At 64.2% G+C, this 57,671-nt stretch carries 47 protein-coding genes (1 of these 47 running past the window's edge); 9 read left to right on the forward strand and 38 right to left on the reverse strand.

Annotation, left to right across the window (positions count from 1 at the left end):
• Nucleotides 1-206: 206 nt before the first annotated feature.
• The 9 genes from DID98_RS30735 to DID98_RS30775 all read right to left on the reverse strand — a co-directional run bounded on the left by DID98_RS30735 (nt 207) and on the right by DID98_RS30775 (nt 12,968).
• A complete protein-coding gene (locus tag DID98_RS30735; protein WP_124571932.1) occupies nt 207-440 on the reverse strand; it encodes a flagellar transcriptional regulator FlhD in 234 nt (77 codons plus the stop codon).
• Between the two features lie 214 nt (nt 441-654).
• Complete coding sequence (locus DID98_RS30740) at nt 655-5,130, reverse strand: cellulose synthase subunit BcsC-related outer membrane protein (protein ID WP_124571933.1); 4,476 nt, start codon at nt 5,128-5,130, stop codon at nt 655-657.
• A gap of 1 nt (nt 5,131) precedes the next feature.
• Nucleotides 5,132-7,639, reverse strand: coding sequence for a cellulose biosynthesis cyclic di-GMP-binding regulatory protein BcsB (gene bcsB, locus DID98_RS30745; RefSeq protein ID WP_124571934.1), 2,508 nt, complete (start codon nt 7,637-7,639; stop codon nt 5,132-5,134).
• Nucleotides 7,640-7,654: 15 nt separating this feature from the next.
• Complete coding sequence (gene bcsA / locus DID98_RS30750) at nt 7,655-9,880, reverse strand: UDP-forming cellulose synthase catalytic subunit (protein WP_124571935.1); 2,226 nt, start codon at nt 9,878-9,880, stop codon at nt 7,655-7,657.
• Nucleotides 9,829-10,608 (reverse strand): cellulose biosynthesis protein BcsQ, encoded by a 780-nt coding sequence (gene bcsQ, locus DID98_RS30755; protein ID WP_124489818.1) that lies wholly within the window; start codon nt 10,606-10,608, stop codon nt 9,829-9,831. The genes bcsA and bcsQ overlap by 52 nt, the downstream gene beginning before the upstream one ends.
• Nucleotides 10,605-11,030, reverse strand: coding sequence for a cellulose biosynthesis protein BcsP (gene bcsP / locus DID98_RS30760; protein WP_124489819.1), 426 nt, complete (start codon nt 11,028-11,030; stop codon nt 10,605-10,607). The genes bcsQ and bcsP overlap by 4 nt, the downstream gene beginning before the upstream one ends.
• Nucleotides 11,031-11,075: 45 nt before the next feature.
• Nucleotides 11,076-11,531, reverse strand: coding sequence for a cellulose biosynthesis protein BcsD (bcsD, locus tag DID98_RS30765; protein WP_124571936.1), 456 nt, complete (start codon nt 11,529-11,531; stop codon nt 11,076-11,078).
• Nucleotides 11,532-11,812: 281 nt separating this feature from the next.
• On the reverse strand, nt 11,813-12,046 hold the full coding sequence (locus DID98_RS30770; RefSeq protein WP_124489821.1) for a flagellar transcriptional regulator FlhD: 234 nt from the start codon (nt 12,044-12,046) through the stop codon (nt 11,813-11,815).
• Between the two features lie 724 nt (nt 12,047-12,770).
• Complete coding sequence (locus DID98_RS30775) at nt 12,771-12,968, reverse strand: flagellar transcriptional regulator FlhD (protein ID WP_044846963.1); 198 nt, start codon at nt 12,966-12,968, stop codon at nt 12,771-12,773.
• 401 nt (nt 12,969-13,369) lie between these two features.
• On the opposite strand from DID98_RS30775, the gene galU reads away from it, so the two are divergent.
• From galU to DID98_RS30790, 3 genes are all read left to right on the forward strand, one after another.
• The gene (galU, locus tag DID98_RS30780; protein WP_124571937.1) at nt 13,370-14,254 is read left to right on the forward strand and encodes a UTP--glucose-1-phosphate uridylyltransferase GalU; all 885 of its coding nucleotides are present in this window, start codon (nt 13,370-13,372) and stop codon (nt 14,252-14,254) included.
• A 101-nt stretch (nt 14,255-14,355) separates the two neighbouring features.
• Nucleotides 14,356-14,934, forward strand: coding sequence for a phosphatase PAP2 family protein (locus DID98_RS30785; protein WP_124571938.1), 579 nt, complete (start codon nt 14,356-14,358; stop codon nt 14,932-14,934).
• A gap of 193 nt (nt 14,935-15,127) precedes the next feature.
• Entirely contained in the window at nt 15,128-16,363 is a 1,236-nt protein-coding gene (locus DID98_RS30790; protein ID WP_124571939.1) for a glycosyltransferase WbuB, read from the forward strand.
• 97 nt (nt 16,364-16,460) lie between these two features.
• On the opposite strand, the gene DID98_RS30795 is transcribed toward DID98_RS30790, so the two are convergent.
• Both DID98_RS30795 and DID98_RS30800 read right to left on the reverse strand, forming a co-directional pair.
• A complete protein-coding gene (locus DID98_RS30795; protein WP_124571940.1) occupies nt 16,461-17,291 on the reverse strand; it encodes a glycosyltransferase family 2 protein in 831 nt (276 codons plus the stop codon).
• Nucleotides 17,288-17,848, reverse strand: a complete 561-nt coding sequence (locus DID98_RS30800) for a putative colanic acid biosynthesis acetyltransferase (RefSeq protein ID WP_124571941.1) — start codon at nt 17,846-17,848, stop codon at nt 17,288-17,290. Before DID98_RS30800 ends, DID98_RS30795 begins: the two co-directional genes overlap by 4 nt.
• Before the next feature lie 262 nt (nt 17,849-18,110).
• Here DID98_RS30800 and DID98_RS30805 point away from each other — a divergent pair, with 262 nt between their 5' ends.
• Complete coding sequence (locus DID98_RS30805; protein ID WP_124571942.1) at nt 18,111-19,286, forward strand: glycosyltransferase family 4 protein; 1,176 nt, start codon at nt 18,111-18,113, stop codon at nt 19,284-19,286.
• Between the two features lie 33 nt (nt 19,287-19,319).
• Here the strand turns inward: DID98_RS30805 and DID98_RS30810 are convergent, their stop codons facing one another.
• From DID98_RS30810 to DID98_RS30880, 16 genes are all read right to left on the reverse strand, one after another.
• Nucleotides 19,320-19,796 carry a hypothetical protein gene (locus DID98_RS30810; protein ID WP_124571943.1) on the reverse strand — a complete coding sequence of 159 codons (477 nt, stop codon included), beginning with the start codon at nt 19,794-19,796 and terminating at the stop codon, nt 19,320-19,322.
• Nucleotides 19,789-21,822 (reverse strand): hypothetical protein, encoded by a 2,034-nt coding sequence (locus DID98_RS30815; protein ID WP_124571944.1) that lies wholly within the window; start codon nt 21,820-21,822, stop codon nt 19,789-19,791. The genes DID98_RS30810 and DID98_RS30815 overlap by 8 nt, the downstream gene beginning before the upstream one ends.
• 88 nt (nt 21,823-21,910) lie before the next feature.
• Nucleotides 21,911-23,272: an O-antigen polymerase gene (locus tag DID98_RS30820; RefSeq protein WP_124571945.1), complete on the reverse strand. Its 1,362-nt coding sequence runs from the start codon at nt 23,270-23,272 to the stop codon at nt 21,911-21,913.
• 24 nt (nt 23,273-23,296) lie between these two features.
• Nucleotides 23,297-24,508: a glycosyltransferase gene (locus DID98_RS30825; RefSeq protein WP_185640902.1), complete on the reverse strand. Its 1,212-nt coding sequence runs from the start codon at nt 24,506-24,508 to the stop codon at nt 23,297-23,299.
• Nucleotides 24,505-25,734, reverse strand: coding sequence for a polysaccharide pyruvyl transferase family protein (locus tag DID98_RS30830; protein WP_185640903.1), 1,230 nt, complete (start codon nt 25,732-25,734; stop codon nt 24,505-24,507). The genes DID98_RS30825 and DID98_RS30830 overlap by 4 nt, the downstream gene beginning before the upstream one ends.
• On the reverse strand, nt 25,731-26,879 hold the full coding sequence (locus tag DID98_RS30835; protein ID WP_185640904.1) for a glycosyltransferase: 1,149 nt from the start codon (nt 26,877-26,879) through the stop codon (nt 25,731-25,733). The genes DID98_RS30830 and DID98_RS30835 overlap by 4 nt, the downstream gene beginning before the upstream one ends.
• The gene (locus DID98_RS35970; RefSeq protein ID WP_185640905.1) at nt 26,854-28,164 is read right to left on the reverse strand and encodes a lipopolysaccharide biosynthesis protein; all 1,311 of its coding nucleotides are present in this window, start codon (nt 28,162-28,164) and stop codon (nt 26,854-26,856) included. The genes DID98_RS30835 and DID98_RS35970 overlap by 26 nt, the downstream gene beginning before the upstream one ends.
• A gap of 55 nt (nt 28,165-28,219) precedes the next feature.
• Nucleotides 28,220-30,454 carry a polysaccharide biosynthesis tyrosine autokinase gene (locus tag DID98_RS30840; RefSeq protein WP_124571949.1) on the reverse strand — a complete coding sequence of 745 codons (2,235 nt, stop codon included), beginning with the start codon at nt 30,452-30,454 and terminating at the stop codon, nt 28,220-28,222.
• An 88-nt stretch (nt 30,455-30,542) separates the two neighbouring features.
• Nucleotides 30,543-31,016, reverse strand: coding sequence for a low molecular weight protein-tyrosine-phosphatase (locus DID98_RS30845; RefSeq protein WP_124571950.1), 474 nt, complete (start codon nt 31,014-31,016; stop codon nt 30,543-30,545).
• A gap of 146 nt (nt 31,017-31,162) precedes the next feature.
• Nucleotides 31,163-32,134, reverse strand: coding sequence for a GDP-L-fucose synthase (locus tag DID98_RS30850; protein ID WP_124571951.1), 972 nt, complete (start codon nt 32,132-32,134; stop codon nt 31,163-31,165).
• Between the two features lie 4 nt (nt 32,135-32,138).
• On the reverse strand, nt 32,139-33,257 hold the full coding sequence (gene gmd, locus DID98_RS30855) for a GDP-mannose 4,6-dehydratase (protein WP_124571952.1): 1,119 nt from the start codon (nt 33,255-33,257) through the stop codon (nt 32,139-32,141).
• Between the two features lie 121 nt (nt 33,258-33,378).
• Nucleotides 33,379-34,497: a polysaccharide biosynthesis/export family protein gene (locus tag DID98_RS30860; RefSeq protein ID WP_124571960.1), complete on the reverse strand. Its 1,119-nt coding sequence runs from the start codon at nt 34,495-34,497 to the stop codon at nt 33,379-33,381.
• A gap of 165 nt (nt 34,498-34,662) precedes the next feature.
• Nucleotides 34,663-36,045 (reverse strand): undecaprenyl-phosphate glucose phosphotransferase, encoded by a 1,383-nt coding sequence (locus DID98_RS30865; RefSeq protein WP_124571953.1) that lies wholly within the window; start codon nt 36,043-36,045, stop codon nt 34,663-34,665.
• A gap of 45 nt (nt 36,046-36,090) precedes the next feature.
• The gene (locus DID98_RS30870; RefSeq protein ID WP_124489100.1) at nt 36,091-37,608 is read right to left on the reverse strand and encodes a mannose-1-phosphate guanylyltransferase/mannose-6-phosphate isomerase; all 1,518 of its coding nucleotides are present in this window, start codon (nt 37,606-37,608) and stop codon (nt 36,091-36,093) included.
• 89 nt (nt 37,609-37,697) lie between these two features.
• Nucleotides 37,698-38,672 carry a GlxA family transcriptional regulator gene (locus DID98_RS30875; RefSeq protein WP_044846979.1) on the reverse strand — a complete coding sequence of 325 codons (975 nt, stop codon included), beginning with the start codon at nt 38,670-38,672 and terminating at the stop codon, nt 37,698-37,700.
• A gap of 660 nt (nt 38,673-39,332) precedes the next feature.
• Nucleotides 39,333-39,590, reverse strand: coding sequence for a hypothetical protein (locus DID98_RS30880; RefSeq protein ID WP_124489101.1), 258 nt, complete (start codon nt 39,588-39,590; stop codon nt 39,333-39,335).
• Nucleotides 39,591-40,293: 703 nt separating this feature from the next.
• Between DID98_RS30880 and DID98_RS30885 the strand changes: the two genes are divergently transcribed.
• On the forward strand, nt 40,294-40,755 hold the full coding sequence (locus DID98_RS30885; protein WP_059681343.1) for a GDP-mannose mannosyl hydrolase: 462 nt from the start codon (nt 40,294-40,296) through the stop codon (nt 40,753-40,755).
• Between the two features lie 68 nt (nt 40,756-40,823).
• On the opposite strand, the gene DID98_RS30890 is transcribed toward DID98_RS30885, so the two are convergent.
• Entirely contained in the window at nt 40,824-41,867 is a 1,044-nt protein-coding gene (locus DID98_RS30890) for a GlxA family transcriptional regulator (RefSeq protein WP_185640906.1), read from the reverse strand.
• A 1,647-nt stretch (nt 41,868-43,514) separates the two neighbouring features.
• Between DID98_RS30890 and DID98_RS30895 the strand changes: the two genes are divergently transcribed.
• Complete coding sequence (locus tag DID98_RS30895) at nt 43,515-44,675, forward strand: porin (RefSeq protein WP_124571954.1); 1,161 nt, start codon at nt 43,515-43,517, stop codon at nt 44,673-44,675.
• 133 nt (nt 44,676-44,808) lie between these two features.
• Complete coding sequence (locus DID98_RS35975; RefSeq protein ID WP_185640907.1) at nt 44,809-44,973, forward strand: hypothetical protein; 165 nt, start codon at nt 44,809-44,811, stop codon at nt 44,971-44,973.
• A gap of 3 nt (nt 44,974-44,976) precedes the next feature.
• Here DID98_RS35975 and yjfF read toward each other — a convergent pair whose 3' ends face one another.
• The 4 genes from yjfF to DID98_RS30915 all read right to left on the reverse strand — a co-directional run bounded on the left by yjfF (nt 44,977) and on the right by DID98_RS30915 (nt 49,683).
• Nucleotides 44,977-46,104, reverse strand: coding sequence for a galactofuranose ABC transporter, permease protein YjfF (gene yjfF, locus DID98_RS30900; protein ID WP_124571955.1), 1,128 nt, complete (start codon nt 46,102-46,104; stop codon nt 44,977-44,979).
• On the reverse strand, nt 46,101-47,141 hold the full coding sequence (locus DID98_RS30905; RefSeq protein ID WP_124523758.1) for an ABC transporter permease: 1,041 nt from the start codon (nt 47,139-47,141) through the stop codon (nt 46,101-46,103). The genes yjfF and DID98_RS30905 overlap by 4 nt, the downstream gene beginning before the upstream one ends.
• A complete protein-coding gene (locus DID98_RS30910) occupies nt 47,138-48,652 on the reverse strand; it encodes a sugar ABC transporter ATP-binding protein (RefSeq protein WP_124571956.1) in 1,515 nt (504 codons plus the stop codon). The genes DID98_RS30905 and DID98_RS30910 overlap by 4 nt, the downstream gene beginning before the upstream one ends.
• Nucleotides 48,653-48,720: 68 nt before the next feature.
• Entirely contained in the window at nt 48,721-49,683 is a 963-nt protein-coding gene (locus DID98_RS30915) for an ABC transporter substrate-binding protein (protein ID WP_124489106.1), read from the reverse strand.
• Nucleotides 49,684-50,157: 474 nt separating this feature from the next.
• Here DID98_RS30915 and DID98_RS30920 point away from each other — a divergent pair, with 474 nt between their 5' ends.
• A complete protein-coding gene (locus DID98_RS30920; RefSeq protein ID WP_124523776.1) occupies nt 50,158-51,222 on the forward strand; it encodes a DNA topoisomerase IB in 1,065 nt (354 codons plus the stop codon).
• Nucleotides 51,223-51,250: 28 nt separating this feature from the next.
• Here DID98_RS30920 and pqqE read toward each other — a convergent pair whose 3' ends face one another.
• The 6 genes from pqqE to DID98_RS30950 form a co-directional block, all read right to left on the reverse strand.
• A complete protein-coding gene (gene pqqE, locus DID98_RS30925) occupies nt 51,251-52,369 on the reverse strand; it encodes a pyrroloquinoline quinone biosynthesis protein PqqE (RefSeq protein WP_124489107.1) in 1,119 nt (372 codons plus the stop codon).
• Between the two features lie 7 nt (nt 52,370-52,376).
• Nucleotides 52,377-52,658 (reverse strand): pyrroloquinoline quinone biosynthesis peptide chaperone PqqD, encoded by a 282-nt coding sequence (pqqD, locus tag DID98_RS30930; protein WP_124489108.1) that lies wholly within the window; start codon nt 52,656-52,658, stop codon nt 52,377-52,379.
• Complete coding sequence (pqqC, locus tag DID98_RS30935) at nt 52,655-53,374, reverse strand: pyrroloquinoline-quinone synthase PqqC (protein WP_124489109.1); 720 nt, start codon at nt 53,372-53,374, stop codon at nt 52,655-52,657. The genes pqqD and pqqC overlap by 4 nt, the downstream gene beginning before the upstream one ends.
• Nucleotides 53,375-53,376: 2 nt before the next feature.
• Nucleotides 53,377-54,300 (reverse strand): pyrroloquinoline quinone biosynthesis protein PqqB, encoded by a 924-nt coding sequence (pqqB, locus tag DID98_RS30940; RefSeq protein ID WP_124571957.1) that lies wholly within the window; start codon nt 54,298-54,300, stop codon nt 53,377-53,379.
• A 64-nt stretch (nt 54,301-54,364) separates the two neighbouring features.
• Complete coding sequence (pqqA, locus tag DID98_RS30945) at nt 54,365-54,439, reverse strand: pyrroloquinoline quinone precursor peptide PqqA (RefSeq protein ID WP_006410019.1); 75 nt, start codon at nt 54,437-54,439, stop codon at nt 54,365-54,367.
• 292 nt (nt 54,440-54,731) lie between these two features.
• The gene (locus DID98_RS30950; RefSeq protein WP_124489111.1) at nt 54,732-56,747 is read right to left on the reverse strand and encodes a sigma-54-dependent Fis family transcriptional regulator; all 2,016 of its coding nucleotides are present in this window, start codon (nt 56,745-56,747) and stop codon (nt 54,732-54,734) included.
• A gap of 324 nt (nt 56,748-57,071) precedes the next feature.
• Here DID98_RS30950 and DID98_RS30955 point away from each other — a divergent pair, with 324 nt between their 5' ends.
• Nucleotides 57,072-57,671 carry the 5' portion of an alpha/beta fold hydrolase gene (locus DID98_RS30955; protein ID WP_124571958.1) on the forward strand. It continues 396 nt past the right edge of the window, so 600 of the gene's 996 nt are visible here — the first part of the coding sequence; the start codon lies at nt 57,072-57,074; its stop codon lies off the right edge, out of view.

Consider the following 57,671-nt stretch of genomic DNA (forward strand, 5'->3'; position numbering starts at 1 on the left):
CTTGCCGACCACACCGCGAATGTCATATGCCTTGAAGATGGATTGGGAGATCATCGATTCTCTCTGGGTTGCGTGCACGAAGCAGTCGGACCGTTGCGTGATCGCGCACTGCGTTCGGATTCAGGATGCCGTCACGGCGCGCGTACGTCCCTGCGTCCTGACGACTAAGCCGTCCCGATGTCATGGCGAACCGTCGCACGACGAATTCACGCACAGCCTGGCGCGAACTCGTCGCGAAACTCGCAAAACAGCTTGCCGCGCGTGGCGAGGTGGTCGATCTGGGCCAGTGTCAGCGATGCGATGCGCGATGCCGTCATTTCCGAGACGCCGAGTTGTCGTGTGGCCTCGCTCCGGTTGACGAGGAGCAGCCACTTCGCAAGCATGAGATACGATCGATTGAATTCCGCGATCGCATCGAAAATGTCGTGTTGTTCGGCCATGGTCGGTCTTGAAGGGCCAGCGCGTGTGCTTTGCCGGTCGATTCGCTTCGACCCGGGGTTCGACACTCACCGGATTTTCGATGACACACTGTACGTCGCGAACGCAGCGCCGGACCGACAAAGCTCTGAACGGATCCGCCAGCGCGCGCAGGCGCGCGTACCGTGGCGCGCACGTCGATTCGCGCGGCATCGCCACGGCGCGATGCGGATCCGTTCAGTCGGCGTCGGCGAGATACGGCGACGTGAACGCGCGCGGCGGGAACGCCGGCAGGCCGCCTTGCGGCGTAAAGCTGTAACGGAGATAGACGGCCGCCGTCCACTCGCGGTACTGATACGCATTGCCGAACGAAGCCGCTCCACCGACGGCCAGCTGCGGCGCGACCTGGTATTCGCCACGCGCGGCGAGCGAATACGCGATGCCCGTCTTGCTGCGCGCGGGATACACGGCCCCCGCGTCCAGCCCCACCGCCTGGCTGGCGGCGGCATTCGCGGCCGCTTGCGCCTGCATGCCGGAATCGAGCGGGAAATACGGCACCGCGTTCTGCCGGTAATGCTGCACGCCGAACGAACCGCTCAAGTCGTACGCAAACGCGCCCGTTCGTCCCGCGTACTCGACCGGTATATTCAGGATTACGTATTGCTGCGGACTGAAATAGCCGCCCTGACCGTACGTGAAATACGACTGGTTCTTGCTGAAGCGCATCCACGTCGCATTGACGCCCACGGTGAGCGTCCGGTCGGCGTCGCGCAGCAGGCGCGTATAGGCGCCGCCGCTGCCCTTGCCGGCGAAGTTGCGTTCGACGTGATGGCCGTCGTAGTAGTCGAACGCGCCCGCGACGTACGCGCCGCTGGTGCCGTCGTCCCAGCTCAGCGCGCCGCGCGCGCCGCTGCGCGTCACGCCGCCCCACTTGAGGCCGGCACTCGCATCGCGTGCGCCCGCGAACGAGAGCAGGCTGTCGGTCACCGCGCGACGCGTGACGGCCAGCGAGTAGGCCGCCCGATCGGTGATCGCACCGTTGAAGCGCACGCCGCCGACCACATCCTGGTACGGAAATCCGACCGGCGTCGCGCCGATGTCGGCCTTCAATTGCTTGCCTTCGTAACCCAGGGAGAGACCGACGCCGCTCGCCGTTTCGGAACCCGGCGAGCCGCCGCCGGCCGACCGCGAGAGCCCCGCGCCGAACCGGGCGAGAGTCGGCACGTCGGTCGCGGAGTTGCCGCCGTCGAGCATGACCGGCGTGGCGGTCACGACGACGTGACCGTTGCCTGCCTTGATACGCCCTTCCAGCGGCGCCTCGATGTCGGTGAGGCCGGATAGCCCCGCCTCGCCCGTCCGGTTTCGGAACACGATGCCGCCCGATGCCGTGCTGGCCTGCTCGCTGTTCACCTGGGCCAGTTCCGACGCGACGTCGAGCATCTGAGTGTTGACGCCCGCGTCCCGTTGCGGCGCACGGGCCACGGCCTCGCTTCCCGCATAGCCGGCCGGCGGCTGTGGGATATAGCGAGGCGGCGCATCGGCCTGCCCGTAGGCCGATGAAAGAACGGGCGCGCGCGCCGCGGCGACCTTCGTCCCGCCGCGGGCCGGCCGGGCCGGCCTGGCGCCCGAAGCGGCCGCCGGCGAACCGGTCGCCGCCGCGGCCCGCGACGCGGGCGACATCGGCCACGGCGTGGCGACGTAGCCGGCACAGTCGTCGTTCGGATCGGACTGCGCCACGCATCCCGCGGACGCCCCCGCCGGCGGTACGTCGGCGGCAGGCTCCCGATAGGGCTGATAGGACTGGTAGGACTGATAGCGCCGCGCGGTCGCGGGCCCGCCCGACTCGCCCGCGCCGGCGACGGCCGGGCCATAGCCGCCGGGATCGCCGGGATCGGGCGTGACCGCCTGCGGCGACATGGCGGGCGGCACCATGCGCGCGGCCGGCACGGCGGACGGGGTGACGTAGGTCGCGGGCGGCGCGGGAGGCATCGTATAGGGCACGGTCGGAGCGGAAGAAGACGGGGTGGACCAGGAAGGCACGCCCGGCAGCGGCGATACCGCGGCCCCGAAGCCGGTCGACGGATGAACGACATCGACGGCGGTCTTGCCTTCGAACGGATTGGTACCGGGCAGCGGGTTCGCGCCGATGCGCCGCATCGCGTCTTCCCAGCCGCGCGGCACGTTCGATGGCGCCGTCTTGCTGCCCGGCGGCGGCGTATTGGCGGCCAGCAGCGAGCGCTGCAGATACTGTGCGGCGAGTGAAAGATTCCCCTCCGCGCGATACAGCCGGCCGGTCGCGGCAAGCAAGCCCGGGTCGTCGGGCGCGATACGCAGCGCCGTGGCCGCGAACGCTTCACCGTCGCGCCATGCCTTCGCGCTGCTCGCCGCGTAGATCGCCGCGACCAGCAATCCCGTATCGTCGGGCCGGCGGGCCAGCGCGACCCGATAGCATTTCAGCGCGTTCGGCGCGTCGCCGGCCGACGTGTACAGCCGCGCGAGCGCGGCCTGGAGTTCGGGACTGTCCGGCATCGCGGCCAGCCACGGCGCGATGACGGCGTAGCCGCCGGCGAGGTCGCCGGCCTGGCGCACCGCATCGGCCTGACGCACGACGATCTCGAGGTTCAGGCGTTCGAAGTCGCCGCGCTGCGCGGGCGACAGCGGCAGCGCGGCGAGCCGGCGCATCGCGTCGCCCAGCAGCGCATCGTTGCGCACGGTCAGCAGCGTCCGCGCGTACTGCAGCAGCAAATCGGCGTTGTCCGGCTCGCGGGCCAGCGCACGCTGCACGATCCAGAGCGCACGCGACGTGTCGCCGGCCGCCGCATAGCCCGCCGACAACTGCGCCGCGAGTCCCGGCACCGACTGGCCGATCCCCTCCGCGTCGTGCAGCACGCCGAGCGCCTGCGCGCGGCGGCCCTCGCGCACCAGCCGTGTCGCGAGTGCCGCCTGCTGGCCCACCCAGAGGCGGTGCTGCAACGTCGTCATCGCCGCCGTGCGCTGCGCGGGCGCGATGCGCTCCAGCCGCTGCAGCCCGAGGCTCCAGTCTTGCGTCTGCTCGGCCAGCAGCGCGCCGGCATAGAGTGCGTCGGTCATGTCGGGCCGTTCGGCCAGTAATCCGTCCATCATGCTGCGCGCCGACGCGATCGCGCCTTGCCGCACGTACACGCGCGCCAGATCCAGCCGCAGCCACGGATCGTCCGGATTGCCGGCGAGCGCGTCCTCGAACAGGCTGCGCGCCGTGCCCAGATCGCCGCGCGCTTCGGCTTGCCGCGCCTGCGCGGCCTCGGCCGTACGACGCAACCGGTCGAGGCCGCCGGCCTTCGACTGCTGCTCGGCGCTCAGTTGCGTCGCGAACTGCAACGCTTCGTCGCCGCGCCCCTGCGCGGCCAGCGCGCCGACCAGGCCGCGTATCGCGTCCGGGTTGTCGGACTGACGCCGCAGCGCCATCCGGTACGCCTGCTCGGCGCCGCGCGCATCGCGATTCTCCAGCAGCGCGTCGCCAAGCATCACCTGCGCGGTGACGTTCGACGGATCCGCAAGAATCGCGCGCTCGAACAGCGCTTTCGCTCGCGCGAAGTCGCCGTTGCTTTGCGCGCCGAGCGCCTCGCTCGTGTAAGACCAGTACGTCGCACTGCCGAGCGCCGAGCGCCAGCGCGCCGCATTCCCGCCTCGCGACGCGCGCTCCAGATCGCTGCGTGCCTGCGCGAAGTGCTCCTGCTTCAGTTCGACGATGCCGCGGCCGCCCAGCGCGTCGCTGTCGTTCGGCGACGTGGCGAGCACGGCATTGAAGCGGGCGCGCGCCGTGTCCAGATCGCCGCGCTCGAGTGCCGCAAAGCCATCCTCGATCGCGTGGCCGCGCGCTTCGTTCGAGGCGCTGCGTTGATCGCCCTCGCGCGCGGTCTGGTCCTGTCGCACCATGCTGTCGTAGCGTGCCTTGACCGGCGGATCGTCGGGCACCACCTTCAGATAGGCGAGGTAGCGCGCCTGATCCGACGGCCTGGCCGCGAGCCAGAGCAGCGCCTGGCGCCAGCTCTCGCGCGCCGCCTTCCCGACTTTCGCGTCGGCGGACAACGACTCGAGCCGCGCGATGCCGTCGCGGCGCGTCGCGTCGCGATAGGTCAGGTGCTGCGCATACGCGAGTGCGTAGCGCGGATCGTCGGGGTTGTCACGCGCGAGACGCTCCAGGCCGCGGCGGGCTTCGGCCCATCCGCTCGGCGTCGCCGCGAGCGCCTGGAAGTACTCGAGCTGCAGCGCGGGCGACGACGGCGCGCCTTGCAGCGCGCGCTGATACTGTTGCGCGGCCAGCGCGCTCTGCCCCGTCTGCGCGAGGCGGCGCGCGTCGCTGATCTCGCCGTCGCGCACGCTCGTCTCGCCCAGACGCTGGCCCAGCTCGTCGGTCCGCGCGAAGCCGGGCGCGATCCGGCGCAACTGTTCCAGGTAGCGGCGCGCACCGTCGACGTCCTTGCGGTCGGCGAGCACCATGCCCATGCCGAACAGCGCGTCGGGCTGATTCGGATCGACGCCCAGCACCTTCTTCCAGGCCTGCGCCGCGAGGTCGCCCCGGCCATGCGCCTGCCAGTATCGCCCCTGATCGACGAGTACCTTCAGCGGGTCGCTGCCGGCCGCCGCCGCGTGCGGCAGTGCCAGCGCGAGCAGCAGACTCGCGACACCGCCCGCGCGGGCGGCGCCGAGCCCGCGTAACCGTCGGTTTCGCATGTCACTCCTTCAGCCGGCGCGCCGCACGCGCACGCAGCAGACGATAGAAGAGCGCCGCCGCGACGAACGCGGCCAGCACGCTGAACAGCGCAAGCAGCAGCGGACGCCCCGACAGAAACCAGCGCAGGTAAGTGAGCGGCGGCAGCGCACCGACGTGATACGACGTTTCGTTCGACGTCACCGTGACGGTGCGATCGCGAATCACGACCATCGCGCCCTGGACCGACGTGAGCATGTCGTCGTCGAGCAGTGCGCGGCCGAGCGCCTCGTCCGCCTGCCCGCTCGCGCTGATCAACGCGACGGCGCTGCGCGTCTTGCGCAACGGCGACTCGAAGCCGGCGATCAGCGCGCGCGTGCCGTCCGAGACGATCGACAGGCCGGCGCGCACGCGTTCGCGCTCGGCGCCAGGCGACGGCGCCGCCTCGGCGCCGCCGAACAGGCCACCGAACCGGCCACCGAACAGGCCGCTGTCGCGATCGGTGCCGAACGGCATGCGCGCCGCCCAGCGGGTCAGCAGCGGCTGGGTGTCCGGCGCGCCGAGAATCAGCAGATCCTTGGACGCGAACGCGCCGACACCGGCGGCGTCCGTCACCGTCACACCGCTGACCGGATAGCCCGTCGACACGCCCATGCGCCCCATCGCGAGCAGGTACAGGCCGTAGACGTCCGCGCCCGGCTCGGCGGGCAGCACGACGGCCGTGTCCGACAGGTCGGCCATCCGCGTGAACGGAAAGCCGCTGTTTGCAAACGCGGCGAGGTCGGGCAGCGCCTTGTAGTGCGGAAACGACGACACGTCGATCGTCGAGTCCGGGTCGATCGAACCCGCGACGTTCTGCAGCAGCCGCCCCGTGCATCGGCCCATGTCCGGGATCTCGTAGAAGAAGTGCAGCTGCAACGGCGTGCGCGGCGTGAGCAGCAGCGGCGGCACGTGCAGCGTTGCGCGGTCGATACCGTTGGCGACGAACGGCAGGTAGCGACTCAGGCTCCAGCGCGACGTTTCCCGTGCCGGGATCGGCAGCGCCTTCACGAACGTGTCGCCGACGCTCAGGTTGAGCGACGAACGGTCCGCGCGCAGCGTCGGCGTGTATCGATAACGCAGGTCGATCGGCGCGCCGCGCGTATCCCAGGTGAACAGATCGGGGGCGACGCGCAGATCGATCCGGACGGCGCCCGCGTCGTAGCCGGACACGCTGAGCGCGCGCCCCTCGGCCAGTTCGCCGAGCCGCACCGGGCGCGTCGACGACAGCCAGTTCGGCGCGTCGTACGGCACGCGCGGCGCGACGTTCTCGAGCCGGCTCACCGTGGCATGCGTACCCGCGAGCGTCTTGCTGCCGAGCACGAGCGTGAGCGCGGCGACCTTCACTTCGTCCGGCGTGCGACCGAGCACCAGCAGCAGTTGGCCGTGAGCCGGCGCCTGCCGCTCGACGACGGCGAGCGTCGGTCCGTCGATCGCCGGCAGCGTCACGCCGTCCAGACGATCGTCGGCCGTCGCGAATACCACCGCATTGCCCGATTCAGGCAGGCCGCCGGGGCGGGCCGGAAACCGCGCGCCGCGATACGAGGCCAGCGCGCCGAACCACGACGCGACGATGCCCGCCGCTTCCAGCGTCTCCCGCGGCGGTCGCGCGGCGAATGCGAACGGCAGCTCGAGCCGCCGGACGTCCCGCGAATCGAAGAACGGCGCGGGCAGGACGCCGAGTTCCGGCCGCTCCGGCAACGCCGCGTAGGTCAGCTCGAGCCGGCTCGCGTTGCTCACCGTCGCCCACAGCGACGAGTTGGCGGGATCCTCGCAGTCTTTCGTGTAATGACCGATCAACTGAATGTTCAGATGGTTGTACTCGGTGACGAAGCGCGGATCGATCGACACGTCGCGCGCAACCGTCATGCCGGCTTGAGCGGCCGGCAACGGCAGCGTCGCCGCCACTTCGCCGTTGATCAGCACCTTGAGCTGCGACAGATCCGGCAGCAGCGCGGGCGAGTAGCTGTAGACCAGATGCAGCGTCGCGCCCATGACGACCTCGTCGCGCCGGACGGAGAACGCGATGCCGTTCTGGCCGTCGGTGCCCCGCAGCTGCAGCGGATCGCGTGCCCCGAGATCCGCGAACGTCAATGCCTGGCGCCGGCCGCCGGGCACGAGCGTGCCGGGCTCGGCCGTGGTCGGCAGCATACCGAAGCGGCGACGCGCGGCGTCGGCCGCCGGCACCGGTTCGGCGAGCGGCGCGGGGCGCGCGGTGTCGGGCCCGACGACTATGGCCGGCGACGGCGGCGCCGCATCGCCCGACGACATCGCGCCATCCGCCGCCCGCATTGCGCCGGGTGCCTGCATCCCGGTGGCCGCGGCCCAGCTGCCCGATGCGATGCCGCTCGCCATTGCCCAGAGCAGTAGCGACACCATCCTGCGCGACACGCGCGCATACCGGCCGACACGTGCAGGAACCGCGACAACCGCGCCCTGCGAAATGCACGCCTTGCGGCGCGTGCTGCCGCGCTGTCGCGACGCCCACGTCATTCTTTCCGCCTCATGCTATTTTTTTTCGTTGCTGCGGCCGCCACGCGCGTACACGCGCAGGTCCGCGTACAGGCGTGCGATCAGGCGAAGCAAGCCCTGCACGCCGACCTTCAACAGATGCAGGAACGCACGCAGCGGCGAATCGGGACGGCGGCCGTCCGTCCAGTCGATCCATGCGTCGGCTCGGGCAAAGGTCGAACTGACGAGATCGAACTCCTGCTGCTGCGACAGGCTCTCGAACCGGATGCCGACGCGCCCCGGTTCGACGTATTCGACCGTCGCGGGAAATGCGTACTCTTCGACACCGCGAAACAGCGATACCGTCACCGGCTCGCCACGCGGAATGCGTGCATCGTCGGGGACCGCCACGCCGATCCCGCCCTCCGAATAGTCACGCGTTTCGCATGCCAGCGTCCGGCCATTCGCGAAGCGCAGCATGACCGGAATCCGCGCCGCGACACGATGGGACACGCGTACCTGCCGGCGCTCGTTCGCCGCCGCGACGGCGAGACCCAGAATCAGGATGTTGTAGGTCGTCCATGCCAGATTGAACGCCGTCGTCTGGACTTCGCTGCCCACGTGACGGTTGAGCGACAGGTTCAGGACGCCCACCGCGAGGCCGATCACGTTCAGGACCACCAGGCTCAGATACGGTTTCGACACTGCCCAGTCGAAGTAGCCGCGGTCGATGCGTCCGCCCTTGGCCGTCACGTTGAACTTGCCCAGCCGGGGATTGATCAGCGCAAGCATCGTCGGCAGCGCGATGTACGACGCGAGCACGGCTTCGTAGACTTCGGCCCAGAACGAATGCCGGAAGCGGCCCTGCATCCGCGAGTTCGTCACGTTTGCATGGATGACGTGCGGCAGCGCATAGAGCGCAAGCATCGTGGCCGGGGCATGGATCACATGTGCGTCGAAGAACAGGAACGACAGCGGCGCGGTCAGGAACACGAGCCGCGGGATCCCGTAGAAAAAATGCATCATCGCGTTCAGGTAGCACAGCCGCTGGCTCAGCGTCAGTCCGCGCCCGAACAGCGGGTTGTCGATGCGGAATATCTGCGTCATGCCGCGCGCCCAGCGGATGCGCTGGCCGATGTGCCCGGTCAGGCTCTCCGTGGCCAGCCCCGCCGCCTGCGGTATCGCAAGATAGGCCGTCGTATAGCCGCGGCGATGCAGCTTGAGCGCGGTGTGCGCATCCTCGGTCACCGTCTCCGTCGCGATGCCGCCGATCTCCTCCACCATCGAGCGGCGCATCAGCGCGCACGATCCGCAGAAAAACGTCGCGTTCCAGAGATCGTTGCCGTCCTGCACCAGTCCGTAGAACAGTTCGCCTTCGTTCGGCACCTTTCTGAAAATGCCGAGGTTGCGCTCGAACGGGTCCGGCGAAAAGAAGTGATGCGGCGTCTGCAGCATCGACAGCTTCGGATCCCGAATGAACCAGCCTAGACAGATCTGCAGGAACGAGCGCGTCGGCACATGATCGCAATCGAAGATCGCGATGTATTCGCCGTCGGTGATCTTCAACGCTTCGTTGAGGTTGCCGGCCTTGGCATGGCGATTGTGATCGCGAATCGTCCAGTGCACGCCGACCGACTCGCAGAACGCGCGGAATTCCTGGCGACGTCCGTCGTCCAGCACGTGGATCGACAGCTTGTCGGCCGGGTAATCCAGCGCGAGCGCCGCGTAGATGGTCGGCTTGACGACGCTCAACGGTTCGTTGTACGTCGGAATGAACACGTCGACGCTCGGCCAATGCGCACGCGACGCGGGCAACGGCAGCGGCTTGCGCCCGAGCGGCCACGCGGTCTGGAAGTAGCCGAGGATCAGCACCGCCGCCGCATAGACTTCGGCCGCCGCGAGCAGCGTGCCCCACACCGCGTCGAGCGGATGCGACCACACCAGCGTGCCGGACAATCTCCAATACATGTACCGGCCGGTGGCCACCACCGACAGCACGATCATGACGAGCGTCGCATAGCGTCCGCCCAGGCGACGGACCACCAGCGAACAGGCGATGCAGCAGGTGGCGAACACGAGCTGCCCGATCGCGTCGAGCGGCACCGTACACACGAAATACAGCGCCAGCAGCGTGCATGCGGCCACCGGCAGCGCGACGAACCAGCCGCTCCCGGGCAATGCATCGACGAACCGGTCGACCGCCGACGGCCGCGCGACCTCCCCGCGGGCGCTCAAGCGATGCTCCGCGCGGTGTCGCGCCGATCGAGCACGCGCTCGAGCCATGCACCGCACGCGTTCAGATCGGCGGCGGCCTGCGAACGCGGGTCGTAGCGATTCACGGTCGTCCGGGACGCGAGCGATTCCGCGACTCCTTCATCGCGGTGAATCACGCCGCCGAACCGGGCCGCGCCGAGGCTGTCGCACAGCACGCGCAGCACATCGCGGCCCAGCTCGCGCGACTGATCGACCTGATTGACCACGTAGCCGTCGCCCACGAAATCCGCGCGGCTCGCGGCATACGCGTCGAGCATCCGCCGCATCTGCGGAATCGTTGCGTACGAGGCCGCATCGGCCAGCACGACCTTGAGCACGAAATGCGCGGCCGTCAGCGCGGCGCGCATGTATACCGAGGTGCCCGGCGGCGTATCGATGATCACGATGTCGTCGTCGCCGAGCCCGAGCGCGGCAAGCCCGTGCGCGAGCCACGACGGATCACGGTCGAGCAGCCGCTCGAAGCGGCGCTGATCCGTTTCGCTGACCAGGCCGAACGGAAACACCGTGATCCCGTCGACGACCACGGCCGGCCAGTTCAGCCTGTCGAGCGCGGCATGGGCGAGCCCGTCGGTCATGTCGAGCGGCACGCCGAAATGCAGCTTCAGCGCATTCTGCGGATCGAGATCCACCACGCTCACGCGCCGGCGCCGCGACGCCGCCAACACGGCCGCGAGATTCGCCGCCAGCGTCGTCTTGCCGACGCCGCCCTTTGCCGAAGCGATCGCGACGATTTTCATGAGCGGCCGGTCCACACCGATGGCTTCTTCGGCGCCTCTCCCGTCGGCTCCGTGCGCAGCCGCTCGAACAACCGAACCAGCGGCTGTGACGGACCTTGCGTGTCCGTGCCATCCGATGCCGCCGGCCTGCCGACCAGCTTCTTCAGCGTGCCGGATGCTGGTTCCCGCCCGCCGTTATCCTGCGCGGACGCAGGCAACGCACGCGTGTCGGCCAGTACGATTTTGCGCAGGCTATCCGCGCTGTCCGGCGACCCTGCGCCCGGCTGCCCCTGCGACGCGCTCGCGCGCAATTCGACACCGCCGAGCAGCGGCCAACGCGCGCGGGCCACTTCGGCATCCGCTTCCGCACGTACTTCGTGATAGCGTCCGGCATCGCCGCCAAAACGCTTGAACAACGATTCGATATCCCGTGAAGTCGACATAGCGTGCCCATTGGTTGTCGCGGAAGTTCCGGTCGGCCCGGTCGCTCAGTTCTTTGCGCGCGCAACACGCAGCTCGATCCGCGAATCGTCCGGCGGCGCGACGTCCTGCGTCACGCGCAAACCGGTCGCGCCGACACTGTCGAACCAGCCCTGATACGCGCCTTCGAGGAAGGCGGAAGACCATGCGAGACAGCCGTCGCCGAACGCGCGCAACGGCGCGGCGTAATGAACGATGCGCAGGAAATCGTGCTCGTCGGACAGTTCGGCGTAACCCCACTGGATGTCGCGCCAGCGGGCATTCAATGCATCCGCGAGATCGTCCGTCGACTCGCAAGGGCCAAGTGGATGCGCGGCTGCGAAGCGCATGCCGATGCGCGCCATCAATTGCCTCAGCTCGTCCCGATCGAGCTGATCGGTGAATTCACCGGCCAATGCCTCCAGGAAGCCGCGCCATTGGATCGATACTTGGCGCTCGAGTAGATGCTCCAACATTCCCTGCATGGACGACGAATCCCCGGTGAAAGACAATTATCGGCGTGGCCGCATCGTGTGCTTCGCGTGCGGACATCGTGGCAACAGCGTTTTTGCGCATCGTAGCGAATCCAATTAGACGAATGGGATTCGATATCTAGCCGAAAAACGCCAAACTATCGGCCACTGCAGACAATTGACGGCTGCGGCCTCGGCGGCAGCCGAGCTGCGATCGGTCGCGGACATGCAAGCCGGTATACGGCCAGGCTCGTGCGCGGCGCGACGCATGAAACGTTCGAAAGGTTGCCGTATCAGGCCCGGCCGGGCGAGGATTCCGCGCGGAATTCGCAGAACAGTTCGCGACGCTCGGCGAGTTCGTCGATCTGTGCCGGCGTCAATTCGGCGACGATCGCAGCCGTCTCATCCGACATGCCCAGTTGTTGTTTCGCCGCTTCGCGATCCGCTTGCAGCAAGCGCTGGGCAAGCGTCAGATACGAACGGTTGAATTCCGCAATCGCGTCGAAGATGTCGTCCTGTTCGGGCATGGGCGTTCCTGATTTTGGACGGTGATTGCATTCAGCCGGCCGCAGGGCGCGTATTGGCAATACGCGGAGTTTCGGCCCCGCACTCTACGTGTCGCGCACGGCGACGAGCGGACAAAACCTAGCGGTAATCCGCCACCTCGCGGGTTGCTCGTATTTCCGTTCGTGAAAGCACGACACGACGGACCGGCGGCATGCGGTTCGGCAAAGTCACGTGGCGATCGCCGGCCCACCCAAATGCTTGCCGGAACGCGCAGCGCCGCCGGCAGATGCCTGCTATGCAGCCCGTATCACGCGCTCGCGCCAGAAATCCCCGCGGGCGCCGAAAATCTTGCTGCACCATTTGGTACCGTCCCAATACACGGGAAAGCCGTATGGATGTCCCGGCCATCGGCCCTCACACCACATCGGTTGCGCGGGAGGATCGGTGCATGGAAGCCAGACACCGGCCCAGCCGGTGCGCTGCCGTTGTTCGGATATCGTCATGGTGTCTATGGTCGAATGCGTCATGGTGACTCCACTTTCGCCCTTCTGTTTGGCAATTGCGTTTCAACGCTAAATATATTTCGTTCGGTTCTTTTTCTTCCTTCGCATATAGCGGGACCGTGGCACGCTTTCGTCCACGCATGCCGGAAACTCGACGGCTCCCGGCCACGGGGCCACCATCGCAATCCGGCCCGCACAATTGCCAGCAGGTGTTGCGACGAGACGACGCCAGCGTTGCCAGCTACGGCTGCGATCCGCGGCCGACCAGCGCTTCGATCTCGGTTGGCGTCAGCGCGATGATCCGTGACGCGATCTGATTCGAGATGCCCAACTCGCGTGCCGCGACCTCGCAATCGATCTTCAACATCTGCTGCATCAGTTCGAGATAGGCAGGATCGAGTGCGCCCAACGCCCGGCAAATATCATCCTCTTCCGTCATCACGCTCTCCTAAAGACATGCCCGTGAACGCGATGCATCGGCACACACTCGCATCTGCAAAATCCGACCGGGTTCCGGGCTTTCGCTTCGAACCGTATCCCAACCAAGCGAACGCCTGTCGACAAACGACAGCCGTCATCCGCTATATAACGCCGAGCCGGCCATTTGCACACTGTTTCAAAATAATTCTTGCGCCAACGTATGGTCTCGCAATCAACCTGTCGGATTCGTCCAAGATTCAGTCGCCGCTTTATTTCCGAACACATTAGGATTTCCCGAATCGCACGTGCGCGGGCAGGCAATTGCGTCCTGTGCGACTTCGAATCTCTTGTTGCGTCCGGACACCGACATCGCACCTCGACGTTGTCTGCTCTTCATTCCGAACTCATGGAATTACCACTATGTTGAAAGTGACGAAAGCCGTCTTTCCGGTCGCCGGCCTGGGCACGCGGTTCCTGCCGGCCACCAAGGCCAGTCCCAAGGAAATGCTGCCGGTCGTGGACAAACCATTGATCCAGTATGCGGTCGAGGAAGCGATCGAAGCGGGCATCACGGAGATGATTTTCGTGACCGGACGCAGCAAGCGCGCGATCGAGGATCATTTCGACAAGTCGTACGAGATCGAGGCCGAACTCGAGGCACGCGGCAAGGACAAGCTGCTGTCGCTGGTGCGCAGCATCAAGCCGAGCCATGTCGACTGCTTTTACGTGCGCCAGGCCGAAGCGCTCGGGCTCGGTCATGCCGTGCTGTGCGCGGAGAAGCTCGTCGGCGACAATCCGTTCGCGGTGATCCTCGCCGACGATTTGCTCGATGCCCCGAAGCCGGTGTTACGCCAGATGATCGACGTCTTCGATCACTATCACGCGTCGGTCATCGGGGTCGAGGAAATCGCTCCTGAAGATTCGAAATCCTATGGCGTGATCGACGGCAAGCGCTGGGAAGACGATCTCTTCAAGCTGTCCGGCATCGTCGAGAAGCCCGAACCGGCGAATGCGCCGTCGAACTTCGGTGTCGTCGGCCGTTACGTGTTGAAACCGAAGATCTTCGAGCATCTCCGCGGGCTCAAACCCGGCGCGGGCGGCGAATTGCAATTGACCGACGCGATCCAGTCGCTGCTCACCGATGAACAGGTGCTCGCGTATCGCTACGACGGCACGCGCTTCGATTGCGGCAGCAAGCTCGGGTACCTGAAGGCGACGATCGAGTTCGCGCTGCGGCATCCGGAGGTTGCGGCGGACTTCGAGCGGTATTTGCTTGCGCGCCTCTCCGAGGCGATGGTCGCATGACATGAACGCGAGACGACGATCGGCCTCCATTACACTGCCGATGCGATCGTTGCGGCGCATGACGGCGCCCGTCCTGCCCATACGAACAGGCGGCGCCCGGCATGTGGACATCGATTAGCCGCCTCGGTGACGCGGCCCTGACCGTCCCGCTGGCTGCGGTTTGCGGCGCATGGCTCGCTACGTCGATGCACGGTTGGCGGATCGCCGCATCGTGGTTGATGCTGCTCGGCGGCGGCATGCTGGCGGTCGGCCTGACCAAGGTTCTGTATGCGGGCTGCGGCATCGAGATCCGTACGATCCATTTTCGCGTGATTAGCGGGCATACGATGCTCGCCGCATCGGTATGGCCGATGGCCTTCCTGCTGGCGCTGCACGACGGCTGGCATGTCCGCGCCCATATCGCGTTGCTGCCCGGCTCGGCACTCGCGGCGGCCGTCGCGACCGCCCGCGTGTTCGATCATGCGCACACCGTATCCGAGGTGGCCGTCGGCTGGATCATCGGCATGCTCATCATGGTGACGCTGCTGCGCTGGAAAGCCGCACCCGTACTGCTTCCCTGGCGCCGATCGCCCGCGGCCGCGTCGATGCTTGCCGTCTCGAGCATCGCCTATGGATACTGCTCACCGATCCAGGCCGCGATCGAGACTTACTCGCCGTTCCTGTGCACGGCATTTCGATGAGGTGCCGGCGCACCTGTGCGCCGACGTCGGGATCGCGGGGCTGTCGCCGTAGCGGGCCGCCGCGTACGCGTTGCGCCCCACACACCCTCGTGGCGGCGCGCGCCAACATTCTGTCGGACCGATTCGACGAGCAATCCGCACAATGCTGCTATTGCGCACCGCACCATTTCCCCCGAAATCACGCGTCAATTCGATGAAAATCCTTGTCTACGGAATCAACTATGCCCCCGAACTGACCGGTATCGGCAAGTACACGGCGGAAATGGCCGAAACGCTCGCCGCCAAAGGTCACTCGGTACGCGTAGTCTGTGCGCCACCGTATTACCCGGAATGGCGCGTAGCAAACGGATATCACTCGGCTCGGTATGCGACCGAGCAGCGCAACGGGGTCAGGGTGTGGCGAGCACCGCTGTGGGTCCCGCGCCGGCCGCGCGGCGCCCTGCGCATCGTGCACCTCGCCAGCTTCGCGCTGACGAGCTTTCCGCTCATGCTGCGCCACGCTCTCTGGCGGCCGGACGCCATCATCTGCGTCGCGCCCAGCTTGCTGAACGCGCCCGGCGGATGGCTCACGGCCAGGCTGAGCGGCGCACATGCGTGGCTTCACATTCAGGATTACGAAGTTGATGCGGCATTCAATCTCGGCATGCTCGATGGCTCGCTGTTACGACGCGCGGCGCTTGCATTCGAACGGATGCTCATGAAGCGCTTCGATACCGTTTCGACGATCTCCGGGAAAATGGTCGAACGCGCGATGCATAAGGGCATTCCGCCCGCCAAGCTCGTACATTTCTCAAACTGGGCCGACACGCGCTCGATCTATCCGCTGGCGCGCCCAAGCGAGCTGCGCGCCGCGCTCAATATTTCCCTCGACGCGACGGTCGTGCTTTATTCCGGCAACATGGGCGCGAAGCAAGGGCTCGACGTATTGGCAGATGCCGCACAAAGGCTTGAATCGCGGGACAACCTCGTGTTCGTCTTCTGTGGCAACGGCCCGGTGCGTGACGACCTCATCGCACGCTGCAGCAAGCTGCGAAACTGCAGATTCATGAATCTGCAGCCCGCCAATCGACTGAACGAACTGCTGAATCTGGCGGACATACACGTACTCCCCCAACGCGCCGACGCCGCGGATCTCGTCATGCCATCGAAGCTGACCGGCATGTTCGCGAGTGGCCGGGCAGTCATTGCGATGGCCAATGCGGGCACGGAGCTGCACGACGTAGTATCCCAGCGCGGGGTATTGGTCTCGCCTGGCGACCCGGAAGCATTGGCGAACGCCATCGATGCGCTCGCTGCCGATGCAAGGCAGCGGACTTATCTAGGGCGCGCGGGGCGGGATTTCGCAGAGGCCGTCCTGTCACGCGAAGCGGTATTGCGCGAATTCGAGGCGAAATTGACCGCATTGCGTCGAACGTCGCCCGGCACCTGACCTGACCGCATGGCCGGCAACGGCGGCTGCGCCCGTGCCGCCGCGATTGCCGGCCGCTCGCGATACCCGGCTTCCGGTTCGCCATGTGGCAGCATGCTCAACGACGTGGGTCGGCCCGATGAAGCTCGACGGCTTTCACCGATATCAGATATTCATAGACGCATTGCAGGAACGTGTAATGCCATCCTGCGCGCCCGTCGAGAAACGACCGCCGGACAGCCATCATGTAGAAAAACTTGAACAAGGGCCGACACGGCATTCTGTAGAACAGCGCCTTCTGATGAAATCGTCGAACGTTGAAGTCGCGGTCGAACAGCGCCTTGACGACCGAAAAATCGGCTTGCCGCCGGCGAAGCAGCTCGCCGGCTTCCATCGACGAATAGACGTTGTGCTTGCCGATCCAGTGAGCCATGCCTTTCGAGAAGGGAAAGTGATCCAGCGGCCCGGCCAGTTCGTGAATATCGCCGTCAACGATCAGAACCTCGTTGACCTCGCGTTCGTAGTGCACACGCGACGGACGTACGAATCGAATGAAGTATGGCGAGATTTGCGCATGCTTCAACCATCGACCCAGGAAGTAGTCTCTACGGCGCATCCTGGCCGCACCGATCCCGTTGGGCACATCGGAAACAAAGCGGCGGAGTTCATCCAGCAGTTCCGGGGAGGGGCGCTCATCCGCATCCAGGATCAACAGCCATTCGTGCTTGAAGCCGAAATTCCGCAACGCATGGTTACGTTGCGCGGCAAAACCGTCGAATTCCCGCGCCACGACATGCGCACCGAACGCGGTCGCAATTTGCACGGTGTTGTCTTCGCTTATCGAATCGAGGACCCAGATGTCGTCCACGCCATCGATGCTCTTCAGGCATCCCGGCAGGTCCGCTTCCTCGTTCTTCGTCAGGATCAGGACCGAGAATCCGTATGTCATTCCGCCCCTCTGCGCACGCGCGAGTTGATTCGACGGGCGGGCATACCGGCATACACCGCCCACTGCTCTTCGAGCGGCCGCGACACGACGGCCCTCGCCCCCACCACGGCACCCTCGGGTACGACCGCCCCCGGCGCAAGAAAAGCCTCGGCACAGACCCACGCGTGATCACCCACTGTAATGGGACGCGTCACGAGCTGGAAATTGCGGGAATTGATATCGTGCGAACCGGCACACAGGTGCGCGCCTTGCGAAATCACGGCATAGCTCCCGATCTTGATATTGGCCATGTTGTAGAGAGTCACGCCATCCGCTATGCCGACATGCGAACCGATTTCCAGCATCCATGGCGCCCAGATCCTGACGCGCGGATACACATGAACATGCGGGCCCAGTTTTGCGCCGAACGACCTGAGCAACAGCGATCGCCACCCATGCAGCGGCCTGGGACTGAACCTGAACAGCAAGACATAGGCCACGCCCCAGACAGCGCGACGCAGCCGATTCGAGAGGTTGAACGACGGCTCGGTGAAGGGATCATTACCGTCAATAATCATACGATCGAGAAGTGAGCGAGAGGCGAATCCGCGCCGATCGGCACGGGAACAAATCACGTCGGCGCTCTGTTGCCGCCAACAGCCACCGGGACGAACATGCCGAGTCGTAAGTCTACCGCCGCGCGTGCCCGTTCAAGTCGCATCATTCCGCCAAAATCTAGTTTTTCACGCACATTGATTCCGGTCCTCGCGGGCTGCGAGGCTATCATCGAATCGATCGAATTACGTTTCGACGCGCTTCAATTTTTCCGAGAGCCGAATCATGAAGGTTAGCGTTGCGGTATGCGGCCGGTTTCACTTCCACAACTATATCGATCGGCTCGACGAGCTCGGAATCCTGGATACGTTCTACTACTCACACAAAGCGCGTGCCTCCCCGTTCTCGCTTTCGCATGGCCGGGCAGTCAATATCTGGGCGAAGGAATATGCAGTTCGGGCTCACGCGAAGCTGTTAAAGGGCCGTCTGAGCGATCAGCTCTTCCCGGCATACCACGATCTGTGGCAGTTCGGTGTGCAATTCAACTGGCGGCCGACACCGCTTCTGCATGTCATGGCACACGGCACTTCACGGCACATCGTCGCCAGGGCGAAGCGCGAAGGCTCGATCGTGGTCGGGGAGGTCGTCAACACGCATCCACTCTATCGCGATCGGCTCCTGTCGGAAGAAGAGGACCGGCGCGGACTGCCACGCATTCGGCGGATCAATCGGCAACAAAGGCGGCTGATCGATGAAGTGGATCTTTACGACTACATCCTGGCACCGTCGTCGATCGTGCGGGATTCATTCATTCAGTACGGCGTTCCCGCGAGCATCATTAAGGTGATTCCCTATGCGGCCAATGTGAAGCGATTCCGCCCGTTGGAACAGCGCGGCATGGATGCAAGTCGCTTCGGTATCCTTTGCGTCGGACAAGTCAGCCTGCGCAAGGGTCAGCTCTATCTCCTGGAAGCCGTCAAGCGGCTCGGCGACAAGCGTGCCCATGTCACGTTGATCGGACAGATCGATCCGACGGTCGAGCCGCTGCTCGCTCCGTACCGCCACCTTTTCACACACATTCCTCGCGTAGACAACGCGCAGCTCAACGACTACTACAACGCGGCAGATCTTTTCGTCCTGCCGTCTCTTGAAGAGGGGCTCGCCGTCGTTCTATGCGAGGCGCTCGCGACCGGCCTGCCGATCGTGGCGACGAGGGAATCCGGTGCCGCCGAGATCATCGAGCATGGTCGCAGCGGCACGATCGTCTCCTCCGGATCCGTCGAACGGCTGGCCGATGCCATCGGCGAGATGATCGGCTCGCCCGACAAGCGCGCGGAACTCTCGCGTCACGCGCGCGTCGCGGCAGCCGGCACGCACAACTGGACCCAGTATGTCGACAAGTTGCAGCAGGTCTATGCCGGCTGCCTCCAGCCGGTGCGCGACGTGCGTTCAGGCACGTGACGGCTGCGCCCGGTACGCATTGACGGGCGGATCCTATCGGCTGATCCTCGATGCGGCGCCGGGAATCCCGACCGATAAGCCCTGCACTCCCGGAAGCATGCCGGCGACCGACTTCCCCATCCCGGCATGCCGCGCGGAGCGCAGGCTCGATACCGAACCGGTGCCCATTCCCGAGTACATGCTGCTGCGCGCGTACCCCATCCGCTCCAGGTCAGCTGCGTACGGATTCTTCGCGCCGGCGGCCGCCGTCGCGAATGTCCGCAATTCGCTCGCATCCGATGCGGATTGCCGATAACTTCCCGAGTTTCCTTTCAACGTGTCTCCAGCCGGGTCGCCATAGATCGCGCGTGCCTGTGTCTCGGCGCCGCTGGATCCCGGCTGCCCGTGACACCCGGGCAATGCACAGGTTGCGAGCGACGTTGTCGGCGCCATTACCGCCGCCGCGATCGACACGGCACACAGAAGCAGTATCGCCTTTCGTCCGTTGAACATCCCGCTTGCCTCATTCATCTCGATTCACCTCACCGGTCAGCATAATTTTGATCTTCACGTGCGTCGCCAACGCCGAACGACCGGCATTGCATACGACTCTCAATCGCACGATTCGGACGTTCGGCAAAGCAGTTAGCTGGTCGCGCGACATCCCCAACACGTGGTGCTCACCGATTGTCCGTATACCCGGCGCCGACATGTCGACGACACCTCGCCACACCGGGCGGCCGGTGTAATCCAGTCCCGTCAGCGTGAGCGTTGCGCTGGCTTCGCTTCCAGCGGTCGCATGCGCGTCGCCGATCTCTACGGCCAACTCGCGTGCTCGCCGATGGATCGTAAGATCGAACGGACGTTGACGAGCGCCGCTGCCGAAGTCGAATCCGACGTCGATGGCGTCATCGTCGTGGTGGGCGTCGCGAATGCGCGCGTCGTCGGCATTCAATTGAACGGCAACATCGAACGACGCTTCCGAGATACTTCGTGGGCTCGAAAATCGGGCTTCCATGTCGGATTGCGCCCCGACGATAGCCGGATCGACGATCGTCAAACGCTTGCAGATGTTGGCCATCAGTACCTGATTGACCCGCGCCGTCGCCGCGTAGTCTCGCGCCTTGACACCGACTGCCGTGCGGCCGCTCTCGAGCCATATTCCCGTCACATCGAATTGCGGTTGACCGCTTTCGTTTCGAAGCACGGAGCCGATCGTCAATCCACGTGGCACAGGGTCGTTGATTCCGGAGAAATCGGTATACAAGACGCCCGATCTCATTCCGGTCACCTTGACCCTGACGACGCCGCCTCCCGTTGTCAGCGGCATGAGGGCGCCTTGGGCGGGAACCAGCCTGGGTCGATTGAACGCGACCGACTCCATCGGTGTAGAGAAACTGAGCGTCACGAACGCGCTCGCTGCCCGTCTCGCTCCAACGAACGTGACGTCATTGAACTCGACGTTGCGGCAGCTGACGATCGGAATGGGTTCTTCTATCGTCGAATCGTTCACGACGATCTGGTTAACCGCCGGACCGTTCGAAAAGAAGCCGATCCGGCAGCGGTTGTATTCGATCCTGTCAACGAGTTTGTCGTTCTCAACGAAGCGGATGTACGAGTCGTTGACGATGATGGTTCCACTGGCGGACGGATAGAAATAACCATTGACCCGGACGCGATTGCATACGATCAGGTCTGAAGAAAATGCGTACAGGCTGCCGTCGAGGGAACTGACATCGGCGTCGCGGCGATCGCGCGAGGACAGGAATTCCAGATCGTCGAGCACGATGCGCGTGGCGACGCGAAAACCAGCCCTATCCAGGCTCAGGATGCGCGCGGCGCCCGTCGCATCGGCCGCACGATACGTCTCGTCGCCGTTCTGCACGATATCGGCCCAACGGGCGTCGTAGGCGTTCCGGAGCGGCACGGCAAGCTCGACGGAGTCGGCACCGACTTTCGCGACCGTGTTCCGCTCGAAATATCGAATCGACGGCGGGTAGCCCTGCGAGTCCTGGTTGAAGCCGTAGACCAAGACCGGCATGCCCGCCCGATATTTCGACGCGGCATCGGCGCTCGACAGCCGAACGTGCGATGTGCCGGCGGCCACCGATCCGATACGGTCGCCGTTGACGAACTCGCCGAAGCCGGGTATCGAGCCGGCGTGATCGAGAAAGTAGTCCTGGTTGATAATGAGCGGTACGCGTTCGGTCGTCGATTGCGACGTCCCGACATTGCACAATTGCGTGCCTCTTCCACCTCGTACGTGCACGTCCGCGACACCTTGCAGCCACCTGCCGGTCAGGATATTCAGCCTCCCGTCCGGCAAGATGAGATCGAATGCGGTGTCTGCGCCCCGCATCTTCTCGCGAATCCGCAGTAAGCCCCTGGAATTCTGTTCCGCGGATGCATCTGCCGATACTCCGTATGCCGCGGCATCGATTACTTCACGGACCGATGGCCCCGGGCGCCGTTCGAACGCACCGGCGTCGGCTGGAATCGCTTCCGCGCCCGCGGCGGATGCAATCAGCTTCAGGAACGCACGCCTCGATTGCTTCACGATGTCGACTCCGGTATCTGATTCGTGGCCATGCCTGGAAATGTTCACAGACGGGACGCTTTTCGCGGTTCATACCGGTCGATTCGCTTCATGCCACCGAACCGACCGCGCCCGGACGTACCGTGTCCGCAGTGGCTGCCGGCGCTCGAATCCGCGCCATTCTGATCTTGCCCGCGGTCACCAGAATATAGACGGCAACGAACGAGAACCCGAAGAAATACGCCATCGGCACGCCGCCATCGCGAAACAGCGTCGAGATATAGCCATTGAAAATCCAGTATGACGCAAACAGTTTCGGACTCGCCGTATACGTGACACGGTGATGAAACCGGTACAGGAACAGACCAACCAGGAACATTCCGCCGACCAGCGACGGGAATCCGAATATCGAATACAGGTCGGCATGCAACGACCAGGTCAGCGCAAAGAAATTCCCATATTTCAGAAGGTTGATTCTTTGCGTCGTCGTCGGCTTGTCAGGCCAGATCGCGCGAGGAATCGGCCATACGAGCAGCCGCAGGTACTGCGTTCCCCAGTTGAACCCCGTTCTTTCCGGTACCAGCTCGTAAATTGCCGACGACACGTCGAACTCCTGGAAGTCGCTCGTTCCGGCACCAACCGCTCTCGACTTCTGATATCGATCCACGATCTCCGAAATGCTCGTGTCACCCGTCAGAATCTTGCGCGCAGCGAGGCGATCCGACCCGACTACGTCGAATACGAGGATCAGGCAAACGCCGATAATGATCGTCTTCATCGCGAAGCTGCGGCGACCACGCCGCATCAACCCGATGGTCAATGCGCTCAGCACGACGATGACGAACGACAGGCGCTGTGCGCCAACCAGTATGCGCAACAGCACGAATGCGCCGATCCCTGCAACCATCGGCGGCGTCACGCCATAAGCAAGGATCAGGATCAGCAGCGCTGCCGGAATGAATTCCGCAAACGCCATCAGATAGCCGGACACGCCCACCAGGCGTTGCCCGCCATTCGAATCGACCTGCACTTCGAACGATTGGACCGAATCGACGCCGGCCGTCCCGTACGCGACGTGCGTCGAATACAAGCCGAGCGCAACGAGCACGATCAAAGCCACGAAAAATCGTACCTTGTCGGTGATGACGAGGCGGGTCGGCGGAATCATCAGCTGTCGAAGATTGCGCGGTTCCACAAGCGCCGGCAGGATGACCGCGGCGAGCAGCGCACAATTGATATTGAGGCACGTCAGCCAGAGCGTTCCGTCCGATGGTGTCAACCCGATGGTGTTCCACAGCAGGGATTTGCCGATCAGATAAATGTTGATCGGGCGTATGACATATCCCAGGAAGTGATAGATCAGGTAAAGGAAAATCGGATGATAAATGGGCATGCGCATCGCCATGACGAAGGCGAAGCACATGCCCCAGCACAGTAGATTGATTACCGCGATATAGCCTATGATTTCCATGTCATCTCTTCGCCGGTCGCATACTCACTCGATCACGCAAGACGGCTTCTCGCGAAGCCCCATCAGCCAGCCATAAACGTCGGCCATCTGTGTGGCAACGACATTCCATGTGAAATGACTTTCGACCAGCGCTCTCCCTCCATTGCCCATTGCAACGAGCCTCGCATCGTCGGTGGCATACAGTTCGTCAAGGAAGGCTCGCAATCCCTCGACCGAGTTGAGAATCTCGAATGCGGCGTGTCGGGAAAATCCGATCGACAGATTGCATTCGCGCGTCAGCGCGACCGGTTTTCGGAATGACCATGCTTCGAGCGGCACCATCGGCAACCCTTCGCTGAATGACGGCAGGATCACGCAATCGCAAGCTGCGTAGGTTTTTTCCTTGTCCTGGCCGAATTGCGGGCCGATGAAATGGACACCGTCGCCGTTCACACCCTCGCTGACCATGCCGCGCAATTTACCGATATAGGAAGGATCCCCCCAGCCACCGACGATCAGATTCCAACGGCCATTAATCGAATTCGCCACGACGCGATCCTTCCAGGCCATCAGCAGGTTCTCCAGGCCCTTCTTGGGATGCAACCGTCCGAAGTAGAGCAGCAGTTTCCTGGATGCCAGTTCACCGGTCCACCAGGACGGCAACCCGGGGTTTTCCAGTTCCGGAATCGCCACACCGTTATGCACGACGGCGATCGGCTGCTTCAGACCCACGGCCCGGATCGCATCCGCCTCTTCGCGATTGAGTGCATGAAAGCAGGCAGCGCGATTCAGATGGCTACGTTCATAGGCGGCGAGCGCAACCCACTTCTTCAGTTTGGAACGATTCAGGATCCATTGATCGAGCATGCCGTGCGGCGAGATGACGTACGGCTTGCGTCGACGCCGATTCCACGCGACGACATCCGCCGACGGGTGCATCCAGATTCCGTGCGTGTGGACGATGTCGGCATCGGATGCCAGCAGCGAAGTACGCAAGGCCGGGGAGTAGCCGAGCATCGCGGGACCGACCGCGTCGCAGGTCGTCACCTGCGTCCCTCTCCATTGCGGAAGATCGCTGTTGGTGTTCGTATCGTTCAGTGCGAATACGCGCGGTACGAACCCCTTCGACGGGAGCGCGAGTGCAAGGCCACGTACCGCGTCGAACAGGCCGCCACCGGTTCTGGACGCGGACGCCGTTACGAATCCGACCTGATGGCCCGGCGCCTGGTCATGATGGAGTTCGACCGTCCGAGTCACGCGGCCTCCCGCAGGAGATCCGCAAACCGCGGATACAGGCGGCGATAGCGCTCGACCGCACGGTCGATCTCCTCCTGCCCCCGGGACGGCGCCCGATAGTCGGCGATCATCGTCCTCGCGACCTCGTCCACATTGAACCCGTCGATGTCGTGAACGCGGGCGCTCAGGCCCAGGTCCGTCATGATGCCGCTCGTTTTGGGCAGGTAGGAGAGCGCCACGAGCGGCCGCCCTGCCAACAGGCCGAAGATGCATGAATGAAAGCGGCTACCCAGAAATACCGAGGCGCCGGCGATGATGCTCCTGACGTCGGCCACGGGTCGATCCTTCTGATCCAGGATGACAAATCCGGGACACCGTTCAGCGATCTGGCGGCCCACCGGCAGATCGGCCGCGACCTGGTTGACGATGACGATCCGGACGCCCAGCGTGTCGTGCAGGACATTCAGCAGCTCGCACAAGTTGCGCACATACCGTTCCTTGGCCTGCGCCTGGTCAGCGGCAAGCGGAAACGCCCATTCGATCACCGAGACAGCGATATAAGGCTCGTCCGGCGCGATTCCGAGTTCCGCTTTCATCGATGCGGTCGCGGCCGGCGTCGCTGCATGCCAAAAAGCAAGATCGCCCGTTCTCGCCACCCGCGCTGCCGGCAACGCGAGCGTCTCGACGACAAAATGGTACGACTCGCTTTCCCGCACGCAGATGAGGGACGCTTTCGCGAGCACCTTTGCGGCAAACCACCGGCCGCGCCTGGAGCGGATCGGACCGACGCTCTGCGGCGCCAGAACCACGGTGGCGCCGAATTTCGAAGCCGCCCAGATCTGGATCAGGTTGGCGTAGTACGACGGATTGGAATCCTCAAGATACCCCCCCGGACAACTGACGACGACATCCGCTTTACCGAGCGCATCGATGGCACGTCGTTGCTCGACCGGAATCAGCCGGCCGAGCAGCCACGGTCGCCGCAACGATACATAGCAGATCGTGATGCCCTGGCGAACGACATTGCACAGACGGCGGCGCCACACGTGCTTCGATACGCAGTTCCCGAGCCGCTCATGCCACGTTACCCGCGGCAGATGGGCGCGTTGCGTCGACGGCTGGTATGCGATACCGCTGAGAGATGCGTTCGGATAGGCTTCGAGGATTTCGTCGATACACACCTCGATGAGCGCCGCATCGCCTTTGTTCACCGCGCCAAAGACATTGGCCACAACGACATGATTCACTTGCATTTCGAGAACCCGTTCGCGAAGTTCAACACATTTTCGGAAAACCGCTGCAAATTCCAGTCATCGAGATTCCACGGAAAGTTTCGCCTGAGCGCGGACAGCTTCTCGTCGTCAAGCAGTGTCGCGACGCCGCGGTCGATGTCTGCATCCGTTCCATCCGTGACGAACCCGTTCTCGCCGTGTCGGACCAGTTCGTGCGCAGCCCCGCAGCCGTCGCTGCACAATACGGGCGTCCCGCACGCGAGCGCCTCGTTCAAGCACAGTCCCCACTGGTCATAGTCACTCAAGAGCATCATGAAATTGGCAAGCGACAGGAAAACCGGCATGTCCTGATTGGGAACCAGCCCTTTGAACACGACGTCGCGCGCGATTCCGAGGCGCTCGCAGCGCGCGCGCAGCGACGCCTCGAGTTCACCGGCGCCTATGATTAGCAGCGAGACACCGATCGTCCTTGCCCGCGAACGCGCGTACGCGTCGATGACTTTGTCGACACGTTTGCGGGCTACCAGCCGCGACACGCAGACGATGTACTTTTCCGGCAATCCCATCTGCGTGCGAAGCTCGTCGGGCCGCAGGCGGGCCGCCGCGGCGGCATTCGTGAACCGGCTGTTGTCGACCACGTCGTAACCGACGCGGACGCGCTCCGCCGGGACGCCGAGGAACTGGAAGTACTGACGTTGCCGGCGCCCTGCCACGATCGCGCCGTCATACAGACACGCAAGCCGGGCCTTGAGCAGCTCGCGGCCCGGCCGGCGCACACCGTCGTCGAACTTGCTGTCGGCGCAAAACACGATCTTCGTGCGGCGCGCCAACCACCGGTAGATCAGCCCGACGATCGAATATGGGAAGTTGTATCCGATGGTCACGATCATGTCCGGCTTCTCACGAACGATTTCCCTGAACAGGCGCGCGAGGAATATCGGCCGTGTGTACCGCGCGCTTTCCTTCGCCACGTACCGCCAACCGCTTTCCGGCGCATCGCATTCGGGGCGCTGTGCGTCTCGATGCAGGTAATCCGTCGATTTGCGATTCATCACCAGCACGCGAAAATCGACGTTTGCCTGCACGAGACGGCGCTCCGCATCGTTCAAGCGCGCGGTATGGTAATCGCCGATGCTACCGATCAAGAACAGAACCTTCATATTCCTTCTCGCGATACTCTTGAAATACCTCGTATTCGCCGAAGAGAACCAGGAATACGTCGAGCCCCAGCAGACAGATCGCGACGGATACGAGTCCCCCATGGCGCACGGCGAACAGTCCGGCGACGATCGCAATGCTGGCGGCGAGCAGATACGCGAACGCAAAGCGGATATGGCGATTGATCGCAATCACGAAGATGGAAGCCGATTGCCACAGCGAATTCGCGACCATCGACAGCAACAGGATGTCGAACAGCGTCGAATCGAAAACGACGTGCTTGCCCGTCCACGCTGCATAAAACCGCTCTCCGTACACGCTCATTGCGATACCGACCGTGCCCGCGACAGCCATCGTGACAATCGTCAGTCTGCGCTTGATACGTATGACGTCGCCCTTTCTGCCGACGGCGGCAAGCTTCGACACTTCCGACCAGACCGAGTTTGACAACAGGTTCATCATTTGCACGGCTACTCGCGTAAGCGTTCGCATCGTGGAAAACGCCGCCACCTGCGCCGGACCGAGTGCCGTCCCGATCACCCAAAGGATTCCCTGGAAATTCAGTCCGTTGCTGAGCGGGAATCCGAGGAACGCCAGGGACGGAACCAGCGATTTTCTGAGCCACGCCCAGTCGATCGTCAATGGAAGCAGCGTGGCCCAAGGGCAATAGCGCTTCTTCACGATCTGCTGCGCGGCGAAGCCGGCAATGCGCGCGACGAGCATGCCGGTGGCAACCGCGATCGGTGTCTTGAATATCACCAGCGCGATCAACCCGAACGCCAGCGCGACAAAGCGCGTCACATTCAGAATACCGACGGACAGCGCGTAGCAATTGGCACTTCGCAACGCGGCTGTCTGGGGGCCATACATCACGCTCAGGCATACGTCTCCAATCAGAATCAGCGCGACGAACCTGACCTCGTCCCCCGACATGTACCGGAACACATGGCCGCCAGCGCCCAGCATCCACCACGCCGCACCCGACACGATCAGCACGATAAGCACGAACATGGCGACCGTGGCAGCGAGCGTCCGGTAAATCACCTGAAGTCGTTCGTGATCTCCGACTGCCGCCCGCTGGTCCATCTCGTTTGCCGCAACGGTCGACAAGCCCAGGTCACTCAACGCGAGGTAGGTAGGAATCGTCGAAATGAGAATCCATTCCCCGTATTTCGCTGCGCCCCACACCGACAAAAACAGGGGTACCGATACGATCTGGGCGAAAACACTCACGGCCTGTCCGAGACCGTGAGCGAGAAATGCCTTGATGATGCGTTGTGCCGACATGGTGGGTTCGAATCGATAGCCGGGCAAGGCGTGTCGTCCGTGCCCGGTCTTGAAATCATTGTCGCGGTGCGTATTCGTACTGGTACGCGTACTTGTATTTCCCGTATGCGTACCCCCCGGTGTTCAGCGGCAGGTCGTTGAAGATCACACCTTTCAGTGTCCCGCCCCCCTGGCGCAACTGCTTGATTGCCATTTCCACTTCTCGCGGCGGATTCGCGCCGAAGCGCAACACCAGCAGCGTCACACCCGCGTAGCGGCCGACGATGGCGGGGTCCGTCACAGCCAGCACCGGCGGGGTATCGACAATGACGTTGTCGTATCGGGACGACAGATGATTCAACACTTTTTCGAAGTTGGGATGCAGCAGCAGCTCGGCCGCATTCGGAGGCAGTTCGCCGGTAGGCATGAAGTCAAGGCCCTTCACGAGCGTGTCGCGCTGAATGAATTCGCCGGCATCCCCACCTGATCTGATCAATTCCGTCAATCCGCGCCCTCGCGTTGCCCCGACGTAGCGGTGCAGGTAGCCGCGACGAAGATCGCCATCGATCAGCAATACTCTCTTTCCCGTACTCGCCATCAGTGCCGCGAGGTTGATGGCAATGAACGACTTTCCCACGCCAGGAGCGGGCCCGGTCAGCATAAGGATGTTGTTTTTGGCGTCGAACTGAGCGAACTGCAGTGCGGTGCGCAAGCTGCGGATGGCTTCGACAGCGAGGTCGGTCGGTGCGGCCTTGGCCAGCAACGGCGTATCGGTGCCGCCCGATCTCTCGATTCGTCCGAACGTCGACTGTTGCTCACTATGCGGAATCGTCGCATAGACAGGAATCCCGAACTTGTCTTCCACTTCGGCCGGATCCTCGATGCCGCTGCGCAACGCCTTGAACGCGAAGGCGGTGACCAAACCGAGGAATATGCCGAGCGTCGTGGCCACGAGGATGATCAGGCCGGGACGCGGCCATACCGGCACTGTAATCAGCTCCGCGCTGTCGAGCAAACGGACGTTGCCGGTCTTGCCCGCCTTCAGCACCCTCAATTGTTCGACGTTGTTGAGCAGCGTGGTATAGATTTCCTGAGCCACCATCGCGTCACGAGCGAGGCCGACGGTATCCTGCTCATTGGCCGGAATCGCTTTCAGTCGCTGGTTGAATCCGGCGATCTGAGCATTGACGGTATCGAGCTGTCGATTGACGGCGTCGACGTTCGGATGCTGCGGAGTGAAACGTTGAAGCAGCTGGTCACGTTGAAGCACGAGCTGACTCTTCTGAACCTCCGCCTGCACGATCTGATTCAGCAAGCTCTGCGCCTCGACGGGCAGATCGACGATGGTATTTTTCGTCCTGTAATTGTTGTACTTCGTTTCAGCCTTCGTCAGATTGTCCTTCAACCCCGGCAACTGGCGGTCGAGAAACCGAATCATGTTGTCAGCTTCCGCCGACTTTCTGTCGACGTTCTGCTTGACATACAGCCGCGCAATCTCGTTCAGCACCGCCTGGGTCCTGTGCGGATCGTCGCTGCGCCAGACCGTGCTGATGATGCCGGAATCTTTCCCTTGCTCCGAGATGTTGAGAGACTTCTGAAGTCGCGTGATGACATCGAGACGCTTCGAGTGAACGAGCTGGAATCGCGTCCCCGGCCGACCGACGAGGCGCTCGACTGTCACCGTGACCACGCCGCCCGGGATCGACGCACGGCACACCTTGCCGACGTCGCAATGATCAACCACCGCCTCGTCGTCGGGCGAACGCAGGCTGTACTGGCCGTTCGGCAGCGCAGTCACCGTCCAGATGCGACCGTTGTACTGCGACGGCACCTCCATCTGCGTGACTTCGATTGCCTCGTTCCCCCATGCGAAGGAAGGCAGGTTCAGGCGTGGCGCTCCATCGACAGGCGCCGGCACCCGTGACGCGAGGAAACGGCCGAACAGCGGGAAATAGGTCGGTTTCGCGTCGATATCCAGATGTACTGCATCCACGGTAGGACCGAGGATCATGCGCGACCTCAGAATCTCGATCTCCGTCGTAGCAGCCGTCTTCAGTTCGAACATGCTTGCCAGATCGCCCAGAGCCGACCCGATCGAATTGCCGTTCTCTTCGACCTGCACCAGGATGTTCGACTCGTAGGTAGGTTTCGTGATCAACGCATACACGGCGCCCAGCAACGCTGCACCGAGCGCGAACGCGAGAATTACGTTCCTATATTCCAGCAGCGCGGCCAGGTGCTCGCCGAGACTCGTGCTTTCCTCGGCTGAGGAACTGCGTTGCTTGGACAGGAATTCATCTGCTTCTTGCATGGGCTTGGTTCAATTGGTTGAGTTGCTGAAACGTGTCCGGATCGGGGTCTTTCATTCCCTTCACCGGCGTTGCCGGGATGCCAGCCGCTCAGCGCGTCTGCAGTGCATCCGGTTCCGTGACGCGCCGGCCGGAAGTCGTAATCCTTTCCGACCACTCGCTCACGCCTTGTTCGATCGAGCCGAGTGCCGTCTCGAACGCTTCCCGACCGCGCCTGAACGGATCTTGAATATCGGCACCGCCGAACTCCCCCAGGCGAAACACCCGCCCTCTCGACAGGGGATTCAATCTTTCGACATAGCGCTTCTGCTCCATGTCCATAACGAGCACCAGATCGGCGTGCATGCAATGCGAGCGCAGCAGTTGCCTTGCACGATGACCTTCGATGTCGAAGCCTCTCGACCGCATCAACTCCCTGGCGACTGGGTCCGCCTGCTCACCGACCAGCGCACCCACACCCGCGGATTGCACGATGCAATCCGGTAGCTCGCTCGCCAGCATGGCCTCGGCCATCGGGCTGCGACATATATTTCCGATACAGACAACCAAAATGGACCGAATCATCGATATTTCCCGGTATCGTCCTGAGTTACGCCGGACGCCCACTGCGACACGTCAGATACATCACGATGGAAATGCTCCGAGGCAGCCGGAGGCGCATGATGTCACGCGACCTTGGCCATCCCGGCACGCTGGCCGCACGCTGCGCTCTACGACGTCGCGAATTCCGCGTATCTCGCCTGATAATCCGCGTACGCGATGGCCAGCCCCTGTTCGAGGCCGGTCGTCGCGCAGATTCCGAGCGCATGGAGTTCGCCCACATCGAGAAGCTTCCGGGGAGTGCCATCAGGCTTCGACGTGTCGAAGACGATCTCGCCGTCGAATCCGACGACCTTGGCAATCGTCCGAGCCAGCTCGGCGATCGACAGGTCCACGCCGGTGCCAACGTTGATATGCGCGGTCGGTGGCCGTCTCGCCTGCTTCCACTGATCCGCCGGGATCTGCATGATGGCCACGGCTGCAGTCGCGAGATCGTCCACGTAGAGCAGCTCGCGCTTAGGGTTCCCGCTGCCCCAGACCGTCACCGATGCGCTGCCGCTTGTCTTGGCTTCATGCATCCTGCGTATCAGCGCCGGCACCACGTGGCTGTTCTCCGCATGGTAGTTGTCGCCAGGACCGTACAGGTTGGTCGGCATGACGCTGCGAAAGTCGGTGCCATACTGCCTGTTGTAGCTCTCGCACAGCTTCAGTCCTGCTATCTTGGCAATCGCATACGGTTCGTTGGTCGGCTCGAGATACCCGGAGAGCAGGGCGTGTTCCGGGATCGGCTGCTCGGAGAATTTCGGATAAATGCATGATGAGCCGAAGAACATCAGCCTGTGAACGGCCGCGCGATACGCATGGTGAATGACGTTCGCCTCGATCATGAGATTGTCATAGATGAAATCGGCCGGGTACACCGCGTTGGCCTGGATTCCGCCGACCTTGGCCGCCGCCAGGTACACGTGGTCGATCGCCTCGCTCTGGAAGAACGCCTCGACCGCGTCGCCATCGGCGAGATCGAGCTCCGCTCGCGTGCGAGTGACGACCGTGCAGGATTTCATTGCCGACAGCCGGCGGACGATCGCACGTCCGACCATGCCATTGTGGCCCGCGACGAATACTTTGATGTGTTCGCCCATTTCGTTACTCGTTGTATGCGAATGCCGTGAAACCGGCCAGTTTGATCAATGCATCGCGTTTTGCCGCCTGATAGTCGGCACGGACCATTTCCTTTACCAGGTCTTCGAACGAAATCTTGGGCGTCCAACCAAGTTTCTTTCGCGCATTCGTGGCATCGCCGAGCAACGTTTCGACTTCCGTCGGACGGAAGTAGCGCGGATCGACACGCACGATCACGTCGCCTTGCTTGACCTTGAGATCGGCATTCTCGACCGCATCCACAATGGCAATCTCGTCGACACCCGATCCTTCGAAACGCAGAACAATCCCCAATTCGCGCGCCGCGCATTCGACGAACTTTCGAACACTGTGCTGGATTCCCGTCGCAATGACGAAGTCTTCCGCCTGCTCCTGCTGGAGCATCAGCCATTGCATCTCGACGTAGTCGCGCGCATGCCCCCAGTCGCGCAGGGCGGACAGGTTGCCGAGATACAGGCAATCCTGCAGGCCCGCCGCGATTCGCGACAGTGCGCGGGTAATCTTTCTCGTCACGAAGGTTTCACCGCGCACTGGGGATTCGTGATTGAAAAGAATGCCGTTGCATGCATAGAGGCCATAGGCTTCGCGATAATTCACGGTGATCCAGTACGCGTAAAGCTTGGCGACGGCGTACGGGCTGCGTGGGTAGAACGGTGTCGTCTCGCGCTGCGGAGTCTCCTGGACGAGCCCGTAGAGCTCCGATGTCGACGCCTGGTAAAAGCGCGTCTTTTCCTCGAGAGACAGGATGCGAATCGCCTCGAGCACGCGCAGCGCGCCGATACCGTCAGCGTTCGCCGTGTACTCCGGTTCCTCGAACGACACGGCGACGTGGCTTTGTGCGGCAAGGTTATAGATCTCGTCGGGCTGAACGCGCTGGACGATGCGCACGATGCTCGTCGAGTCCGTCAAATCGCCGTGGTGCAGCACGAATCGACGATCCGATACATGCGGATCCTGGTAAAGGTGGTCGATACGATCGGTATTGAACAGCGATGCGCGGCGTTTGATGCCGTGCACCTCGTAACCTTTTTCCAGCAGAAGCTCCGCCAGATACGATCCGTCCTGTCCCGTCACACCGGTGATTAGCGCTACCTTGCGTGTCATGTTTTCACTCCACATCCCCTGTTCGTCGCCCGGGGGGTTGCAAATGTCCTGCTGAATTTCAGAACCGCTCGCTCGATGAAATGCCGCGAACGCCCGCCGCATCCGTTCGGCTCTGCGTCGATTACTTCGTCACCACCGCCGCTGTCAGTCCGGCATTCACAGCCGGTAACAGCAGACTGAGCACCCGGTTCAGGCGAACCAGGCCATTGCCATCGACATAGACGACGTCATTCGGCTGAAGCTGAAACTGGTTGGCCAAAACCATCGCAACAGGCGAACGTGCGTCGAGATGAAAGACATGCGGCTCGGCATTCAACGCGCCACGAATCACATACATTTGGGCGGCGTCGGCCGTGTTGACGTTGATGCTGCCCGCCTGCGAGATCGCGTCGCTGAGCGAAAGCGAACCGTCCCGCATCGGCAGGGCCGTCATCGGCTTGTTGACCTCGCCCATCACGTACACGCCGTTCTGATCGCGCGGCAGCACGCGCAGCAGATCACCGTTGCGAAGCACGACATGCGCCGGATTCTCCCCGCGGGCGAGCATTGCCGTGAGATTGATCGGATAAGACTTCGCACCACGCACGAGCACCATTCGACTCTGGTCGGCCGTGGAACTGAATCCGCCGGCCCGCGTGACCGCCTCATACAACGTCATTGGTACATCATTGACCGGAACCGCCCCGGGCATATGCACTTCGCCGTCCACATAGATCTGCTTCGACCGGAACGATGCGACGCGTACCGTCACCTGCGGATTGCGAAACACGTTCGCCAGCCCGGCCGTCAGCTTTTTCTGAACCTCTTCAGGTTGAAGCGAGGCAACATGCAGCTTGCCGATATACGGAAACTGAAGGTCGCCGTTCTGATCCACCAGGTGTCCCGGGGCGGGATCGAACGGCCGCGAACTCGGCGTGGAAATCTGGGGCCCTTGCGATTCGACCAGCTCCGGGTGATCCCACACCGTGATTTGCAAGACATCACCCGGGCCGATCAGGTAGGGGGCAGGCTTCGAAAAAAGCGCGGCATATTCGGGGGTGCCAGCCTCCTGACGCTGCTCCCTGACCTGCCTGATCAGATCGACCGTAATTTCGGTGATGGGTACGTCCGCGCGCGCGGCCGGATGCTGATTGTCGGCTGCACTAACGGCAATCGACGCCGGCGCTTGCATCCGCATGCCGGGTGCGAACGTGCAAGCCGACAGTGCGGCGCATGATGCGACCAGGAGCGTCACCGGCATGCGGCCGATCGGATACCGATTCCTTTCACGCTCGCTGCGCGTCGTTGTCGTCATCATCAAAACACTTTCCGCAAGTTTCATCCGTTTGCCCTGGACGCACGTCGTTGCACAACGCACGTTGAAAATTTCGAAACCATCTGAACGCGTGAACCCCGGGATATCAGATCAATAGGCATTCGCATTCACCAACCCCTTCGCCACCGTCGCCAACACGATCCGCATATCCAGCGCGAACGACCAGTTCCGCAGGTAATAGAGGTCATACTCAACCCGCTTCTGCATCTTCTCGAGACGATCGGTTTCCCCGCGATACCCGTTCACCTGGGCCCATCCGGTGATCCCCGGCTTGATCCGATAACGATGGATGTACCCGTCGACGACTTTCTGATAAAGCCGATCGTGCTCGATCGCATGCGGCCTCGGCCCGACCACCGACATCTCGCCGCGCAGCACGTTAAGAAACTGCGGCAGCTCGTCGAGACTGGTTCGCCTGAGAAAGCGTCCCACACGGGTGATGCGCGAGTCGCTCTTCGTCGCCTGCGTGACCACGCCAGCCTGTTCGGCATGCACGCGCATCGTGCGGAACTTCAGGATCTGGAACTTGCGCCCGTCCGCACCCTTGCGGTATTGCTTGAAGAACACCGGCCCGCGCGACGACAACTTCACCGCAATGGCGATCAGCACCATCAGCGGCATCAGCGCCACCAGCGCGACTGCGGCGAACAGGCGATCGAACACCTCCTTCTGCCACATCGCATGACGCGGAAGCGGCGACGCCACGAGATTGATCGCCGGCGCGCCGATGAGGTCGATCATCGCGCCGTCGAACAGCGCGACGCTGCGCACGTCGGGAATGAAGCGGATGTTCACGAGATCGTCGCCGAACGTATTGACGAACCGCAGAACGGTCGCCTCCTCCGACAAAGGCAGCGCGAGCCAGATTTCCTGGACACCGTTCTCCCGGACGAACTGCGCGAACGCGTCGAGCTCCGTGAATACCGGCAAGCGATGCGAAGCATTCGCGGCAGCAACCGGGCGCAGGTCGAATACAGCCGCCGGCCGGAATCCGCTCGCCGGCGACTCCTCGATGTTTCGAACCACCTGTTGGCAGTGCTGAGCGTGTCCTACAACCGCGACACTGCGCAGGTTGATGCCCGCATGACGAACACTGCGCAGAAACAGATGCGTGCCGATTCGCGACGCGATCAGTGCGCCCCCAGTCATCGCGGTCCAGTACACGAACCACAGCCTGGAAATCACGTCCGAGCGATGGAGCGAGAACATCAACACGATCCCGCACGCCTGAACGACGAGCCACGCGAGCGAGATCTTCCCGCTCAACCTCAGCATCGACCGTCCCCGCCACGATTCGTACACGCCGAATACCGGAAACAGCACCAGCGTGAACGCGATCGCGAACGTGACGAGCGCGCTGTCGAAGTGCCCCTCGGAAACCGTCTGATAGCGAAATTGCGACGCAAGCAACGAGCCGGCGACGATCAACGCGATATCCACGAGTCGAGCCATCAAGCCTTGTAGACCGAACATTTCAATCTCCCGTCTGACGCCAACGATCACAGTCGAATCGGGGCATTACGCACGCCCGTACGTATCGTCGAACCGCACGATGTCGTCCTCGCCGAGATACGATCCCGATTGCACTTCGATGAGCTCGAGCGGCAACTTTCCCGGGTTCTCGAGCCGATGCGTCACACCAAGCGGAATGAAGGTGGACTCGTTTTCGCCGAGCATGAATTGCTCGTCGCCGCGGGTAACGAGCGCAGTTCCGCTCACGACGATCCAGTGCTCGGCACGGTGGTGGTGCAGCTGGAGCGACAACCGTCCGCCCGGATGCACGACGATGCGCTTCACCTGGAATCGGGCGCCGTGATCGATCGAGTCGTAGTAGCCCCACGGGCGGCGCACCTTCCGGTGCGTGTCGGCTTCCGGCGCCTGTTGCGCGCGGATCCGGTTCACGAGGCCCTTCACGTCCTGGACGCGCGAGCGGTCCGCCACCAGCACCGCGTCGGCGGTTTCGACCACCACCGCATTGGTCATGCCGACACATGCGACGAGCCGCCCTTCCGAATGCACGAAGCTCGACGTCGCACCTTCGAACACGACCTTGCCGCGCCCGACGTTGCCGTCCGCATCCTTGTCGAGCGCCTCCCAAACCGCATCCCACGAGCCGAGATCCGACCAGCCGGCATCGAGCGGCACGACCACGCCCTCCACCAGGCTCGCGTCGGACACGAGGCGTTCCATCACCGCGTAGTCGATCGAATCCGACGGCGACTTGAGAAAGGCATCCTCATGCGGCCGGAAGAAAGGACCATCGTGCTTGCCGTGTACATGTGCCGCGAGGCATGCGGCGTGCATATCGGGCTGGAGCGTGCGCAACGTGTCGAGCCAGACGCTCGCGCGCACGACGAAGATGCCGCTGTTCCACCAGTACGAGCCCGATTCGACGTACTGCGCCGCGAGTTCGGCGGCCGGCTTCTCGACGAATCGCTCGATGCGGTGCGCACCGGCGCCAAGGGCCTCGCCGATCTTGATGTAGCCGAACCCCGAATCGGGCCGGGTCGGCGGCACGCCAAGCGTCGCGATCGCGCCGCGCCGCGCATGCTCCACCGCGAGTGCAATCGCACGATGAAACGCGGCGGTATCGGCAATGGCGTGATCGGCCGGCATCGCGACGACGATCGCGTCCTTCCCGTCCGCACTGGCGGCAGCGACCGCCAGCGTCAGTGCGGGCGCCGTATCGCGCCGGGCCGGCTCGACGATGACGCGGGCATCGAGCCCGCTGGCCCGAAGCTGCTCCGCCGTGACGAAACGATGCTCGTCGCCGCAAACGACGATGGGCGCCGACACATCGCCTTCCTCGATCGAAAAACCCGTCATGCGCTGGACGGTTGCCTGCAGCAGAGAATCCGCACCCAGTACGCCGATCAACTGCTTCGGATACTGTTCGCGCGACATGGGCCACAAGCGCGACCCCGATCCGCCCGCGAGAACGACGGGCGCGACGCTGACCTTCACGTCGACTGCGTCGCCGCGACCGGAGCCGACCGGTCCTGTTTCGCCGCGCTCTGTTTCGATGGATGCCGACATAATCTGCACTCCTATTCTCTCAGGCAATAATTCGATCTGAAAATCCGGGAATGAGCTCCGTCCCTTCGCCGAAGCTTATCCAGCCTTCTCTACAACTCCAGTTCCGTCTGGCTCGAGCGTGCCTGGAACCGGTATTCCGAGGGTGTCACGTCGAGGTGTCGCCGAAAAATCTTGGCCAGGCGATCACCGTTCCCCCACCCGCATTGCCGTGCGATCGTGCCGATCGGCAAGTCGGTTTCCATCAACATCTGCACCGTGCGCTCCAGGCGAACCCGCAGCAGAAATTCGGACGGCGTCATGCCGATTTCCTGCTTGAAATGGCGCAGGAAGTTCCGTTCGCTCATTGCAGCAACCCGCACTGCATCGCTGACGGATATGGCTCTTCCACAGTTCTTGCGCAACCAGCTCGCCGTCGCGCGGACCCGATCGGCTGGCGTGCCATTGCGCACTTCACCCTCCTGCTCGGCCGGCTCGAATGCGTCGCCCAGCGCGAGCCGCGCCACAATGCCTCGCACCGCATCGCCACCCAGGTCGCGTTCGATGAGCGCCAATGCGGCTCTTGCCGGCTCGTAGCCGCCGCGACCCACGCGCACCGCATCCACTGCATCGATCACGTGCGAGCCATTCAGCGCCGCATCGATCAACATCCTGCCTTCGCCGATCGTCTCGACCATGCCCGCCTTCGGCAGCACGATCCGCAACCAGTCGATCACCCGGGCGTCGCGCGACGCGCGACGCGCACCTTCGCCACCCGCGACGAACAGCGCATCGAATGCGTGCGCCGTGCCCGCATCGCATGCGAATGTCCGCACGCTGATGGCCGACGACCAGACGATGTTTCCACCCTTCGACGAATAGAAGCGAATGTCGTACAGCGGAAGTCCTGTCGCGCGCGGCGCATAGATTTCATTGGCTACTTCGAACACCTCGAATACCGCGCCCGCCGCAAACAACGAGAACCCGTCGAAGACGACAACGCCGATATCCCGATTCCTGCGTGACCGCTTTCCCCCAACATCTGCTGCCGCTTCATCTCCCGAATGATCGACACTCGTGTGCGTCATGGCGTGCTCTCGGACAATCAGTCCAATCAACTTCGGTCGTCGTTTTTTACTCCGTTGCGACGCATCATACCGAGGGCGCCGAATGGCGTTTAAACACTGGCCGATTCGAACAAACAGTCGTCGGATTAGTCTGCGGGAATTCCCTGATCGGCCAAATGTTGGCGGTTTCCGACTACCTCGCGGCAGCGAAACGGATGACGAAGAGCTTGCAGAAACAGCGGCGCTCGCATGACGAGCGAGTGATATCCGACGGCAGTCGTTCGGTGATCGAAGCGTCGTGGTGCGCCCACGGGCCGTCAGGCGTTCGGCAAGATGCGCGGCACCTTCGTGCATGAATCACAACGGCAAGCAATGTGGTGCGACATGATCATGTGCTGGCGAGCATCGCTGTGGAGCAGCAGTCGATTCGGCCCTCGAACTCGACAGTACGGTGGCGCAACGCGATCGGCGTCGTTGACGATCAGCCTGCATCGATGCGTCGTATTCGGCCACGGGTGCCGCGCAAGGCCGATTAGCCCGGATCCGCCAGCCCGGCGCCTGGCGAAACGCGCTGACGACGCGATGCAGCAATCCGCCGCCCCTTCAGTTCCTTGTATTTTTTTGTTCGAGCCGGCCGGTACTCGCTCCAGCCGCATGACGACGCACACGCGAGCCGGGCGTCTACGACATCACCGCGCTCGCAACGAGCGATGCAATCGCCACGGGTAGCGCGAGCAGCGCCGACAGCGCCATCCTTTTCAAGATTCGAGCTCGCGCCACCTCACGCGAGCCGCGGGCCCGGCGCGACTGAAATTCGAGCAGCAGCAGCCCCTGACCATGTCGTGCGCCGGCCCAAAGGCCGGACGCGGTGCTGAAGACGAGGTAGACGAGAATCCAGACGAAGCAAATCCTCGAGAAGATAAGAAGCGCGACGTTCATGGCGGCGATGCTCCGTTTTCGGCGAGATACCGCGCATCAGATGGCGCGCGGTTCGATGCCGATAGCGTACATTGCAATGCAGCATGCCGGACATGACAATTGATCCGACGATTCCGCCAACCGGTTACCGTACGTTTCCTCCGGGCGGCGCGCGACGCGAAGCACCGCGCGCGTGCAACAACGTTCGCACTGCTTCGTAATGTTCGAAGCCAGGCCACACGGATCGTCTTGCGGATCCACGACTCGAACGACGGCGACTGACATTCACCGTACGCGCAGCTCGACCCGTGATGAATAAAAAGGCCTGCGTGCCACACGGCACGCAGGCAAAATTCCGAGGAGAGTTCCGGGGTGAACGCGTCTCCTCGAAAGGCCAGACAAAAGCGTAACGTCGAATCGACCGTTTCAAAACGAGATGGCGGCTTCGACCACGATCATGGCCGAATGAAAATGTATTGATGCACGCGCACACGTTTCTCGACGGGCATTGCGCCGTCACGCCCGATCCGCTTCCTGCAATTGGCGGATTGCTTCGGTGTTTTGGCCGACGAGCGCAACCTCGACTGGCCATGATGAGATTCGTGCAGACGGACATTCAACGTTCGCTCATCGACGAAGCCGGCATGTCATCGTCGTGACCGAGTCGCCTCGAACGCGCAACGATGCCGGTGCACTTCGACAGACTTCCAGGAGCCCATCCGCCATGCTTCCGCTGGACACTTTCTTGCGCGTCGTCGACGCAACCCCGCTCGTTGCGATCGACCTGATCATCTCGAACGGCGATGGCGCGTATCTACTCGGTCACCGTGTCAATCGTCCCGCGCAGGGTTTCTGGTTCGTGCCGGGCGGCCGGATTCGCAAGAACGAGCGTCTCGACGATGCGTTCAATCGCATCGCGCGCGACGAACTCGGATGTAGCGGTCTGGAACGTGCGGATGCCGAACTGATCGGCATCTACGATCACCTCTACGAAGACAACTTTGGCGGCGAACCGGGCATCTCGACGCACTATGTGGTGATGGGATACAAGCTCCGGGGCAAGTTCGACCTCGTGTCGCTGCCGAATGCCCAGCACACTGCCTACCGATGGGCGACCGCCGACGAGATCGTCGCCGACCAAACGGTCCATTCGAATACGCGAACCTACTTCGGCACGTCCGCCTGAAATCGGGCGAACGCTGCTCCGGCGGACAAATCGACTACCCGACGCCGGTCGTTACCCCGGCGCGGGCATCAAAGCGACGATGTACCGTTGCGAATGTCCGAGCCGCCGACCGACGCGAACATTCTGTCCCGAGCGGCCGCGCGATACTCCGTCGGCGACATCGACAGATGCTGGCGGAACAGCTTGGCCAGCCGGTCTCCACTACCGAGGCCGACCCGCCGCGCGACCTTGTCGGCGGGCAAATCCGTCTCGACCAGCATGGAGCATGCCTTTTCGAGCCGCACCCGCAGCACGAATTCGGTTGGCGTCACGCCGATTTCGTTCTTGAAGCGCCGCAGGAAATTCCGCTCGCTCATCGCAGCGGCCTGCGCTGCATTGGCGATCGAGATGCGATTCGCACTGTTGGCTCGAAGATGCTGAGCGGCCGCGCGAATCAATTCACTGGCTCGCGCCTCCTGCGCCCCGAACAGGACGCTCGCAAATTTCCGGTTCGCCCCCGGCATCATGTACGAAACGATCTCTTGCGCGACTTCGTAGCCGGCGTCACGCACGACGATCGACAACGCGGCCGCGAACATGCCTTCGCCATCGTCGTCGGATGGCCCCGATTCGCCCGTACCGCCAACGGCAAGCACCGCCTGCGGCACGACTTCCGGAACTTTCTGGTTCAGGCGAATCGCCGTCAGCATTTCGGCGCCGGCATTGTCGCCCTTGACCACGCGGGCGCGCTGATGGGCATGCTGCAACCAGCTGATGAACGCATCGTCGAGGCCGCTTGCCCGCCCCTGTCCACCGAGCACGAACATGGCCTGCACACTGCTCGCATCGAGCGGGCGGGCCGCTTCCGTCCAGATCTGTACACCCGACGACGAACGAACGGCACCGCCGTGACTGGAATAAAGCCGCAATTCATAGCGATCGGCAAACGCGACGTTCACGCCTTCGAGCTGATTTGCAAGTTCGAATACCGCGGCCAGCCGGCCCATTTGCATGATCGAAAATCCGTCGAGCAGCAGGATGATGACGCTGTCCCGCCGACGACCGACGCTTCTTCCCCGGTCACCACTCACTCTGAACCCCGTAGTCGTTTCGTTCGGCGCTATTTGCATCATCTCGGCCTCTTAACAATTTTTTGCATTTTCTGCAGCGCATCATATGCGGCTAAATCGTCGGCCGATCCGTCGGTGTCCGATCCCGCCTCATTGTTGACGGAATCAGTCAAGGCGATGATATGGAACCAATTATTTGTTGATAATCAGGAATAGGAGCTGGCGTGACGGCACAAAGTCATGGAGATTTGATCCAGATCATTGACGAAACATTTTTGCAACACAACGAGCAGCGCATGTTTCACTCCGGAAATAGAACATGCGTTCAGTTCCTTACAGATCCTTACAGCATGGGTCATAAGGAATCGACGCGTTCGCGTTGTCCGCCGCCTCGACGGCTGGAGAGATGAGACAAAAAAATATGCGCAATGCCTCCCTCTGCGGGAGGGGATATTACCTTGCAAGCTTTACCATGCAAGCGCGATACGAAAAAATCATAGATGGCAAGCGCTTTAACGTTTGCCTATATTAAGTAAATTCTTCCAGATGCATTCGAAATATTATTTGACGATGATAGCCGAATTTCGGCAGATAAATCCGCGCGACTGGGAATGCCCGAATATTTCGTAACATCAAACCCGACGTGCGCCACGGCCCGCGCGTCACATCACCAGGGCCATCGGTTTCCGGAACATGCGACTCTGCAGCCGGCCGATCGTGATGCTTGCCGGGTCGTCGACCGCTCGAAGGCGCATGCGGCAACTCGCGAATCGGAGATATCGCCCTGCCAATCGCTAAGGAAACCGAATTGTCACGGGCGTGATCGTACGACGTGCGCGTTGACATCCGACGCTTGGCGGCGCCCGCCTCAACCAATCACGCTCGGGAATCGAATTCCTGCCGGCATGACTTCGGTCGCGATGATTGCTCTCGCTGTGAAGCATCGTCGAACAGGCTTTACATACACCATTCGATCGGACGGTCGACCCGCACATCGATCTCGCTCATCGTGCAGCGATTATCGGCTCGCCATCGTCTTCGAATTTTCCGGCCACTGATTCCTGCGTCTTCAACGCCCATAACCGGGAATTTTCCAATGTGGGACGCAGTTTGAAAACGCCTTCCTTCCCGGATGATGTCGCTTGCGGAACAACCATGAGTTAATACCGCAGCGCCTGTAGACCAAGCATGCAGAATGCACTGCACCCCAGCCTCGGAAATGAGCGTGTCTGCACCACCATCACTCGATGCGGTTTCCTTGCCGGTCCGACTCCGCACGTCTCGCCCCGGATCTTTCGATACGCCTCGGCACGGTTTCCCGAAGAGTCGGCACATACCCCGGACGATGAGGCTGCACGATGAACGAGAGTGCCGACTCCGCGCCGGCTCGCCCCGGACTCGCCAATAATAAAATCGAAAATCGCTCCCAAAAAACCATGAAGTCCGATTAAATCAAATCATTGGCGTATCACGACTATGTTATCCCGCCGCACCCTCATTTATTCATCGAAAAAAATCACCCTCCCTTCTCCCCGCAAACTCCACTTCGATCAAAGACATCGTCAATTCGACCAGCCTGCACGAACCGAAATGCATCACTCTCCGTTATTTTTTTGAGACACCTCGCCATTTTAATTTCGCACTAAAAATCTCTCGATGTAGTCTGCTTCCGTTCATTTGAACGCAGGCATGCTTGCAAAAGGAGAGACCATGAAACACGCATTTTTTCCTGTCCTTGCGATCGCGTCGGTCGCGATGGGCGGCGTAGCCCACGCGCAGTCGAGCGTGACGCTTTACGGGACGATCGACACGTCGCTCACGTACGTGCGCAACGCCGATGGCGGCAAGAACCTTTGGGCGCTCGGCAACAGCAGCGCCGGCAATCTGTCGGGCAGTCGTTGGGGGCTCAAGGGTTCGGAAGATCTCGGCGGCGGCCTGGCGGCGATCTTCCAGCTGGAAAACGGTTTCAATCCGAGTACGGGCGGCCTCGGTCAGGGCAGCCGCATTTTCGGCCGCCAGGCCTATGTCGGGTTGACCAGCAACCAGTATGGCTCGCTCACGCTCGGTCGCCAATACGATCCGCTGATCGACCTCGTGCAGCCGATTACCGCCGACAACTACTTCGGCAGCGTGTTCGCCACCGCCGGTGATGTCGACAACTACGACAACAGCTTCCGCGTCGACAACGCGGTCAAATACACGTCGCCCGTCATCGCCGGACTCCAGTTCGAGGCGATGTATTCGCTAGGCGGTGTCGCGGGCAGCACCGGCTCGAAGCAGTCGTATTCGGCCGGCGTGTCGTACGCCAACGGTCCGCTGAGTCTCGCCGGCGGCTACTTCTATGCAGCCAACGCGAATCCCGTCACGGGAAACCGCACGACATGGTCGAGCACGTCGGACGGAACGTTCGACGGCGCAATCAATACCGGCTACCAGACGGCCCATTCCATCGGCATCGCTCGGGTGGCCGGTCAGTACGTGATCGGTGCGTTCACCGTGGGCGCCGGCTACAGCAACGCCCAGTATCGACGCGACGGCGCATCGGTGTTCGCGAAGAACGAACACTACAACACCGCCCAGGGCTTCCTGAACTATCAGGCGTCCGCCGCGCTGCTCGTCGGGGTCGGCTACAGCTTCACGAAGTCGGGCGGCGACACCGCGGCGAACTACCACCAGGCATCGGTCGGTGCCGATTACAACCTGTCGAAGCGTACGGATGTCTACATGACGGCCGCTTATCAGCATGCAAGCGGGAATACCGGGGACGGTGCCGGCGGTGCGGTGCCGGCACAGGCGTCGATCGGTTCATACGGCTACAACGGCACGAAAAAGCAGGCCCTCGTCAATCTGGGGCTGCGTCATCGGTTCTGATCGTCACTTCGGGGCGCCGACATGTCCGGCGGTCGTCCCCAAACACTCGTGACGGCCGGCGCGGCGCTCGACGAACCGGCCGTGCTCGCCGGCAACGGCCGCCTTGCCGATATCGTGGCATGACTCGACGAGCATGCATGTGGCGTTCGTGCAGGCGGTACGGGAGCCGCTCGATGCGCCGGACCTGCACGCGATCGAGCAGCTGACCGCGTTGCTGAAACACATCGGCATCGCCGATGCGTCGAAACATACGCCGTTCAACGCCGAACCGGAGATGGATATGCCCGAACCTGCATAACCGTCACCGGCGCGCCGCCGACGGCGTGAAGCGCCATACCCGCCACACCCGCCGCATCGTCGACACCAGCGCCGCATCGTCACCCGGCGCAGCCGACCCGGCCTGCGCGACTTCCCGCTTGCGCCGTTTCGGATCGAGCCCGGTGCCGCCGCTCCGCCGCCGCGCCGCATGCCGCTCGATGATCCGCTGCAGCAGGCAGAACACGCACAGCAGCGCGCCGATCACGATCCGCGTCCACCACGAGCTCAGCGTGCCGTCGAACGTGATCAGCACCTGGATCGTGCCGAGGATGCCGACGCCGAACACCGAGCCGATCACGTACCCAACTCCGCCGGTGAGCAGCGTGCCGCCGATCACGGTCGCGGCGATCGCATCGAGTTCCATTCCCTGCGCCTGCAGCCCATAGCCGGACAGCACGTACAGCGTGAACACCACGCCGCCGAGCGCCGAGCAGAAGCCGCTCAGCGCATACACGCCGACCTTCGTGCGCGCGACCGGCAGCCCCATCAGCAGCGCCGAGCGCTCGTTGCCACCGATCGCATACACGTTGCGGCCGAAGCGCGTGAAATGCGCGACGTAGACCGCGGCGGCCAGCGTCGCGAGCGCGATCAGCGCGCCCGCGCTCAGCGTCCCACCGCCCGCCGGCACGCTGATGCCCGCGAGCGCATGAAAGGTCGGCTCGTTGATCGTGATCGACTGCGTCGTGATCAGGAAGCACGCGCCGCGCGCGAGAAACATCCCGGCCAGCGTGACGATGAACGGCTGCAGGCGGAAGTAATGAATCAGCGCGCCCATCGCCGCACCGTACAACGCGCCGAACACGAGCACGAGCGGCACGATCGCCCAGACGGGCCAGTGCCATCGCTCGGCGCCGACCGCGCAGAAGATCGTTGTCAGCGCAACGACCGAGCCGACCGACAGGTCGATGCCGCCCGACACGATCACGAACGTCATCCCGATCGCGACGATCAGCAGGAATGCGTTGTCGACGAGCAGCCCGGTCAGCACCTGCATCGAGAAGAAACCCGTATACATCACGGATCCGAAGCCGAACAGCGCGGCGAACAGCACGATCGTCACGACGATCGGCAGCGTGCGCGGGTCGGCGAGCCGTGCGAGGAATCGGTTCATCGCGGCGTCGCTCCGGTGGTGGCGCGCGAACGCGCGGAAGGCAGCAGCCGCGACGCGTGCCGGACGACCAGCGCGCGCGCCGCGTCCGACTGGATCAGCGTCACGACGATCACGACCATCGCCTTCACGACGAGCGTCGCCTCCGGCGGCACGCCGATCGAATAGGTCGTGTAAGTGAGCGTCTGGATGATCAGCGCGCCGAGCACGGAGCCGGCGAGGCTGAAGCGGCCGCCGAGCAGCGACGTGCCGCCGAGCGTCACCGCGAGGATCGCATCGAGCTCGAGCAGCAGCCCCGCGTTGTTGCCGTCGGCGCTGCGCACGTTCGAACTGGCGAGGATGCCGGCGAGCGCCGACATCACGCCGGAGCACAGATACACGCCGAACACGACCGCCCCCGCGCGCAAGCCCACGAGCCGCGTCGCGACCGGGTTCACGCCGATCGCGCGGATGAACAGGCCGAGCGCCGTGCGGTTCACCAGCAGCGCGGTCGCCGCGATCGTCGCAAGCGCGATCCAGACCGCGCACGGCACGGCCGCGAGATAGCCGCCGCCGAGTGCAAGGTAGCCGGGCGCACCGATCGGGATGATCTGCCCGCCGGTCAGCAGCTGCGCGATGCCGCGTCCGGCGACCATCAGGATCAGCGTCGCGATGATCGGCTGCATCCCGACGAACGCGACGAGCACGCCGTTCCATGCGCCGGCGAGCAACCCGACGCCGAGCGCGGCGGCGAGCGCCGTGCCGACCCGCGCCGGATCGCCGTCGAGCACGATCGCCGCGGCGGCGCCCGCGATCGCGACGATCGCACCGACCGAGATGTCGATCCCGCGCGTCGCGATCACGAGCGTCATGCCGAGCGACACGATCACGAGCGGCGCCGCGCGATTCAGGATGTCGACCGGCGCGCCGAACAGGTGACCGTCGAGCAGCGCGATCGCCAGGAAGCCCGGCCGATGCGCGACGTCGAGCGCGAACAGCAGCGCGAGCGTCAGCACCGGCCATACGAGCGGATGACGAAGCAATCCACGGAGCCGCATCATGACCGGCCTCCCGCAATCAGTTGGTACACGTGTTCCTCCGACGCGTCGGCACCGGTCAGTTCGGCGACCTTGCGGCGGTCGCGCAGCACCGCGATCCGGTGGCTCACGCGCACCACTTCGCTGATCTCCGACGAGATGAACAGGATCGCGAGCCCTTGCGCGCACAGCGCGAGCACGCGCTCCATGATGTCGAATTTCGCGGCGACGTCGATGCCGCGGGTCGGCTCGTCGAGGATCAGCAGCTTCGGCTCCGTCGCGAGCCAGCGCGCGAGCAGCACTTTCTGCTGGTTGCCGCCCGACAGCAGCCCGATCGGCTGCTCCGCGTCGCGCGCCTTGATGCCTAGCCGCGCGATGTACGTGTCGGCGAGCTCGCGCTGGCGCGCACGGCTGATCAGCCGCCACCAGCCGCGCCGCGCCTGCAGCGCGAGGACGATGTTCTCGCGGATCGACAGCGCGGCGACGATGCCCTCCTTCTTGCGATCCTCCGGGCAATACGCGATCCCGTTGCGGACCGCGTCGTGCGGCGACGCGAGCCGCTTGCGCGCGCCGTCGATCTCGATCGCGCCGGTGTCGGTGCGCTCGGCCGCGAACGCGAGCCGCGCGGTCTCCGTGCGCCCCGAGCCGAGCAGCCCGGCCAGTCCGACGATTTCGCCGGGCCGCACGTCGAGATCGAGCGGGCTCATCATCCCGCGCCGGCCGACCTGCCGCATCGACAGGAACGGCGCAGCTGCATCGGCATCGCGCTGCACGGCCGCCGCGCCCGCCTGCAGCGTGCCGGACATCGGCTCACGGCCGGTCATCTTCGCGACCAGCACGTCGACCGGCAGGTCGCGCGCGAGGTACTCGCCCTCGCGCTCGCCGTTGCGCATCACGGTGATCCGGTCGGACACCGCGTAGGTCTGTTCGAGAAAGTGCGTGACGAACAGGATCGCGATGCCCGACGCCTTCAGCCGGCGCAGCACGTCGAACAGCCGCGCGACCTCGCCGTCGTCGAGGCTCGACGTCGGTTCGTCCAGAATCAGCACGCGCGCGTCGACCGACACGGCCCGCGCAATCGCGACCATCTGCTGCACCGCGATCGGATACGCGTCGAGCGAGCGCGTGACGTCGAGCGACAGGTCGAGCTCGGCGAGCGCATCGCGTGCCCGCGCGTGGATCGTCTTCCAGTCGATCGCGCCGCGCCGCATCGGCTGCCGGCCCGCGAAGATGTTCTCCGCGACCGACAGGTTCGCGCACAGGTTCACTTCCTGGTACAGCGTCTGGATCCCGGCCGCCTCGGCCTCGCGCGGCGCGGCGAAACTCACCGGCGCACCGCCGACGCGAATCTCGCCCGCGTCGTGCGCGTGCACGCCGGTCAGCACGTTGATCAGCGTCGACTTGCCGGCGCCGTTCTGGCCCATCAGCGCATGGATCTCGCCCGGAAACAGCCGGAAGTTCACGCGCTGCAGCGCGTGGACACCCGGAAACGCCTTGTCGATGCCGATCATCTCGACCACCGGCGGACTCGTCATGGATCGCCCTCGATTCGAAGCGGCGGCCGGACGGCGGCGAATGCGCCGCCGTCCGCGTGCGCCGGGACTCAGTACTTGCGGGTCGGCAGCACCTGCGCCGCGACGCTCATCGGGAACACCGTCTCGTTCGTGACGATGCGCTTCGGCAGCTGCTTGCCGGCGACCACGTCCTTCACCGCGGTCATCAGCTGCGGGCCGAGCAGCGGGCTGCATTCGACGTCGACGTTGATCTTGCCGGCGACCATCGCCTGGAAGCCGCCCTTGGTCGCATCGAACGACACGACGCTCACGTCCTTGCCGGGCTTGATGCCGGCCTCTTCCATCGCCTGGATCGCGCCGAGCGCCATGTCGTCGTTGTGCGCGTAGACGACGTTGATCTGCTTGCCGTAGGTCTTCGCGAACGCTTCCATCACCTGCTTGCCGCCGGCGAGCGTGAAGTCGCCGCTTTGCGACGCGATCACCTTGAACTTCGGATTGTTCTTGATCACTTCGAGCAGGCCCGCGCGGCGGTCGTTGGCGGGCGCCGAGCCGACCGTGCCCTGCAGCTCGACGATGTTGACCGGGCCCGCATCGTTCTTGTAGCGCTCTTCCAGCCAGTGGCCCGCGCGCCGCCCTTCCTCGAGGAAGTCGGAGCCGATCATCGTCACGTACAGCGACGGATCCTTCACGTCGACGCCGCGATCGGTCAGGATCACCGGGATACGGGCCGCCTTCGCTTCGGTCAGCACCGGCTCCCAGCCCGACTCGACGACCGGCGAGAACGCGATCACGTCGACCTTCTGCGCGATGAACGAGCGGATCGCGCGGATCTGGTTCTCCTGCTTCTGCTGCGCGTCCGAGAATTTCAGGTTGATGCCGGCCTCCTTCGCCGCACCCTTCACCGACACGGTGTTCGCGGTGCGCCACGCGCTTTCCGCGCCGACCTGCGAGAACCCGAGCGTGATCGGCTTTTGCTGCGCGTGCGCGCCGGTGGCCAGCACCGTCGCCGCGGCGACGATCGCGCCGGCCGCCAGCTTCCTGATGAATGTCATGGTCCGTCTCCGATGGTGTCGTTGTATGCCGCGGCGCCGGCCTGGCGCGGTGCCGTGTCGTGCTGTTGTGGTTCTGCGTGGCACGGGCGCGGTTCGGGGCGAGGCGGCCCGGCCGTTGCGGCCGGCCCGAGATGTACGCCCCGGATCAGTCTAGGAACAAGTCCGATAACCTTCCAATGAAATATTGGATTGAAGCGATATCGGTATCGGCATACGTATAAACACCTAAGCGGGCGGGGCGGCGTCGTCAAATGAACTCGGGGCGATCAACGAGAACGCCACCCGGATTGTTTTTCTCCATGATCGGCCGGTGCAACGGTAACGGCGTGGCGCCGAAAGCACGGCGCACGCTTCTTGCTGTCACGCTCGAATCGCGCGAACGACAAGGAGAAGACGATGTCCGCAGCAGCGACGAGCGGAACCCGCACCGCCGATGCGCGGATCGACCGCGCGCGTCGATCGACGCATCGCAGCATGAAGACGCGCACGCCCCGCGCGGCACCTCCGGACGCGGACGTGTCCGCCGCGCCGCTGCGCCACGTCGACGACCGGCGCCCCGGCTACACGCGCCGGCGGCTGCGCAACGGCTTCGCGTACTACGCGCCGGACGGCACGCGCATCCGCGACGCCGACGAGATCGCCCGCATCAACGCGCTCGCGATTCCGCCCGCTTACACCGACGTGTGGATCTGCACGGACCCGCGCGGCCATTTGCAGGCGACGGGGCGCGACGCGCGCGGACGCAAGCAGTATCGTTATCACCCGCAGTGGCGCGCGACACGCGACGCGAACAAGTACGCACGGATGGCTGAATTCGCCCGCGCGCTGCCGCGCATCCGCGCACGCGTCGCGCGCGATCTCGCGCTGCCCGGCATGCCGCGCGCGAAGATCGTCGCGACGGTCGTCCGGCTGCTCGACACGACGCTCGCGCGGATCGGCAACGCCGAGTATGCGCGCGAGAACGCGTCGTACGGGCTGACGACGCTGCGCAAGCGCCACGTGACGATCGGTCCGGGACAGGTGCGACTGCGCTTCACGGGCAAGAGCGGGATCGAGCACGACGTGACGGTCGACGACCCGCGCGTCGGCCGCATCGTGCGCCGTTGCGCGGAGCTGCCGGGACACGAGCTGTTCCAGTATCTGGACGAAGACGGCACGCGCCATTCGGTCGGCTCGTGCGACGTGAACGACTATCTGCGCGACGCAGCGGGCGCGGCGTTCACGGCCAAGGATTACCGGACGTGGGCAGGCAGCGTGCAGGCGCTGGCATTGCTGCGGCGCGTGCCGCAGCAGGACGTCGCGCACGCCAGCAAGCAGATCGTCGAAACGGTGCGCACCGTCGCCGAGGTCTTGCGCAACACGCCGGCCGTGTGCCGGCGCTGCTACATTCATCCGGTGGTGCTCGATACGTTCGAGGCCGGGATGCTCGCGGCGCTGCAGGTGCGCCGCACGCCGAGGGGGCTGCGCGTCGACGAAGCGGCGTTCGCGGCGCTGCTCGAGCAGGCGGCACGGCAAGCGGTCAAGCGGTCGAACAAGTGAGGCTCACCGACATGCCGCCCGCTGTCGCTCAGCTCGCGATCGAATTCGCAATACTGCGAAAGATCAGCGGCCGCTCGTCCTCGCGCCCTGCCCGCCGCGCGAACTGCACGACCTGTTCGACCCGGCCGTGATGTTCGGACTTCGCGCAGACCGGATCGGCCTGCGCCGGATCGCCGGCCAGCATGTACGCCTGGCAGCGGCACCCGCCGTGATCCGTGTGACGCTCGTCGCAGGTGCGGCACGGATCGCGCATCCACCCGTCGCCGCGAAACGCGTTGAATGCGTCGCTGTCGTACCAGATCTCCTTCAGCGACCGGTCGCGCACGTTCGGCAGCGCGAGGCCCGGCAACCCGCGCGCGGCATGGCACGGCAGCGCGGTGCCGTCCGGTGCGACGCCGAGGAACACCGAGCCCCAGCCGTTCATGCAGGCCTTCGGCCGCTGCTCGAAGTAGTCGGGCACGACGAACAGGATCTTGCACCGTTCGCCGACGAGCTTCCGGTAGCGGTTGACCGTTTCCTCCGCTTCGCGCAGCTGTTCGGCGGTCGGCATCAGCTGGTCGCGATTCAGCATCGCCCAGCCGTAGTACTGCGTGTTGGCAAGCTCGAGAAAATCCGCGCCGAGGTCGAGCGCCATCTCGATGATCTGGCCGACGTGCGGCAGGTTGTACCGGTGCAGCACGCAGTTCAGCACCATCGGATAGCCATGCGACTTGATCAGCCGCCCGACGCCGCGCTTGAGGTCGAACGTGCGCGTGCTGGTCAGGAAGTCGTTCAGCTCGCGCGTCGAATCCTGCAGCGACAGCTGGACATGATCGAGGCCGGCCGCCTTGAGCCGGCCGATGCGCGTGGCATTCAGGCCCACGCCCGACGTGATCAGGTTCGTATAGAAACCCAGCGACCGCGCATGCTCGACCAGCACCTCCAGATCGTCGCGCTGCAGCGGTTCGCCGCCGGAAAAGCCGATCTGCGCGGCGCCGAGCGCGCGTGCGTCGCTGATCACCGTGCGCCACGCGTCGGTGTCGAGCTCCGCGCCGTGCGTCGCGAAGTCGACGGGGTTGTAGCAGAACGCGCAGTGCAGCGGACAGCGGTACGTGAGCTCGGCGAGCAGCCACAGCGGCGCGCTCGGGCGGTTCGGAGGCGGTGTCATGTCCATGTCAGTCGAGCCAGCCGCGCAGTCGCGCATGATCGAGGAAGCGATAGACGTCCGACGCGAGATCCGACGTGCTGAACAGCCGCTCGAGCTCGTCGATGATGTCGTCGAGCTCGCGCTTGCCGTCGCAGCGCGCGAGGATCTCGCCCGCGCTCGGGTTGAGCCGGACCATGCCTTCCGGATACAGGAGCACGTACGCATCCTGGGCCGCCTCCCACTGCAGGCGGTACATGCCCCTCAGCGAGGGGCGCAGCGGAACGCCGCTGACGGCTTCGTTGGAGTTCATGCGGGGTACGCCTTTTCAATCGCGTCGAGAATCGACCACAGCACATCCAGCTTGAACGACAGGATGTCTAGCGCGCGCCGCTGCGCGTCCGGTGTCGTGAAATGGCTCAGCGTCACCGCGAGCCCGTGTTCGACGTCGCGCTGCGCCAGCGGCACGCGGCTGCGGAAATACTGCAGCCCGTCCGCCTCGATCCACGGATAGTGGGACGGCCAGCCCGCGAGCCGGTCGAGGTGGATCTGCGGCGCGAACATCTCGGTCAGCGACGAGCACACGGCCTCCTGCCACGGCGCGTGCCGCGCGAAATTGACGTAGGCGTCGACCGCGAACCGCACGCCGGGCAGCACGTGCGCGAGCGACCACAGCTCCGCGCGCTCGATGCCGACCGCCTCGCCGAGCCGCGCCCAGGCCTCGATCCCGCCTTCCTGGCCGCCGTGACCGTCGTGGTCGAGAATCCGCTCGACCCACAGCCGGCGCGTGTCGCGGTCCGGGCAGTTGGACAGGATCGCCGCGTCCTTCAGCGGAATGCTGACCTGATAGTAGAAGCGGTTCGCGACCCAGCCGCGGATCTGCGCCGGCGAGCACGCGCCGGTGTTCAAGCGCCGGTTGAACGGATGATGGATGTGGTAGCGCGATTCGAGCGCGCGCAGGCGCGCCTCGAACTCCTGCGCACTCCAGGGCGTCGCGTGCAGCGCCGCGGCGGGAATCGGTGCGTTCATGGTCAGACCTCGAATTGCATGCCGTCGTGGGCGACCTCGATGCCGTGCTCGCGCAACTGCGCGCACTGCGCGGAACCTGGGTCGAGAATCGGATTCGTGTTGTTGATGTGCGTGAGGACCTTGCGCGTGTGCGCCGGCAACTGCCGCAACTGCTCGATCATCCCGGGCCGCGCCGCGTCGCCGCACTGCGCGAGATGCCCCATGTCGGCCGCGTGCTTCGACGACAGGCCGAGGTCGATCATCTCGGTGCCGGTCCAGAAGGTGCCGTCCACCAGCACGAGATCGGCGTCGCGCATCGCGGCGCGCGCGCCGTCGTCGACGTCGGCGAGCCCCGGCGCGTAGAACGCGTGCCGGCCGGTCGCCGTATCTTCGATCAGGAGTGCGATGTTGTCGCCCGGCACGCTCGCCTCGCGGCGCGGCGAATACGGCGGCGGCTTGCTGTCGACCGGCACGGCTGTGAAGCGAAGACCGCCGGCGCCCGCGATCGCGAACGGCTGGCCCGGCGCGATCGGGTGGACGTCGACCCCGCAGTAGTGGCCGAGCAGCGGCACGAGCGGCAGCCCGGTCGACAGGTCGTCGAGCACCGGTGCGCTCGCGTACAGCGGCAGCGGCGACGTGCGTTCGCGCAGCATCAGCAGGCCCGTCACGTGATCGATCTGCGCGTCGCACAGCACGACGGCGACGATCGCGCTGTCGCGGATCGCGCGGGCGGGCTGCAGGTCGGGGGCGGCGCGCAGTTGCGCGAGGATGTCCGGCGACGCGTTCACCAGCACCCAGTCGCTGCCGTCGCCGCTGACGGCGATCGACGATTGCGTGCGCGGCACGATGCCGTCGGTGCCGGCCCGCGCGCGACGGCAGTTGCCGCAGTTGCAGTTCCATTGCGGCAGCCCGCCGCCGGCGCCCGAGCCGAGTATCTTGATCTTCATCTGCGTGTGCTCCGGGTGCCGCCCGCATCGTGTCCGTCGATGCGGGCGGCACTGCGCGCGTCGATCAGCGGTTGGCGATGTACATCGTGATTTCGAAACCGAAACGCAGGTCGGTATAAGCCGGGGTGGTCCACTGCATGATGTGTCTCCTTGTTGAGTTGGTGAGTCGAACAAACCGCATCGATCGAGCGGCCGATACCCATTCAGCAAGGAGCGTGCCGGGGCCGGATTTGCGTCGCGCGGCGGTGTGCGCAGGCGTGCGGCCACCGCCGGGTGGTCACGGCACCGAAATCCTTACGATTGACCGACATAAACATTTCAGAATCCGTCGAGCGACGGTTCACGATGCGCGCGGCCTGGTGAGCAAGTGTTGAATCCTTGAACACCGGGTGTTGCAACCTGACACACCGGTGTGACAGTCGCGGCTTCCGTCAGGGTTCGTCCGGCTCCAGCGCATCCGGCCCGGCGGCCGGCATCTTGCGGTAGATCGTGTTGCGCGACACGCCGAGCGCGCGTGCGGCGGCGGACACGTTGCCGCCATGACGCGCGAGCGCGGCCGCGATCGCGGATGCGGCCACGTCCTGCAACCGCGCATCACCGGCCGTGGTCGCGTTCGCGAACGCTGGCGCTTCCGCTGCGAGCGCTGGCGGCGCAGCGGCGCCCTGCGCCGCCGCGCCACAGTCGCGCCGCACGTCGTCGAAGAAGTCGTCCGGCAAATGCTCGCAGCGGATCTCGCAGTCGTCGTCGACCATCGCGGCCGCGGTGCGCAGCAGGTTCGCGAGCTGCCGGAAGTTGCCCGGCCACGCGCAACGCTCGAACAGCGCCATCACGTCGGGCGCGACGCTCAACGGCCGGCGTCCGGGCCCCGACAGCGTCTCCCGCTGCAGCATCTTCTGGACGACCACCGCGAGGTCCGTGCGGTCGCGCAGCGGCGGCAGCCGTACGACGAGGCCGTTGAGCCGGTAGTACAGGTCCTCGCGGAAGCGGTTCTGCGCGATCATCTCGCGCAGGTCGCGGTGGGTCGCGCAGATGATCGCGATGTCGACGCCGATCGCCTTCGTCGAGCCGAGCGGATTGACGATGCGCTCCTGCAGCACGCGCAGCAGCCGCACCTGCAGCGGATACGGCATGTCGCCGATTTCGTCGAGGAACAGCGTGCCGCCGTTGGCCTGCAGCAGCTTGCCGGTCGCGCCCTTGCGGCGGGCGCCGGTAAACGCGCCCTCCTCATAGCCGAACAGCTCGGATTCGATCAGCGTCTCCGGAATCGACGCGCAGTTGACGGCGACGAACGGCCCGTCGCGGCGCGGCGAGTCGTTGTGGATCGCCTGCGCGAGCAGTTCCTTGCCGGTGCCGGTTTCGCCGGTGATCAGCACCGGAATGTCCTTGCCGATCACCTTGCGGACCTTCGCGATCACCGCCGCGACCTGCGGATCGCCGGTGTCGAGATAGCTGAGGCGCGACAGGCTCGCCGCGCCCTGCGCGGCAGGCGGCCGCGCGGCGGGGGCGGCGCCGTCGTGCACCTCGGCGGGCCGGCTGCCCTCGGCCCGCAACGCGCGCCGGAACTGCACGCGCGCGCAGACCACCGCGCCGTTGCCGAGGTTCAGCGACACGTGCGGCTCGGTGCTCGCGCGCATCCGGTCGATCAGTTGCGCGCTCGTCACGTCGAACAGCGACGCGAGCGTATGCGCGCGCAGCGCGGCAAGCGGCATCCCGAGCTGGAACTGCGCGCTGCGGTTGGCCGACAGGAAGCGGCCGTCCGCGGTGAACGCGACGATCCCTTCCATCAGCGTGCCGAGGAATTCGGGGCGGCCGTGGAACGACACCTGCAGCGTCTCCTGGAAGGTCGTCGTGAACAGGTGGTTCTCGATCATCTGCACCGACATCTTCGCGAGCGCCATCGTGTGCTGGTGATAGCTGCGGTGGTCGCCCGTCACGTCGAGCACGCCGATCGCGTCGCCGTACGGATCGAGAATCGGCACGCTGGAGCAGGTCAGGAAATGGTTCGCGGCCAGGAAGTGCTGGTCGCCGTGCACGACCATCGGACACAGCTCCGCGAGCGCGGTGCCGATCGCGTTGGTGCCCTGCCGGTTCTCGGCCCAGTTCGCGCCGGGGCGCAGCGCGACCCGCTCCGCGCGCCGCAGGAAATCGTCGTCGCCGATCGAATGCAGGATCAGCCCTTCCGCATCGGTCAGCACGATCATGCTCTGCGTATTGACGATCTGCTCGTGCAGCGTCTCCATCACGGGCATCGCATGCACGCACAGCACGCGGTTCTGCTCGCGCTTGAGCGCCAGCGCGGCGCCGGACAGCAGGTCGTAGTCGGGACGTGCCGACGCCTGCAGGCCGAACGTCTCGGACCGCTCATGGGACTTCTGGATCGTCGGCGTCGGCCAGCCGGGCGCATGCGTGGCCCGTGCGTTGGCCGTCGGATGAACGTCATCGCGCATTGTCTCCTCCGGGGATCCTTCCGGTCGCTGCCGGACTGTTTGCGCTTGATGCAAGCAAACATCGGGCCACGACGGGATGCGCGCACGATCTGGTTTCGTTGCATCGCCGCGCCGACCGAAATTGAAAGGGAAATGAAATGACGGCACTGGCTTGCCGTCGATGCGGCGTCCCGAGCGCGTGATCGACGTGATAACGTGAAACGCACGCGTGCCGCCACCCGGACGAATCCCTATCTTCATCGCCGGCGCGAATCTGGCTTCATACGGGTCGGGCGCGGCCGCATCGCGCGATTGCCTTTCCCTCTCCGTCTATACCCGGCCGACATGTCGCCATCACGCAGCCACCGCTCCGCCTTCCCCGTGCGCCGCCTGTCCCGCGATGCATGCACGATCGCATGGACCGAGGCCGGCAACCCGCGCGGCGCTCCGGTCGTCGTGCTGCACGGCGGGCCCGGCAGCGGCAGCCGTCCGGCCGTGCTGCGCCTGTTCGACCTGACGCGCACGCGCGTCGTGCTGGTCGACCAGCGCGGCGCGGGTGCGTCGACGCCGCGCGGCGGCCTGCGTCACAACGACACGATGCGACTGATCGGCGATCTCGACGCGCTGCGCGCGCGGCTCGGCATCGCACGCTGGGGCGTCGTCGGCGGGTCGTGGGGCGCGGCGCTCGCGCTCGCCTACGCGGGACGGCATCCGTCGCGCGTCACCGGCGTCGTGCTGCGCGGGTTGTTCCTCACGTCGTCGCGCGAAGTGCGCGGCCTGTTCGTCGGTGCACGCGCACGCGCGCCGCGGGCCTGGCAGCGCCTGACGGCCGCCGCCGGCACCGCGCGCGCCGATCGCCTGATCGCCTGCTGCGCGCGGCGTCTCCGGCCGGGCGCCGGCGCGGCGCGGCAGCGCGCGGTCGCGCTCGCATGGAACGCGTATGAA

The sequence above is a fragment of the Burkholderia sp. Bp8984 genome, assembly GCF_003853755.1.
Classification (GTDB): domain Bacteria; phylum Pseudomonadota; class Gammaproteobacteria; order Burkholderiales; family Burkholderiaceae; genus Burkholderia.

Coding starts and splice junctions, on each gene's coding strand:
- DID98_RS30810 (WP_124571943.1), bottom strand. CDS start 19,796: ATGAATGAGGCAAGCGGGATGTTCAACGGACGAAAGGCGATACTGCTT.
- DID98_RS30895 (WP_124571954.1), top strand. CDS start 43,515: ATGAAACACGCATTTTTTCCTGTCCTTGCGATCGCGTCGGTCGCGATG.
- DID98_RS35975 (WP_185640907.1), top strand. CDS start 44,809: ATGCATGTGGCGTTCGTGCAGGCGGTACGGGAGCCGCTCGATGCGCCG.
- DID98_RS30905 (WP_124523758.1), bottom strand. CDS start 47,141: ATGATGCGGCTCCGTGGATTGCTTCGTCATCCGCTCGTATGGCCGGTG.
- bcsB (WP_124571934.1), bottom strand. CDS start 7,639: ATGACGTGGGCGTCGCGACAGCGCGGCAGCACGCGCCGCAAGGCGTGC.
- DID98_RS30860 (WP_124571960.1), bottom strand. CDS start 34,497: ATGCCGGTGACGCTCCTGGTCGCATCATGCGCCGCACTGTCGGCTTGC.
- DID98_RS30950 (WP_124489111.1), bottom strand. CDS start 56,747: ATGCGCGATGACGTTCATCCGACGGCCAACGCACGGGCCACGCATGCG.
- DID98_RS30910 (WP_124571956.1), bottom strand. CDS start 48,652: ATGACGAGTCCGCCGGTGGTCGAGATGATCGGCATCGACAAGGCGTTT.
- DID98_RS30880 (WP_124489101.1), bottom strand. CDS start 39,590: ATGAACGTCGCGCTTCTTATCTTCTCGAGGATTTGCTTCGTCTGGATT.
- DID98_RS30870 (WP_124489100.1), bottom strand. CDS start 37,608: ATGTCGGCATCCATCGAAACAGAGCGCGGCGAAACAGGACCGGTCGGC.
- DID98_RS30735 (WP_124571932.1), bottom strand. CDS start 440: ATGGCCGAACAACACGACATTTTCGATGCGATCGCGGAATTCAATCGA.
- DID98_RS30820 (WP_124571945.1), bottom strand. CDS start 23,272: ATGGAAATCATAGGCTATATCGCGGTAATCAATCTACTGTGCTGGGGC.
- DID98_RS30785 (WP_124571938.1), top strand. CDS start 14,356: ATGTGGACATCGATTAGCCGCCTCGGTGACGCGGCCCTGACCGTCCCG.
- bcsA (WP_124571935.1), bottom strand. CDS start 9,880: ATGGCTCGAGCGCGTGCTCGATCGGCGCGACACCGCGCGGAGCATCGC.
- yjfF (WP_124571955.1), bottom strand. CDS start 46,104: ATGAACCGATTCCTCGCACGGCTCGCCGACCCGCGCACGCTGCCGATC.
- DID98_RS30845 (WP_124571950.1), bottom strand. CDS start 31,016: ATGATTCGGTCCATTTTGGTTGTCTGTATCGGAAATATATGTCGCAGC.
- DID98_RS30770 (WP_124489821.1), bottom strand. CDS start 12,046: ATGCCCGAACAGGACGACATCTTCGACGCGATTGCGGAATTCAACCGT.
- pqqB (WP_124571957.1), bottom strand. CDS start 54,300: ATGAAGATCAAGATACTCGGCTCGGGCGCCGGCGGCGGGCTGCCGCAA.
- DID98_RS30920 (WP_124523776.1), top strand. CDS start 50,158: ATGAAGACGCGCACGCCCCGCGCGGCACCTCCGGACGCGGACGTGTCC.
- galU (WP_124571937.1), top strand. CDS start 13,370: ATGTTGAAAGTGACGAAAGCCGTCTTTCCGGTCGCCGGCCTGGGCACG.
- DID98_RS30915 (WP_124489106.1), bottom strand. CDS start 49,683: ATGACATTCATCAGGAAGCTGGCGGCCGGCGCGATCGTCGCCGCGGCG.
- DID98_RS30875 (WP_044846979.1), bottom strand. CDS start 38,672: ATGACGCACACGAGTGTCGATCATTCGGGAGATGAAGCGGCAGCAGAT.
- gmd (WP_124571952.1), bottom strand. CDS start 33,257: ATGACACGCAAGGTAGCGCTAATCACCGGTGTGACGGGACAGGACGGA.
- DID98_RS30840 (WP_124571949.1), bottom strand. CDS start 30,454: ATGCAAGAAGCAGATGAATTCCTGTCCAAGCAACGCAGTTCCTCAGCC.
- DID98_RS30775 (WP_044846963.1), bottom strand. CDS start 12,968: ATGACGGAAGAGGATGATATTTGCCGGGCGTTGGGCGCACTCGATCCT.
- pqqD (WP_124489108.1), bottom strand. CDS start 52,658: ATGAACTCCAACGAAGCCGTCAGCGGCGTTCCGCTGCGCCCCTCGCTG.
- DID98_RS30800 (WP_124571941.1), bottom strand. CDS start 17,848: ATGATTATTGACGGTAATGATCCCTTCACCGAGCCGTCGTTCAACCTC.
- DID98_RS30835 (WP_185640904.1), bottom strand. CDS start 26,879: ATGAAGGTTCTGTTCTTGATCGGTAGCATCGGCGATTACCATACCGCG.
- DID98_RS30790 (WP_124571939.1), top strand. CDS start 15,128: ATGAAAATCCTTGTCTACGGAATCAACTATGCCCCCGAACTGACCGGT.
- pqqC (WP_124489109.1), bottom strand. CDS start 53,374: ATGAACGCACCGATTCCCGCCGCGGCGCTGCACGCGACGCCCTGGAGT.
- DID98_RS30850 (WP_124571951.1), bottom strand. CDS start 32,134: ATGGGCGAACACATCAAAGTATTCGTCGCGGGCCACAATGGCATGGTC.
- DID98_RS30740 (WP_124571933.1), bottom strand. CDS start 5,130: ATGCGAAACCGACGGTTACGCGGGCTCGGCGCCGCCCGCGCGGGCGGT.
- bcsD (WP_124571936.1), bottom strand. CDS start 11,531: ATGCAGGGAATGTTGGAGCATCTACTCGAGCGCCAAGTATCGATCCAA.
- bcsQ (WP_124489818.1), bottom strand. CDS start 10,608: ATGAAAATCGTCGCGATCGCTTCGGCAAAGGGCGGCGTCGGCAAGACG.
- DID98_RS30865 (WP_124571953.1), bottom strand. CDS start 36,045: ATGTTCGGTCTACAAGGCTTGATGGCTCGACTCGTGGATATCGCGTTG.
- DID98_RS30805 (WP_124571942.1), top strand. CDS start 18,111: ATGAAGGTTAGCGTTGCGGTATGCGGCCGGTTTCACTTCCACAACTAT.
- DID98_RS30885 (WP_059681343.1), top strand. CDS start 40,294: ATGCTTCCGCTGGACACTTTCTTGCGCGTCGTCGACGCAACCCCGCTC.
- DID98_RS35970 (WP_185640905.1), bottom strand. CDS start 28,164: ATGTCGGCACAACGCATCATCAAGGCATTTCTCGCTCACGGTCTCGGA.
- bcsP (WP_124489819.1), bottom strand. CDS start 11,030: ATGTCGACTTCACGGGATATCGAATCGTTGTTCAAGCGTTTTGGCGGC.
- DID98_RS30795 (WP_124571940.1), bottom strand. CDS start 17,291: ATGACATACGGATTCTCGGTCCTGATCCTGACGAAGAACGAGGAAGCG.
- pqqE (WP_124489107.1), bottom strand. CDS start 52,369: ATGACACCGCCTCCGAACCGCCCGAGCGCGCCGCTGTGGCTGCTCGCC.
- DID98_RS30890 (WP_185640906.1), bottom strand. CDS start 41,867: ATGATGCAAATAGCGCCGAACGAAACGACTACGGGGTTCAGAGTGAGT.